This window comes from Desulfosporosinus sp. BICA1-9 (assembly GCF_000802135.1).
On record NZ_JUEE01000144.1, the window covers coordinates 1 to 57,671 of the forward strand.

The window sequence follows — 57,671 nt, forward strand, 5'->3', positions numbered from 1 at the left end:
GGGAGCAGCAAAGGAACCGATACGACCAATCGTATAAGTGAAGCCTACTCCAGTTGAACGAATATGAGTTGGATAAGTTTCTCCATTAACAACGTGCAGGGTTGTTTGCGTGCCGATTATGAAAAATCCGGCCGCGGCCCCAGCAGCCATCAAAACTGGACCACTGGTAGCAAATCCAAACAACACTAGAGAAACTGCGCCTATTAAATAACCTGCAATAAGGGTTCTTTTACGACCAAATATATCTAACAAAGTACCAATAAAAAATGCGCCAACCGAAGCTGCGATAGCTTGAACCATTCCATAGTTATAGCTTTTGACAAGGGAAAAACCACGTTGAACGAGAAGGGTAGGAAGCCAACTGGCCAACCCATAGACAACTATGAGATTGAAAAAGTAAGTTCCAGAGATCAAAATTGTCATTCTTATTAAACCTGGTGTAAAAAGATCTTTGATGGTGCCTGTGTATTTTACTTCAGTAATAGCAAAATGTTCGGGTTTCCAATCAATAGGCTTTTGACCAGTAAGTTTTTCTATTTTGCGTATTTCTTTAATAGCTTCCTCATGACGTCCTTTGCTGGCGAGAAAACGGACTGATTCAGGCATATACTTCATCAGTAATGGGATCATTAGTATAGGAATGGCACCCATCAGAAACACAGGGCGCCAACCAAAAGATGGGATGACCCCGATTGCCGCTAAGGCAGCCAATATCCATCCTGTTGTAAAACCTCCATACATGGCCGTAACTGCTTTGCCGCGGATTCTGGCAGGTGAATATTCTGAAATCATAGTAATACAAATCGGCATGGCACCGCCCATCCCTAGTCCAGCCAAGACTCGTAGAGCAACAAATGCACTATAATTTGGAGCAAAAAAAGCTGATCCACTAAAGATTGTAAAGAAGGCAATTGCAAGCACAAGACCCTTTTTTCGGCCAATTCGATCAGACAAAAAGCCAAAGAAGGCAGTTCCAAACATTAAACCCACGAAGCCCCAAGAGGCTAAGGAGCCTGTCATTACTGGTGTAAGGCCCCATTCCTTTGATGCCAAAGGCATGATATAGGCTACTATCTGAGAATCATACCCGTCAAAAATTAAAACTAAACAGAGTAACACAATTATTAGTGTATGAAAACTGCTATATTTCATATTATCTAACCATTCATAAGCACTACCTTGTGCTTCTTTCATTTGTAAACCTCCCTTTATCTTAACATTTTCTACACCCTTTGCAGGTAATATCAGCAAAATAGTTACATTGATACTGAATGATTAGAGTTGTCTAATTCCCGTAGCTTAAACCGCTGGATTTTTCCTGAAGCGGTTCTGGGTAGTTCGGTAGCAAACTGGATCCAGCGCGGGAATTTATAAGGGGCAATGCTGTTCTTGACAAATTGGGTTAATTCATTTGCTAACTCTGGGCTGGGTTCATAACCCTTATTCAGCACAACAAAGGCCTTGGGCCTAATTAATCCATCTACGTCGCTGCTACCAATGGCAGCTGTTTCCAGTACTGCTGGGTGTACCATTAAAGCATGTTCCACTTCGATGGGGGAAACCCAGATCCCACCGGATTTCAACATGTCATCGTCTCGTCCAACATACCAAAAGAATCCATCTTTGTCTTGATAATATCTGTCCCCAGTATTAACCCACTCCCCCTTGAAGGTCTTTTTGCTCTTTTCATGTTTATTCCAATAATAGGCGGCTGTACAATCCCCTTTGATCATTAGAGTTCCAACTTCACCTTCTGGTACGATCAAGTCATCCTCGTCAACAAGCTTTGCCTCAAAGCCAGGAACAAGCTTACCGGTACTTCCTGCTTTAACTTGACCGGGCATATTGCAGATAAAGATGTGCAGAACCTCCGTCGAACCAATGGCATCTAACAGCTCAACCTTGAATTTTTCCAACCAGCGCTCGAAGATCACCGAGGGTAGGGCTTCTCCAGAAGAAAAGTAATGCTTGATGCTGCTTAAATCATAATTATCTGTATCCTCTTCCAACTGTAGTATGGCAGTATACGAGGTAGGAACCCCAAAGTATAGCGTAGGTTTATACTGGTCTATGATCTGGAGGAGATGAACTGGAGTAGGGCGGTCTGGAGAGAGTATGGCGGAAGCACCTACATAAAAGGGGTAAAACATACTATTACCTAAACCATAGGCGAAGAACAACCTGCCCACGGAGAAGGTTCGGTCATTTTCAGTAATATTAAAAAGATTTTTGGCAAAATGCTCTGCGCAAAAAGCCATATCATGGTGGAGGTGTACTGCGCCTTTGGGGGAACCGGTGGTACCCGAACTGTAGAGCCAAAACGCTGGATCATCTTTGCCGGTGTCGGCAGTTTCTAATTCTGTAGATTTATCGTTAATTAAAGTATTAAAATTGATAAATGGTTCGTTTGGATTGCCTACAACGATGATGTGTTTCAAGTATTTTAATTTAGCTGTTGAAATGTTGCTCAGCAATTCGTCGCTGACCACGATCACTTTAGCCCTGCTGTCATTCAGCAGGTACTCGTAGTCTGCTGGTTTTAGTAGAGTATTGACAGGTATCGGCACTGCCCCAATTTTCATTGCCCCGAAGAAACTGTAAATAAACTCTGGACAATCTAAAAGTAATAACATAACACGGTCTTCCATGTTCACGCCCAAGTCTTTCAAAGCATTACCGATCTGGTTGACCTTTTCAAAAACCTTTCCGTAAGTGATTTGTTGGTCTTGATAATAAAGAGCTACTCTGTCTCCGCGACCTTGGCGCACATGACGGTCAACAAATAAGTTAGCTGCATTAAACTTTGCTGTTTCTTCTGATTTCTTTATTTGCATAGTTGAAAAACATTCCTTTCAAAGTGAAGTGGTTCAGCCAAAGCTGAACATCGATACTCCGATACGATAGTCTTTCCCCCCTTCCCTTTGAAAAAAGGTTCCTTTAGGTTTAACAATCTTAAAAAAGAGAATTTCAAATAACTACAAATTCTTAATGCAATAGTAGGACCATTTATTTCTGAATCTTTAAAATTTTCTATTAATTATCATTATATAAACTTGAACGGTTATATTTAAGTAGTAAACAGAAGATATACTTTTTAAGACAACGATGGGAAAAATAAGATTGGTGCGGTAGAACCTCAAATATGGAGTCCTACCGCACCAATATGGAGTCTTATAACACCGGGTCATGGTCAAACGCACTAGTTTCGTTGCAGAATGCCTTAGGATCTAATTATCTCTTTATCCCGTATTTAGCAACCTTACGTACAATATTTGAGTGATCAAGTCCCAAAACGTCAGCAGCTTTTCTGATGGAAGGGTAACAATCTAAGGCCATACAAATCAGTTCTTTTTCCAATATATCTCTAGCTTCATGAATTGGTATAAGTTCATTTACGGTTATCGGAGAATTAAACTTTGGTTTAAACTTGGTTAATTGATACTGAACCTGTAAGGATTGAATTAATTCTTCATCGGTAACGACCATTAATCTTTCGAGTACATTTTGAAGTTCTCTTACATTGCCAGGCCAATTGTACGATTCCAGAATGGGTATGGCTTTGGGGTCCAGCCGCTTTGATACTTTATATTTTTCGTTGTAAAGTTTAATGAAGTGCATGCCTAGAGGCAAAATATCTTCTTTGCGTTCCCTTAAGGGGGGGATTTCAATAGGTAAAACGTTCAAACGATAAAATAGGTCTTCTCTAAAGGAACCCTCTTTTACTCGTTCCCAAATATTTAGATTGGTAGCAGCAATAATGCGAGCATCAAGTCTAATCGGATTAGTACTCCCTATTCGATAAACTTCCTGTTCCTGAAGAACACGTAACAGTTTTACCTGGAGATTTTTAGGTAGATCTCCTATTTCATCTAGAAGTAGTGTCCCGTGGGTAGCGATTTCAAAAATCCCTGGTTTCCCTTTTGGACTGGCCCCAGTAAAAGCACCAGGTTCATATCCGAATAGCTCGGATTCTAAAAGATTTTCCGGAATAGCTCCACAGTTTATCTGGATTAATCTTCCTGTAGTTGCACGGTTGCTTGTGCTGTGGATCACTCTGGAAAAGACTTCTTTTCCGACACCGGATTCACCGAGAAGCAGAACGGTGACATCCGTCCGGGCCGCTCGCATGGCGAGATTATATAGTTTCAACATACTAGGACTTTGTACAATAATTTTGTCCTTTTCAAGTCGCTCCGGAATCAATTGTGAAAGTTCTGTTTGATAGCGAGTTGCCAACATCTCAGACTCTTTTAATTTTTCCTTCAGGTTTTGGAGTTCGGAAATATCACGGACATTAGTGACTACTCTATGAACCTTACCTTCTATATCGAAAATCGGATTACCAGTAACGAGCACCTCTTTGCCTGTGGTGCTAACTTTCTGGACATTTGTAATAGTTCGTCCTTCTCGTAAAGCCTTGATGGTAATAGATTCATACTCAAAAATGCCTTTAACAAATAAATCATCGATTAGTTTTCCTTCAAAGTTCGTGGCATCTAATCCGGTTAATCGGGCTAAGGCTTGGTTGATTCTGATGCCTACTCCTTCTTGGTTGGTTATCATAACGCCGTCGAAAGAGGATTCGATAATCGCATCCAGTTCGAGGTTAAGTTGCTTTACCGAAGCGAGTTGGGAGGAGATATTCTCTAATTCGGTGATATCTTGAAAAATTGCCACCGCACCACAAATATTGTCATTCAAAATAATGGGGGAGCGGTTGGATATAATAGTGCGACCGTTAACCACTAATTTTTGGCCAAATTCTGTAAGACCCGTCTCAATGATATTGGTAAGTCCACTGACAGGAAAAACTAGTTTCATCGGTTTCCCGATGATATTACTATCCACACTAAGTAAACGGTAGGCTTCCTTGTTCATAAATATGATTTCACCGAGGGCGTTGAGAGCAATGATACCAACAGGTGCGCTTTCCAGAATGGCTTGGTTAAACTCATTTTGAGTCGTCATCTTTTGAGTAAGATTAGTAAATGCTTCCTTAAAAGTGATTAAGCCATCCGAGTTACCCTGAGAATCTTCTCTAGAGAACGCACAATTGCCCTCTGGAAACCCTTCTTTTCCATCTAAACCTCCCTGATAAGGGCCGATTTTTGTTTGCATGGCATCTTTGACTTTACCCTGATTTTTGAGGGGCTCATTGGACCTTGTCCATTTTAGGGCAGTTGCCAGACTCAGAATGCCGAGCAATACCTGGTCTTTTATAACAGGTGCAAAACAGAGTTTATTAGCGATTAAGAGATCGATTATTTCAGAAATGGGCTGGTCTGGGTTAAGTTGAACTGGACAGGGGTTAGATATTTTAAATACGCCCATAAAGCTCTAGCCCTCCTATTCATCAATTATCTGGCGAGGGAAGATTGGTCAATTTCGCTGGTAAATGGATGGTTGGATAACTGAACGAGTTCACTCTCGAATTACTAAAACTTAGCGTGATGTAGCCAGCTTCCAGTGATAATTGGGCACACTTGATGGTCACTCAATACCCATACGACCCTAAAGACCTAACATCTCTTTGAGTATACGGGATTTGGGCCGGCTCACAGGGATTTCGCTACGTTCATGGTCATCGACTACTATAGTGTAAGTTCCATTAAAATAGGGGAAAAGTTCCCTCATGTGCTGTGTGTTTACTAAATAACAACGATGGGAACGAAAAAAAAGGGCGGAGTTTAAACGTTCTTCCAACTCCCGTAAGGTGAAACGGGTTAAGTAAGAGTCCTTTTGGGTTTTAATGAAGACCTTGTCTTTATCGGTATAGATAAAGATAATGTCGTTCTGGTGTAAGAGAATTATTTTGCCTCTTAGTTCAACAGGTACAACTTCCAAAGGTTTAATGGGAGGTGTTATAACATCACTTTTAGCAGGTAGCGGCTTACTCTTCGGTCCAGCTGGTTTGCCTATCATTTGACGCACTTTCATGAGGCTTTCTTCCAGGCGTTTAGGGTGAATAGGTTTAAGAAGATAGTCTAAACCATTTAAAGCAAAGACAAACGCATACTCTTCATGAACTGTGGTGAAGATAATTGTGAGTGAATCCGATTTTTCTCTCAATAGGTGGGCTAGGTCAATCCCGTTTAAGCCAGGCATAAGAATGTCTAAAAAAATTAGGGAATAATCCAGATTATCAATTAACTCTAGGGCTTCTAATGCATTTGAGGCTTCCCCAACAATCTGAACATCCTCAAAAGGCTGGAGTAAATAGCCCAGTTCTTGACGTGCGGAGTCATCGTCATCGACCAATAGGACACGATGTTTCAAGCGGATCCCTCATTTCTTAGCATATCCGAAAAAGAATTTTGGTGGTATAAGCAACAACGACTGCTTTGCAGGTATTCCACTAAGAACTGGAGAAAAAAGTATATACGAAAATCTATAAAATATACTTTTTAAAATATTCTGTTAACAGTTCTTATATGCAAGTATTATACCACATCATTCACTACGACCCTTGAAGATAAATTAGTAAGAAATTAGATAATAAACGCTATATAGCAACAATTTACGCTTTAAAGTTCGAACCCTTGTCCCTGGAGTATTAATCATTGAAAGTAAATACTCTTGGAATTGAGTATTTACCGAGTCATATGTGCATCATTGCGATGCACATATGACTCGGTACAAGCTGTGATTCAAGTGACTTTTTGTACAGAATCGAAAAACCACTGCATAACTGCAGTGGTTTTTCGATTTCTCACTTTCTTAATATATTAAATATTAAGAGAAATCAGTGGATATTAAACCGTTGACAATTAAGTTTCAACAGTTAAGCGGTCAATTTTAGCTGATCAATTTTATAATGGGTGGAACAGTTTGTGTAATGGCATGACATTTGCATAAAGATAATTCAAGTTTACTTATATTTCAAAAGGAGGAAGAAGACACGCACTTTTATAAGCCCGTGAAAGCTACCTACTTATACCTAATACTATTTGTTTGAAGAGGAGGTGTGGAAGAAAAGATATAGTTTTAGTTTTAGTTGATTCTTAATTCGAAGAATGGTTGTTAGAAGTTGAGAAGATAAATATGACCAATATTTAGGAGGGTAATTAATGGACTTAAATAGTTTGAACAGATGGCCCCGTCAATCGGATACCAAAAATCATGATTTATTTGGCAATGAGCACTTTGGCACGGAAGCACCTTGTGTAATTTATGAGAAAAAGCCCATTGTGGACCCCAAAGGAAACATTGTGCCGAGCCTTTATTCAGCATGGGTAACTCTGAACAACCCCTCACAATTTAATTCCTACACCACAGAAATGGTTAAAGGAGTTATTGCCGGAATGCAAAAAGCATCGGCTGATCGCTCCGTTGTCGCTGTTGTCTTTACCGCTGTAGGAGACAAGGCATTTTGTACAGGCGGCAACACTAAGGAATATTCCGAGTATTATAGCATGAATGGTACAGAGTACGGTTCTTATATGGATCTCTTCAACGCGATGGTCGATGGTCTCTTAAATTGCAAAAAGCCAGTTATCTGCAGAGTAAACGGTATGAGGGTTGCTGGCGGACAGGAGATTGGTCTGGCTTGCGACCTCACGATCTCTTCCGATATGGCTATTTTTGGGCAGGCAGGCCCGAAACACGGATCTGCTCCAGTTGGTGGTGCCACTGACTTCCTGCCTGAATTTTTAACCATGGAGCAGGCCATGTGGAACTGCGTTTCCTGTGAAATGTGGAGCGCTTATAAAGTACATCGGATGGGCATGATCAGCAAAGCCATTCCCGTCTTGAAACTCGACGGCAAATTCATTCGCAACCCGCTGATTAAAACCGAAAATTATGTTGAAGACGGAGAGATCGTTTACGGGGACTTTAAAACAGGAGAAGCAGCTGCAGAGGCTAAAAAAATCATCAGTGAAGCCACTACAGACTTTACCCAGTTGGATAAAGAAATTGATAAGATCATCTATGTATTTACCAACTTGTTCCCTAACTGTCTGATGATGTCCATTGATGGTGTTCGCGCTAAGAAGAAATTCTTCTGGGATCAAGCCAAACTACTGAACCGTCACTGGCTGGTCGCCAACATGCAGAGCGAGGCATATATGGGCTTCAACGCTTTCAACAACAAGAAAGCAACCGGTAAAGACACGATTGACTTTATTAAGTATCGTCAGTTGCAGGTGGAATGTAAGCCATATACCACGGAATTCTTTGAAGCAGTTATGGCACCTCTCCTAGAGAAGTAAATCTAGGCTGTGCAACCTATGGCGACCGCTGGGGCCTAAAGGTTTAGCGCTAGCCAAGTTTTCTAAAGGGCCAGAGTTAAGCTGAAACACTTCTTGCTTAACAAGCATGAAGGTTTGTTATGGATTTATGAGCGATTATTTATGGTAAAAACATACCTAGAGGGGTTGAAAAATGAGATACGCAGAGACAGGGTATAATCTAGAAATTGATTTATCCCGAGGAAACATTGAGAGGGTAGAAACTGACCCGAAATTAGCCGAACTTCATCTTGGCGGGCTAGGTACCAACGCTAAGATATTATGGGATAGGGTTCCCCCTGAAGTTGAACCCTTTTCTCCTGAAAATCTCCTGATATTTAGCGCTGGTCTTTTAACCGGGACCCCTGCTCCCGGTGCTAATCGCACCATTGTTTCTACCATTTCTCCACAGACTAATTTAATGGCATTTTCAATGATGGGGGGATTTTTTGCACCAGAATTGAAACATGCCGGTTATGACAAGGTGATCATTCGCGGGCAGTCCCCCGATCTGGTTTATCTGTGGATAAACAATGACAAAGTAGAAATACGTGATGCCAGTCATCTCGCGGGGATGGGCACGAATGAAACTGCAGACCTTATTCGAAAAGAATTGAAGGAACCCAACGCTCAGGTAGCTTCTATCGGCTTAGCCGGTGAAAATAAGGTCTTTTATGCTTCCATCGAGCAGGGCAGGTCCAGTTGCAGCCGCTTAGGAGTTGGCGGCGTTATGGGAAGCAAACGCTTAAAGGCGATAGTCGTCCGTGGTACAAAAGACGTCAATATTGCTAGACCAGCTGAATTTCTGGGGCATTGCAACGATGTTCTAAACTATATTCAAGTCCGAGCGGAAAATCCACTGGGCATGGTACCCCCTATTTTAGCTGGGCTTGGTTCACCGCAGGAAATGAAAATCCATGATGAGAAGTGGCACACCGAGAGTTTCATGTGGGGAAACGCCCGAACACGGAGGAGAGATTTCTGGACTGAAGACATCGAAAAGCAGTGGACAGAGAAACAAGAAAGTGTGCGGGAGCGGTTCTTAAGTTGCTATAACTGTCCGATGTCCTGCGGGGCATCAGTCGCCTACCCAGGAATCCCCAAATACATGATGAAATGTTACTCGAAACTTACCTATACCATGGCATCCATGACAGACCTGGATTTTGGTTTTAGAATCAACTCTAAAGCTCAGGCCTATGGGGTGGACGGATTCACAACCCCGCAAACGATTGCCTTCGCCCTTGAGCTTTATGAAGCTGGCATTTTGACGGATGAGGATATGCCGGGATTCCCGTCCGATAATGAGGAACGATTTTTCTGGTTACTGGAGAGAATTGTTCGGCGCGAAGGGATCGGCGATATTTTAGCCGAAGGGACCTATTGGGCTGCCAAAAAGATTGGTAAAGGCGCAGAAGAATATGCGCATAACAACATTAAGAAACATGAGCAGCTGCCACTCAAGTTAGGAATGTTGAATCCCGTCTATTTCCTTATGTATTCTACTGGGGAGAAGATAAACATTACCCAAATTGAAGGGCAGTTCCCCCAGGCGCCTTTTGATACGAAAGAGCAGAAAGAAGAGTTTATCTCGGATTGGTTCCATGTTCCTGCTGAAAAATTTAAGAAATATTTCCTAGACTGGGAACACCGCGGAGAACACTCCAATCCATATTACCCAACTGTTGAAGCTTCTTGTGAAATCGTTGACTGGATGGAGCAGATGCACTACATTGATGACGCCACCGGGATTTGCGCTGGTTTGTCATCGTTCCCCCTGAAGCCTGCGTATCATCTGCACAATTATGCCAATGTCATTTCAGCAGCGACTGGGTTTGAAATGAATGAAGCAGAGCTAGTACAAGCTGCTAAGAGGAACCGAACTTTAATTAGAGCCTTTAATGTACGAAGAGGCTTAACAAGAGAAGACGAACGTCCCCCAGAGGACCATTGGAAGAAACGTTTTCCTGATCTTGAAGCTACCCTCTTAGATGAATATTACAAATTTAAGGGCTGGAACCTTAAAGGTATTCCAACGAAAGAGTCTTTACATGAATTGTCGATGGATTACGTGAGCGAAGACTTTGAACAAAGAGGTATTATGACAAATGAGTAAAATTAAGAAGAAAGTCAAGGTAATCAAGATCGATGTAGATAAGTGCAATGGTTGTCGGGCCTGTGAGGTGATTTGCTCATCCTTTCACGCTACCCCAAAATATAGCAGCAATAATCCGGCGAGGTCTCGTATTCGAATGATTCGTGATCCTTTAAAAGATATCTATCTCCCTGTTTACGCGGGTGAATATGCTACAGCCGAATGTATGGGCAGAGACAAATATGTGATAGACGGCAAGGAATATAAGGAGTGTGACTTCTGTAGAGCTTCCTGCCCATCCCGAGATATTTTCAAAGAACCCGATTCCGGACTGCCTCTGAAATGCGATATGTGTGAAGATGAAGAAGAGCCCTTGTGTGTTAAGTGGTGCCTGGCTAAAGCCCTAACTTACGAGGAAAGGGAAGAGGAAGCCGAAGAAGACGTCAAGCTGGGTGATATGGAGATAGGCTTGAATGCCTTGGTAGACAAATATGGATTCCAGAAGCTTGCAGATACCATGGCCCGGATGTCACAGAAGGGCTAAAACATTAATTTGAAAGAAGAGGATTAAAAATCGTGGAGATTGTAGCCCCCTTCAAAGAGGCCATCGATGAAATTAAAGAGAGCGGCGCAGAAGCCGTCAAATTCTGCTATCAATGCGGAAAATGCGATACTGTCTGTCCCTGGAATAGGGTAAGAACTTTCAGTATGCGCAAGTTAATCCGAGAGGCAACCTTCGGTTTGACTGAGATAGAAAATGAAGAGATCTGGCGCTGCACAACCTGCGGCAAGTGCCATCAGAGATGCCCCAGAGACGTAAAGCAGATCAATGACATGATCGGCCTGCGTAGGTTCGCTACGGGATATGGTGTTTTTCCTGAGGCTGTCAAGCCTGTCCGCGCTGCAAGCGCAGGCCTTTATTCAGAAGGTAACCCCTTTGGTGAAGCACGATCCAAGAGGGCAGACTGGGCAGAGGGTCTCTCAGTAAAACCATTCACAGAAGGAATGGAAGTCTTATATTTTCCAGGCTGCTACCTTAGCTATGACTCTAGATTAAAGAAAGTAGCTCGAGCCACAGTCAATATCCTTAATAAGGCAGGAGTGGATTTTGGGATACTAGGTACTAAGGAGAATTGCTGTGGAGAAAGCATCCGCAAGACAGGCAATGAGGCAGAATTCAAACGCTTAGCCAGGGAAAACATCAAAACGTTTATCGATAACGGGGTAAAGAGAATCCTTGTTTCTTCCCCCCATTGCTACCACACCTTTAAGAATGAGTATCCTGAATTCAACGTGAAGTTTGAGATTGTTCATATTTCCCAGTATTTATTTGAGCTGATAAATGACGGCAGGCTTCAAATTAATAAGGAGTATGAGAAAAAAGTTACGTATCATGACCCATGTTACCTGGGTCGACATAATGGCATATATGACGAACCGCGTGGAATCTTACAGAAAATACCGGGTTTGGTCCTGAACGAGATGGCTGAGTCGCGGGAAGAAAGTATGTGTTGTGGAATGGGAGGAGGCAGGATTTGGATGGAAACTCAAAAGTCCGACAGATTCGCCAACCTCAGATTAGATCAAGCTGTTGGGGTTGGGGCTGAGGTTCTGGTTACTTCCTGCCCGTATTGCATAACCAATTTCGAGGATAGCAGGTTAGTCATGAGCTATGATGATGTCATTCAGATTAAGGACATTACGGAGATCATCCAGGAGGTTATTTAGAAGAGGAAGAAGACATGCAAGAAGCGATTGGCATCAGGACCTCAGTTCATATGCCTTACGAGACGGAGCGAGGAGGTGTCAGAAAGTGGATTATGATGATGTATTAAAACATCTTTCTCTGTGTGGTCTTGATTGTGAGAGATGCGCCGATTATGAAAACGGGGAAATCAAACAATTAAGTTCAAGGCTTGCTTACCTACTCGGGAATTATAAGCCAGTTGCAAAAATGAAAACAGAAAGAAACCCTATTTTTAAGGGGTACACTCAGTTCGCAGAAATCCTGACCTCTTTTTCCAATGGCTCGTGTAGTGGGTGCAGAGGTGAAAATGTGCAATGTCCGCTAACGACTTGTTCCGCTAAAACCTGCCATAAAGAGAAAAGCGTTGATTATTGTTTTCAATGTAATGAATATCCTTGTGAAAAGCAGTTTACTGGTCGTTTAAGGGAACGCTGGAGATATATAAATGACCGCATGAAGGAAATTGGCGTAGTCGAATATTATTACGATCAAGTTAAGTTACCCAGATATTAATATTATGCACTAACCACCATTAGGCCGGGATTTGTTTTTATCTTTCCTAAACTAAAAGAAGCTATTAAGTCGGCAGCCCGGCCGAACCCGAACAGTACGGGTACATAAAAACTACGGAGGTGATATAAAGTGGAAAATGAACTATTGCTAAAAGAACAGATTCAACTACTTTGTAATAGTGCTGGAGACAAGAATTTTGGAGACGTTATGGTTGTTGGTGGAGGGATCAGCGGTATTCAAGCCTCTCTTGATCTGGCCACTGCCGGTTATAAGGTTTACCTAGTTGACAAAGCGCCGAGTATCGGCGGCCATATGGCCCAACTTGACAAAACCTTTCCAACCAATGACTGCTCAAGTTGAATAATCAACCCCAAACTGGTCGAGGTCGACCGGCAGCCGAATATTGAGGTCCTGACTTATACTGAAGTTGACAATGTAGAAGGGGAAGCTGGTAACTTCAAGGTAACCTTGAAGAAAAGGCCCAAATATGTTGACGAGAGCAAATGCACGGGTTGTACTGTCTGTGTAGAATACTGCCCGGTCAAGTACCCTGATCAATTTAATCAGGAAATATCCGATAATAAAGCCATCCATATTTACTTCACTCAAGCGATACCTCTGTCCACTTATATTGATGATAGCTGCCTTTACCTTAAAGAAAAGAAATGTGGTATTTGCCAATCGGTCTGTAAGACGGGTGCCATAGATTTTAATCAAGTGGCAGAGAAGGTCGAAGTAAATGTAGGGGCGATAGTTCTGTCCCTTGGGTTTGAGCCCTTTGATCCTAAGTTGAGGAATGACTATGGCTACGGAAAGTTTGAGAACGTGGTAACCAGTCTTGATTATGAACGAATATTAAGTCCATCCGGGGCCTACGAAGGGGAGATACTGCGCGCTTCAGACAAAAAGCATCCCCATAAAATTGCCTGGATTCAATGTGTCGGTTCCAGACAGGTTAACCCTGAAGGTGGCAACAGCTATTGTTCTGCAGTATGTTGCTCATATGCCCAAAAACAGGTGATTCTGACCAAAGAGCATGACGCTGAGGCCGAGTGCACCATATTCCATAACGATATTCGTTCCTATAACAAGGATTTAGAGCGCTACTTCCAAAAAACAGAGCAACTCCCCGGGGTTCGATTTATCAGAAGCTACGTATCGATAGGAAAAGAGATCCCGGAAAGCAAGAATGTAACGATCAGATATTCGACTCTCGATGATGGAGTAAAAGAGGAAGAATTCGATCTGGTGGTCTTATCCATCGGCTTGAATCCGCCTACTGGTTATGAGGATCTGGCAGATAAGTTCGGCATCGAGCTCAATTCACACGGCTTTTGCAAAACAATTTCTTCCAATCCTATGGAGGCCAGTAGGCCTGGGATCTTTGTAAGCGGAGCCTTTCAGGGTCCTCTGGATATTCCAGAGTCGGTTTATTCTGCCAGCGGGGCTGGCTCCCAATGTGGTGAACTGCTTGACTTCAGGCGAGGGAAGCTGTCCAGGGAAAGGCAATATCCGCCAGAAAGGGATGTCTCCCAAGAGGAGCCTAAGGTAGGCGTCTTTGTCTGTCATTGTGGGGCAAATATATCTAGGATAGTAAATGTTCCTTCCACGGTCGAATATGCTTTAAGCTTACCCAATGTAGTCTACGCTCAGGAACAGCTATTTTCATGTGCCACTAATTCTGCCAAAGAAATTGCAGACATGGCCAAGGAAAAAGGGCTCAATCGCTTAGTGATCGCTGCCTGCTCTCCCAGGACCCTTGAACCGTTGTTCCGGGACACCCTACGAGAAGCGGGAATTAACCAATACTACTTGGAAATGGCTAATATTAGAGAACATTGCTCTTGGGTCCATGCCAAAGAAAAAGAAGAGGCTACCCAAAAGGCCAAGGATCTAGTCCGGATGTCAGTAGCTCGAGCGTGCTATTTGGAGCCTTTGCAGGAATTTGCTCTGCAGGTTAACAAGACGGCCTTAGTGGTTGGAGGCGGACTGGCCGGGATGACTAGTGCACTGAGTGTGGCCAATCAGGGGCATGAGGTTTACCTGCTGGAGAAGGATAAAGACCTAGGGGGAATCGCACGCAAAATCTATTACACCCTCGAAGGGCTTGATGTTCAAGAGACTTTGCAAGAGGTCATCCGCAAGGTTTATCAGCACCACTTAATCCATGTCTATACTGATGCTACCATCACAGGTACGACGGGTTACGTTGGGAATTTCGTAACCAAGGTGAAACATGAAGGAAGAGTCAGTGAGATAAAACATGGCGCCACCATTCTCGCGACAGGTGCTGAGGTATATCAACCCACGGAATACCTTTATGGCGAAGATGATAGGGTAATGACTAACTTGGAGTTGGAGGAGAAAATCGCCAAAGGAAATGAAGGGCTGCTCAACTCTAAGAGTTTGGTGATGATCCAATGCGTAGGATGTAGAAATGAAGACAGAAACTACTGTAGTCGGATCTGTTGTAGTGAGTCGATCAAGAACGCCCTGAAACTAAAAGAGCTAAACCCTCAGATGGACATCTATATTTTGTTTAGGGATATCAGAACCTATGGCTTAAAAGAGGATTATTACAGGGAAGCGGCAAGTAAGGATGTCAGGTTCATCCGCTATGAGCCGGAGGATGGACCATCGGTGGAACCAGCTGTGGATGAGGATGGACGGAGTGTCTTAAGGGTTAGCGTGACCGATCTTGTTTTAGGTAAGAAACTGGAAATCGATGCTGATGCCCTCGCTTTAGCTGCCGCCGTTATTCCATCAGAGGGAAGTCAGGAAGCAACCCGGTTATTCAAGGTAACAACCAATCTTGATGGTTTCTTTAAAGAAGCCCATGTCAAATTAAGGCCTGTTGAGTTTGCTGTCGATGGGGTTTATCTTTGTGGAATAGCCCACTATCCTAAACTAATATCGGAATCTGTCAGCCAGGCGTATGGAGCTGCCGGGCGAGCCATAACTCTGCTCTCCCATGATACAGTCGTAGCCTCCGGAGCTGTTTGCGAAGTGAAGGAGAGTAGCTGTATTTCGTGTGGAGCATGTATCACCGCATGTACGTATGGTGCACTAGAATTTTATGAGACACCACAAGGCAGAAAGGCTAGGATTAATCCTGTTCTTTGTAAGGGAGATGGTCTCTGTAACACAAAGTGTCCAACAGGAGCAATTCAACTAAAACACTTTACTGATGAAGAGATCATGAGCCAAATTGACACGGCGGTTTAAGACGGGATTACTACTAAGTAAGGCGGTGAGAACGAGTGAGTACAGGACTTAAATTTAAACCAAAAATATTAGGTTTTGTATGCCATTGGTGAGCATACGGGTCTGCGGACCTAGCTGGCGTGTCCAGACTACAATATTCAACTGAAAGCAGGATTATTCGCGTCATGTGTTCCGGTAGAGTCGACCTGTCCTTTGTATTAAGGGCCTTCTCCAATGGAAATGATGGAGTGTTTATTGGTGGTTGCCGTTTTAATGATTGTAATTATAGTACCCATGGTAATTACCATGCCTTAAACATGGTACTTCTGTGTAAGAAAATAATGGAGAACATTGGGCTGAACCCCGAAAGGTTAAGGATGGAAACAATGACTTCCGGGGAAGGAAACCTATTCGCCGAAGTAATGAATGACTTTGGCAAGAAGATGAAAGAGTTAGGGCCTCTAGGCAAGGCCGAAGGAATAGACAAGAAGACCTTAAAGTCCAAACTTGAAGCAGTTACAAACTTAGTCCCTTACATCAAACTGGTGGAAAGGGAGAGAATGCGAATAACGATTCAATCGGAGGAGGTCTATCATAATTTCTTCGCCAGTGACGAGTTCAAAACGTTGTTTGATGAAACAATTGGGGAGAAATTGGCAATCAGCCAAATTATCTCACTCTTGCGGGACGGGCCCCAGACAACCGGAGAGATCTCTAAGGTATTAGACCTGACCCCGTCTGAGGTATCAAGGCACCTTAATAGTTCATCAAGTCAAGGACTAGTCAGGTACGAGGAAAGCCAAAAACGCTTTGCTCTCGCCTAAGGAATAACTGTGTTTCCTGTAGATATAATGCCTGAAAGATTACAATCACTCGAACTTCGAACATCGAACATCGATTTCGGGGAGAGAAGGAGGTCAGGACAGAGAGATTATGGATAATGATGCAATTGATCAGATTTTAGATAAATATCAGGGCCAAGCCGGTTCACTGATTCGAGTCATGATGGAGATTCAGGAAGAGAAACATTGGCTTCCCAGAGAAGTATTAGCGAAGATCAGTGAGAAATTAGGGGTGCCCTTTAGTCGAGTACTGCGCATAGCTACCTATTATAAAACCTTCAGTTTGACTCCCAAAGGACGTCATGAAATTCACGTTTGTACAGGTACCGCCTGTCATATTCGTGGTGCGCAGAGTGTTCTCGACTCGGTGCAAGACCTGACTGGAATTAAACCTGGTGAAACGGATGCGGATCAGAAGTTTAGTTTGGAGACCGTTAACTGCCAAGGCTGTTGCACTTGTGGTCCAATGCTAAAAATTGATGATCAGACTCACAGTAGGATATCGCCTAACGAGATAGCAGAGGCGTTAAAAAAATATGATTGAGGGAAGATTATGACAAGGATAAATTCGGCTGCTGAATTGGAAGAACTCAGGCAGGGCATCTTGTCAAAAAAAGATCCCGATAAGCCTAGTATCGCTATATGTGCGGGACTCAGCTGTCTCGGCCTCGGTAACGGCCTAGTTATTAACGCCTTTAAAGAAGAAATCAGGAAACAATCGTTAGAAGCTAAAGTGGATGTAATAGCCACCGGCTGCCATGGCTTTTGTGAAAAAGGGCCGATTGTTGTTATTTATCCTGAAGAAATCTGCTATTTAGAGGTTAAGCCGCAGGATGTCCCGGAGATAATTTCCCAGACTATTATTGAGAAAAAAGTAATCAACCGCTTGGTTTATACAGACCCCCATACTGGTGAAAAAGTAGCGCAGATGGCTGAAATACCTTTCTATAAAAACCAGATGCGGGTTCTGATGGGTAATAACGCAAAGATTAATCCTAAGAGCATCGATGACTACCTGGCGATTGGCGGCTATTCTGCGTTAGCCAAGGCTCTGCTTGAGATGAGCCCTGTGCAAGTCCTTGAAGAAGTACAGAAAGCCAACTTGCGCGGACGGGGCGGCGGTGGCTTCCCTGCAGGTAGGAAGTGGGAGACTACCCGTAATGCCCCCAACGAAGTGAAGTATGTTATTGTGAACGCTCATGAAGGGGAGCCTGGGGCGTTTATGGATAGAGCTCTCTTTCAGGGAAATCCGCATAGCGTGCTGGAAGGCTTGATCATCGGTGCGTATGCTATAGGTTCACATCAAGGCTTCATTTACACCCGGCATGATACTCCGGAGCTAAGAAAGAATCTAGATATTGCCCTTGCCCAGGCGGAGGAGTACGGCCTGCTGGGTGAAAATATCCTTGGCTCCGGTTTCAACTTTAAGGTTGAGGTGCATTTTGATGTCGGGATCTTCGTATCAGGCGAGTCCAGTGCCTTAATGAGGTCAATAGAAGGAAAAGCACCGGAGCCAAAACCAAAATATATCCGTACTTCGGTAAATGGTATTTGGGATAGGCCGAGTAACCTGAACAATGTGGAAACTTGGGCTAATGTGCCTCAGATCATCGCTAAGGGCTCCGAATGGTATAACAGTATCGGGACAGAGCGGAGCAAGGGGACAAAACTCGTATCCTTATCAGGTCATGTATGTAATTCAGCTGTAGTAGAAGTTCCTTTGGGTACCTCGCTCAGAGAAATTGTCTACGACTTTGGTGGTGGAATTCCAAACGGAAAGAAACTTAAAGCGATTCACTTTGGAGGACCCATGGGAGGGACTATTCCCGAGAGCCTCATCGACAACCCGCTGGATTTTGATGTGCTGTCAAAACTGGGAGCTTCAATGGGGGCAGGGGATATGCTGCTAATGGATGAAGATACCTGTTTAGTTGAGGTCGCTAGGTACTTCATTGATTTCCTCTCTGGGGAATCGTGCGGCAAATGCGTTCCATGTCGTGAAGGCATCAGGCAGATGCTTAATATCCTGACTAATATCACTAAGGGCAAGGGAAGAGAAGGGGATATTGAGCTTTTGGAGGATTTAGCTGAGGTACTCGGCGCAGCGGCCCTTTGCTCGCTGGGCAGGAGCGTTCAAAACCCGATATTGAGCATGTTAAAATACTTTAGAGGTGAATTTGAGGCGAACATCAAGGAGAAGCGGTGCCCGGCACATTCCTGCAAGGAACTGATCGCATTAGAGGGAGCATAGAAAAATGAGTGAAATTATTTTACAGATTGACGGAAAAGAAGTTACGGCAAGTGAAGGCATGACCGTTTTACAGGCTGCACAACAAGCGGGAATATCGATTCCGACACTTTGTCACCATGAGAAATTAGAACCTTATGGGGGTTGCCGCTTTTGCACAGTAGAAGCAGACGTTCGCGGCTGGACAAATTATGTTGCTGCCTGCCTTTACCCTGTGGCCAAAGATTTGGTCGTCAGAACCAGGTCTGAGAAGTTAGCTAGAATTCGCAAAATGATCTTGGAGCTATTGCTGGCTCATGCTCCGGATGCCTTTGATTTGCAGGATTTGGCTATAGAGTATGGAGCAAACAAAGACCGTTTTGAAAAAGATTCCTCATTTTGCATTCATTGTGGTCTATGTGTAAGATACTGTGCCGAGGTCAAAAAGAAGAACGCTATTGCCTTTGTTGACAAAGGCAAAACTCGGGAGATATGCTTCATTCCTGAGATAGCTTCCCAGGAGTGCTGGAACTGCAAAGAATGTTTTCCTCTTTGCCCTACAGAGGCACTCCAAACGGCTTATGTATTAACTAAAGCGCTCGCATTTCCTACACCTTCTTTGGAGCAAACGCGAGTGGGAATATAAGCAACGATTAATACTATGACGATAAAGATGTGAAAAGGAGGGTATCGTATGAGTTATGATTTTATCAAGGTGAATAATGTGGATGGATTGATTTCCATAACCCTAAACAAACCGCCACTTAATGTTTTGACTATTCCTATGATGGAGGAAATCGCCGACGCATTTGTCTGGGCCCAAGGGCAAACCGCTAAACTTATCCTCTTAAATGCAGAAGGGAAGGTCTTTTCAGCCGGTGTAGACGTTGCGGATCACACACCTGATAAGGTGGCAAAAATGATTGAGGTCTTCGACAGCATATTCCATAATATGTATAATAACGATAAACCTATTGTGGCAGCTGTTAATGGTGCGGCTTTGGGTGGAGGATATGAACTGGTGCTTTTCTGTGATATGGTCGTAGCTTCGGAAAAGGCGAAGTTCGGACAACCAGAAATAGCTGTCGGAGTATTTCCACCCATAGCTGCCTACATGCTTCCCAAATTAACCTCTATGCCCCATGCTATGGAATTGCTTTTGGGAGGCGAGGTCTTCGATGCCGCCAAGGCTGATAAGTTGGGGTTGGTGAACGCTGTTCTACCCGTGGATTCCTTTGACGAAGGCGTGAAGCAATTTTTACAGAAGTTTATGACAATGAGCCCATTAGTGCTGGCGTACACCAAAAAGGCCATCAAGGCCGGCCTGAATAAGGGCTTTGTTGAGGGACTAAAGGCTATTGATGATATTTACCTGAATGAATTAATGCCTAGCGCGGATGCCTTAGAAGGGCTAAACGCTTTTATGGAAAAACGCAAACCAGTCTGGCAGGGTAAGTGAAATAATTTAATGGGGGAAAAGAGATGAAACTTGCAGGAAAAGTAGCCTTAGTAACAGGTGCGAAGGATGGCATAGGCAAGGCTGTTGCTTTGGCCTTTGCTAGTGAGGGCGCAGATGTGGCGCTAGTTAGTCGATCAATCACTCGTGACGATGATGTTGTGCGAGAGATTGAAGCGCTTGGACGTAAAACATGCGTAGCTACTGTGGATGTTGCGAAAAAAGAATCAGTGTTCGCAATGGTTCAAAAAGTTAAAGAGGAACTGGGCCAAATTGACATCTTAGTCAATAACGCTGGTTTAAGTAAACCCGCTATGATGCTCAAAATGAGCGAAGAGCAGTGGGATGACGTTATAAATATCCACTTGAAAGGAACGTTCCTTTGCATGCAGGCTGTAGCAGGAGACATGAAAGCCCGTGGTTATGGTCGAATCATCAATGTGACTTCTTCAGCTGGGTTACAAGGCACGATCGGGCAAGTGAATTACGCAGCTGCTAAAGGTGGAATAAATGCTTTGACAAAATCTGCGGCACGGGAATTAGCTAAATACGGAGTTACGGTTAACGCGATTTCTCCGTTTGCTGTCACAAAAATGACGGAAAAAATTTCTACAGATCCAACCTTGAGTGCTAAGTATTTAGATAAAATACCCATGGGCAGATTCGGGCAAACGGAGGAAATGGCGGGTGGTTTTGTCTTTTTGGCATCTCAAGATGCGAGTTATATTACTGGGCAGATTCTCTGTATTGAGGGTGGCATGATCATGCGCTAAGCGACGCGCCTAATCGCTAAGTATTTTATTCCGAAACACGGCCATAAACGATTACAATTCCGCTGAGGATTGGTTTCGCCGAGTCGCCTTCCCAATACGAACACTCGAAGGCGAAGGGGTTGAATCCATCCTACAGTGCTAAAGTATTTTCAGGGTCCAGCGCCTTCAGCGTAAGTCATCCTACGGCGCGAAAGTATCCGTTTGTGGTACTGCGCCTTCGGCGTAAGTCTCCACTGGAGACTTACGTCACTGAAGTCTCGACTTTGTTTGAACGAGTTCACTATATGAATATTAAGTTAATAAAAAGGGGGGGACCAGAATTGCAAGAAGTTGTAATCGTCAGTGCCGTAAGAACGCCACTTGGTAATATCGGAGGAACACTTAAAGACATTACGCCCCAAGAACTTGGTGGTCTTATCGTAAAAGAGGCTGTTGCTCGGGCAGGTGTAAGTCCTGATTTAGTAGAGGGAGCTATCATGGGTTGGTCGCGTCAAACGACTGAAGCCGCAAATATCGCTCGCGTTTGTTCACTTTTGGCGGGAATTACGGAAGATGCCTCTGCCTATACAGTCCATTGTCAATGTGCTGCCAGTTTAAAAGCTATCAGCAATGGAACCCAAGAAATCCAGACCGGAAGATCTGCAGTGATTGTGGCCGGGGGAACCGAAAGTTTGAGTCGGGCACCCTTTTACCTTAAAAATGCGCGCTATGGGTATGGTGCTGGAGATGGGGTATTAGTTGATTCCTTGACAGAAGCAGGCCCAGGTGGGCAACCTTCTTCGATTTATGGCAGTGTTTCGATGGGTGATACTGCTGAAAATGTGGCCGAAAAATATAATGTTTCGCGAGAGGATCAGGATAAGTTCGCTTTCCAGAGTCAGGAAAGATGTCAAAGGTCCTTAGCTTCAGGGGTTTTCAAGGATGAAATTCTACCTATTGAGATCAAGACTCGAAAAGGCACGGTTATTTTTGATACGGATGAAGGGCCAAGAGCTTCGACGCTGGAAAAACTAGCAAGTTTAAAACCAGTGTTTAAGAAAGGCGGATCCGTTACAGCAGGTAATTCTTGTGGCCGTAATGATGCTGCTGCGGCAGTGGTACTGATGTCTGCTGAAAAAGCTAAGGAATTAGGTATCAAGCCTCTGGCTAGAATTGTTACAGATGCAGCAGTTGGAGTACCACCGCAAATCATGGGAATTGGTCCCATACCAGCAGTACGTAAAGCTTTAAAACAAGCTGGGCTTAGTTTAGCCGATATTGACTTAATTGAATTGAATGAAGCTTTTGCTTCACAATCATTGGCAGTTATTCGGGAACTTGGGCTTGACATGGAGAAAACGAATGTCAATGGTGGTGCCATTGGCTTAGGACATCCAATCGGAGCAACCGGAGCTCGTTTAATGACGACTCTTCTTTATGAACTGCGTCGACGTAATGGCCGCTATGGGATGGTTACACTTTGTATCGGTGGTGGGCAAGGTATGGCTACTATTATTGAGGCGCTGTACTAAACGGAGACTGAAGGTAACGAAACGGAGAACAATGGGATGCAGATCTATGAGTACAAGGTACCAATTCCAGGTGTTGGGTTTAAGGCCAACGCTTACCTCATAAAACTCGAAAATAATCAGTCCATCCTAGTAGATACTGGTCCAAATGCCCCTCAAGCGTTGGATATACTCGAAGCTACTCTGAAAAAAGCTGAAGTCAGTTGGGAGGATATTCGACACATTTTGGTAACCCATGGGCACTATGACCATTTTAGCTTTGCAGCGCAAATTGTGGAACGTTCAGGTGCCCAGGTTTGGGTCCATCCCGCTGATAGACATAAATTAACCGGTACTTTAGAGAATCCTTTTTTTGAAGACCCTGAGCCAGCCATTCCCTTTTTGGAAAAACTCGGTGTCCAAAAGAGCCGGATAGCAAGTTTGATAAGTGAAGTAGTAGCCTCAGAGAGAGAGTTTAAGCCCTTATCGGTGTTTTGTATCCGCTCTTTGTCACAGAGTACTGACTTAGAACTTCTTGGTCTGACCATTAAGGTAATTCATACACCTGGGCATACACCCGGTAGTTGTTGTTTTCAGCTTGTAGAAAATGGCGTAGTGTTCACTGGTGATACCTTACTGCAGCAAATTACTCCAAACCCAGTCTTTAATATTTATGGGGAAGATAGAGACTTGAGCTTGGTAAGGTTGCAGGAGTCTATGACAAAGATTGCCCTGCTTGGAGCTTCTAAAGCTTATCCAGGACATGGCAAACCGATCCTATCAGTTGACCAAGCAATTGAGCATCAATTTAACCGTATGGCTAAACGAAGTGAGCAAGTCCTCCGAATTATAGGTGCTCAACGCTTGAGTGCATTTTCTATAGCCAACGAATTATTTCCTAGCGGCGGGCGATATCACACTTGGTTAGCTCTTTCGGAAACACTAGGGCATTTGGGTTGGCTAAGGGTTCAAGAGCGTGTTCGGATTAGGAGTAATGCTGGAATTATTTACTGGGAAGCTCAGTGAGCAACAGGTTTACCTAATGCACTCTAAGCCCAAAGGGTATCGTAGATATCCAATATAAGGAAGAATATTTCCATGAATAATTGGAGGTGTATTTATAATGAAAGCAGCTGTATTTTATGGTCCTAATCAGCCTCTTAAAGTAGAGGAAGTTCCAATGCCAGTCATTGGAACTGGTGAAGTTTTAGTTAAGGTTGCCGCCTGCGGACTATGTCACACAGATATAGGCTATATTGACCATGGTACTCCTACTTTTAAGAAGCCACCCTTGATCTTAGGACATGAGATCTCTGGTACTGTGTTTGAAGTCGCCCCAGATGTTACAACATTCAAAGTCGGGGATCATGTTTTATTGCCAGCGGTTATGGCCTGTGGTGAATGTGGCCCTTGTCGTCAAGGACGTGGCAATACTTGTGAAAAAATGAAGATGTTTGGGAACGATGTAGATGGTGGCTATGCAGAATATGTCAAAGCTCCTGCAAATAATCTCTTTCATTTACCAGATGAAATCCCTTTGATTGAAGCTGCTATTATTGCCGATGCTATTACTACACCTTTCCATGCTGTAAAAAACCGGTCCGGTGTGAAACCTGGTGATACTTTACTTGTCTTTGGTTGTGGAGGGGTTGGCTTAAACCTTGTCCAACTTGCTAATGCTGCGGGTGCCTCTGTCTATGCTGTTGATATTATGCAATTCAAATTGGACAAGGCTAAAGACTTAGGTGCTGTTGGTATCTTTAATCCCAAAGATTATCCCGATGATAAAGCGTTTGTTAAAGCAGTCAAGAAAGCGACGGTTGGCGCTGGAGTAGATATTGCTATGGAATGTATTGGCAATCCGAAAACACTGGAAACTGCTTTTAATCTTGTACGAAACGGCGGGCGCCTAGTCATCGTAGGTTATCCGCCAAGTCCGATGTCACTAAATGCTAGCAAGGTTATGTATCGAGAAATGGAAGTTGTGGGTTCTTTAGGCTGTTCTTTACAAGATTATCCAAAAGCAATCGAGCTGGTTCGTAATGGAAAAATCCAATTAGTACCCATGGTAACTAAACGCTTTACACTTGACCAAATTAATGAGGGCTTAGATTTCTTACGCTCCGGTGAGGGTATCAGATCGGTTGTTTGTCCCTAAACACCACTATTCAGGTCGTCTTGAGACAGTAAGATGGACTGAACCCAGGGATTTCCCATTTAAGCTTACTAGAAATTTATCCAATCGTAAGACTCCCACTTCTTCAAGTGGGAGTGGGTCCTCGTACTCCGCTTCGGTGGGGGTAGAGTCCGACTTCGCCGCTAAGAGTTCCTTTTGGGACGTGCGGCTTCGGCGAAACCCTCCACTGGAGGCTTTCGTCACCGAAGACTCGATGTTCAGCTTTAGCTTGACGAATTCACTACGCCACTCTTTCGAGAATTTATTTTCTAACAAACTCGCGTTTAATAACGCGAGTTTGTAGTGTTTCAGAGATAGCAGTTGAATAACAACTAGTATTTAACTAGGTGGACAAAAGTGCCTTTGATACCAGAAGTTGTGCCGACAAATTCAAAAAAGGCTATAATAAGATGCTAGGAACTATTAACCCCCCCTTGGGGCTCTCACTATCATGAAAACAGTTGCTTTATTAGGGGCGATAAAGGAAGATAGTAGATCAGCAGGAGCAAGAAGGACATAGATCAAGTCGTATCTGACTTTTGATCTCAGGCATCTAAATATAAGGAGGTAAGTTAAGTAAAATGATTACTGTAGGAATTGATAGTGGAAACAGAAGCACAAAAGTAGTGGTACTCAAAGATGGAGAAGTCATTAGCAGATACATGACCTTAACAGGTTTTGAGATCAACGAGGCGGCTACAGAAGCCTTTACTAATGCGTTGGGACAGGCCGGTTTAAAGGCAAAGGATGTAGCAGCACTAGCCTCAACGGGTGTAGGGCGCAGTGAAATTAAATTTGCTCAAGCTTATGTTACAGAGGTAGAAGCTGCCGCTCGAGGAGCCAGATTTGTAGTACCAACCGTCAACACTATTATCGACTTGGGAGCAGAAGAAGGCCGAGCGATTAAGCTTACCCTAGAGGGTAAAATATCCGACTTTGCCACCAATGAAAAATGTGCTGCTGGAGCAGGATCTTTCGTCGAATCCATGGCAAGAGCCTTGCAAACTACCGCAGAGGAAATGGGTCCACTGTCTATGAAACATACCAAAAAAGTCCCGATGAACGCCCAGTGCGTCGTATTCGCCGAATCAGAAGTCGTCTCATTAATCCATCAAAATACCGCAATAGAGGATATTGCCAAAGCTGTGCATGATGGAGTCTCGAACCGAGTTAGCTCAATTGTGCGCCGAGTTGGGATCGTCGACGACGTAGCACTCATCGGCGGCCCAGGTAAAAATATAGGGTTAGTCCAATCCCTAAGTGAAGACTTGGCCAAAGTTATCATCGTTCCGGAATATCCCGAGTTTATCAGTGCCTTAGGAGCAGCACTGTATGCAGTAGAAATAGGGTAAAAGAGAGGAGGTTCAAAGTATGAGTGAGACTGTGAATAATAAAAAAGAGTACTGGAGATGGAAAGAATATAACTGGAAGAACCCAGATATCGATTGGACAGGTAAATTAGTCACAGCAGGTGTAGATGTCGGTTCAACTAGTTCTCAGGCCGTTATTTGTGTTGATGGTGAGTTGTATGCCTATTCAAATATGCGGACCGGATCGGACAGCCTAAGTTCCGCCACGAATGCCATGAACTGGGCAATGGAAGGTACTGGACTAACCTTAGAAGAGGTTAAATTTACCGTAGGAACGGGTTATGGCAGGGTAAACGTACCTTTTGCCGATAAAACTGTTACTGAAATTGCTTGTCATACTAGAGGAGCAAACTTCATGTATGGACCCACTCTACGGACTTTGTTGGATATGGGTGGGCAAGACTGTAAAGCCATCCACTGTGATGAAAAAGGAAAAGTCACCTCCTTCCTAATGAATGATAAATGTGCCGCAGGAACTGGACGTGGAATGGAAGTATTCGCTAACTTATTATCCGTCTCTATCGAGGATGTTGGAGAAATGTCTCTAAATGTTGAAGAAGAACCCATACCGGTATCGAGTACCTGCGTTGTATTTGCTAAGACAGAAGCTACAGGGCTGTTACGGCAAGGATGGTCTAAAGAAAAAGTCCTAGCAGCCTACTGCTTAGCCATGGCCCGTCGGGTAGTCAATTTGTTAGAGCGTAACGGAATGGAAAAAAACTTTGCTATCACCGGTGGAATCGCCAAGAATGCCGGTATAGTTAAACGGCTAGAAAGGCTCCTGGGAGTAGAAGCCCTTAAACCCAAATATGATACCCAAATTGCCGGAGCCTTGGGCGCAGCACTCTTTGCTAAAGCATTGTATGAAAAACAATAATTCTTTTCTATAAAGCAGATCGGTTATGGTGCTGTATTGCTTGTTGAAGATGCAGGAAAACTTTGATCAGATGGAGAATGATGTATTATTATAATGAAAGCGCTAATAGCTTTAGTTGAGGAGGCAAACAATGAAGGTTCCGGAGTCCGAATTACAACAAAGGGTAAATAATTTACAGGAAACGTTGCAAAGGGAAGGGTTCGATGGGGCATTATTAGTACAGAGGGCTGATACTTTGTATTATAGTGGAACAGCTCAAAATATTCATATTTATATTCCCCAGGTTGGGCAACCACTTGTTATGGCCTATCGTGATGTAGCCAGAGCCGAAGAAGAAACGGATTGGAGGGTAATACCACTTTTGGGGCTTTCTAAAATCCCGGGTTATCTTAAAGAGGCCAGTTTACCCTTGCCTAAAGTATTGGGCCTAGAGTTTGATGTCTTACCTGTTAGCCAATATGAACGCTACCGTAAAGCGTTTCAGGAAATCCGTTTTGTTGATGTTTCCCCATTTATTCGTTTACAAAGGGCTACTAAATCTACATGGGAAATAGCCCGTTTAGAAGAAACAGCTCTTGTATATCCACAAGTATTGGCCTATGCTCAAGAAATTTTACGCCCTGGGATAACTGAAGTTGAGTTTGACTCACACCTAGAGCAAAAAGCACGGGCTGCAGGTCATGAAGGATATTCACGGGTGCGCGGCTTTAATTCTGAATTTCACTTTGGTGCGATATTTTCTGGTTCGAGGGCTACGGTTCCAGGATGTTTTGACGGTCCAATCGTTGGCAAGGGAGCATCGATTGCTTTCCCCCAAGGACCTTCTAAGGCTATTATCCAAGAAGGGGAGTCAATTATTCTGGATTTTGTTACAGTAGTCAATGGTTATCAAACAGATCAGACTCGGCTCATGGCTTATGGTAATATGTCTCCGGAACTACTTGCAGCGCATGAAATCATTTTAGAGGTAGAAGAAAGATTGCGTAAAGCTATGATACCAGGAAGGATCGCAGGGGAAATCTATGCTGAAATTATGACTTGGGTCAAAGAAAATACACCGTATGAACAAAACTTTATGGGTTTTGGTCAAGCACGTGTTGCTTTTATCGGGCATGGAATTGGGCTGGAACTCGATGAGTTACCAACAATTAGCCGGGGTGCCAAAGAGGTGTTAGTCTCTGGAATGGTTGTGGCAATCGAGCCTAAGTTCGTTTTCCCAGGTTTAGGGGCAGTAGGAATTGAGGATACTGTTGTCGTTGAGGGAGACGAAGGTGCTCGCTACCTGACCTTGTCGCCAAGGGAACCGATTATTGTACGGTAACTACTTGACCGACAATTTGGTTTTTTTGCCAAAAGTTTGAAAATGTGTATTAACACAAAGCTCATAATCTAATACCATATAGTCAATTGAATAAACATCTGCAAAGACTATGATGGAGAAAAGTAAATTACACGTTAATTTTCAGGGAGGAAGGGTCGCTGACTGAAAGCTCTTCTATAGGTGACAGTAATTGAAGTTCGCTCCGGAGTTGCCATCTGAACGGTTCGCCAAGTAGGATTGGACGGTTCTTCCCCGTTAGGTGAAGGAGGTATCGGAGTTTGTTTCGGCACCTTTGAGAGAGGACTTCTTCGAAGTCAAGTTGGGTGGTAACGCGAGAAATACTTCTCGTCCCTACGGGGTCGAGAAGTTTATTTTTTTACCCTCTTTCATTGTGAACAACAAATTATTCTGTACCTACTGAGTGGACCATTAATTGGTCAAGTTGGGTGGTAACGCGAAAGGCTACGGTTTTCGTCCCAATAGGGTATCGATATATAGTCTTTTTTTGTTGCTATTTTTTAGTATTTGGAGGTGATAGCTACTATTCATATCCTAAGTCATCGGTAGTTTTGAATAATTAGGAGTATATAAGGGGAGGCAAATAATGAGTATTGAGAATTATTTTAATCAATTTGCTGCCGCGGTAGCTTCTCCATATGATGAAGCCCTTAGGCGGAAGGCACGAGGCCAAAAGGTTATTGGCTGGCTGCTGTCTGATGTGCCTGAAGAGTTAATACACGCTGCGGGGGCTTTTCCGGTAGGTATTCTAGGTTCTAACAGTAATATTCGTTTAGCCGATACTCATCTCCAAGTGTGGGCTTGTTCACTTATGCGCAGCTCACTGGAGATGGGTTTGCGTGGGGACCTTGATTTTCTGGACGGTATTCTAATTCCTCATACCTGTGACACAACTAGAATGATGGTGGGTATTTGGCGTAAAACTTGCAAAACTCCCTATATTGAAAACTTCTTAATGCCTAGACAGGTGAACCGTCCCAGCGCCCGAAAATATCTCACTGAAGAATTGGCTCGTTTAAAAACTAATCTTGAACAACAGACCGGAGAAGTTATTACGAATGAAAAAATACAGGCCTCAATTCGAATATTTAACGAGAATCGTAAATTATTACGCCAGATGTTTGAAATCCATACCAGTCATCCGGAACTGATAACTTCACGTAAAGCTTATACCATAATCAAAGCTGCGATGTATATGGATAAGGAGGATCATAGCCAACTTTTGCGTGATCTGATAAAGGATATGGAGCCAAGATTAGCTAAGGCTACAGTTCAGGCTGGTTCCCAAGTTAGACTTGTTATCTCAGGTGGGGTTTGGGAACCACCGGAGATTATGGATTTAATCGAAGAGTCAGGAGGCGTGGTTGTCGGTGATGACTTATTGACTGGGAACCGTTATCTAGGACCGGACGCCGTTGAAGACGGTGATCCTTTAGAAGCGTTAGCGGATCGTCAGCTCAGCAAGATTCCTTTTGGCGGCTATGATAATCCGGAATACGAACGGCGGCGGTTCCTAATCGATTTAGTGCAAAGGTCCAAAGCTCAGGGAATGATCTTTCTCCACCTTAAATTCTGTGAACCGGAGAATTATGATTATAATGATATGCGCGTGGCTCTGGATTTAGCAGGAATTCCAAATATGCGTATTGAGACGGAGTTTACCAATCTTTCCTTAGGTCAGATCAGGACCAGACTGGAAGCTTTTATAGAAATGATCGGGGGGGATTTATTTGAGTGAGCCTTTCAAAACAGCAGGTCTTATGAAAGAATTAATGGCTAAATATTATGCTCGGGGTGAGGAATGCCGCCGAGAGAGTATACCTGTAGTTTGGGTGACAGCAGTTTTCCCAGTCGAAATTGTTTATGCAATGGATCTTTTCCCTTATTATCCAGAGAATTTTGGAGCCTTGGCTGCTGCTCGGAAAGTGGCCGATAAACTCTCCGAGGCAGCGGAAAGCAAGGGTTACTTTCAAGACCTATGCGGCTATGCCAGATGCGGCCTAGGTGATGCTTACACTTCTGAGCATTTGGTAGGACAAATCCTGTCTCCGGATTTGCTTCTGAGCTGTAATACCCAGTGTGGCAGTTTACCCAAGTGGTTTGAAGCAGCCGGCCGTTTTTATAAGGCACCTTATTTTTTGCTGGATTCGCCCCTGATTGAAAACGGAGTATCTGACCATAGTAAAAACTATGTTATTCATCAGCTTCAGGAGATGATTGAATTTCTTGAGGTTAATACAAAGCGTCGTTTTGATTTCGACCGGCTCCAGGAAGTGTTGAAGCTATCCAATGAAGCTTGCCAACTCTGGAATGACTGCTTGGAAATGGCAGCTTTGAAACCCGCCCCGTTCGGTTTTTTTGATGCTTGTTTTCATATGGCTCCGATTGTCACCTGGCGTGGTACTCAAATGGCCGTTGACTATTATCGCCAATTAAAACAGGAGCTAGAGGAACGAGTGGAGAAAAAAATCTATGCGATTCCTAATGAACAGTATAAAATTTACTTTGATCATATTCCAGTCTGGCCACGCTTGCGTTGGTTCTCAGATATGTTTGCTGCCAATAATGCACTGGTGGTTGCATCCCAGTATACCCATTCCTGGGCTATGAAGTTTGACCTCGCTCATCCGCTGCAAACGTTAGCAGAAGTATATTCAGAGTCATTTGTCAACCGAGGTTTTGACTATCGAGTTAAACTAAAATTAGATTTCATAAAACATTACAACTGTGACGGCTTTGTCTTGTTCTCTAATCGTAGTTGTAAGCCCAACTCTTTTGGTCTTTATGACAAAAGAAAACAAATTACTGAACTGACCGGTTTACCTGGTATGGTCTTTGAGGCCGACATGTCGGATACCCGATTTTTGCAAGAGGGACAAGTCCAATCTTTACTTCAAGCATTTTTCGAGCGCCTGGGAAATAAAAAATAGACGGAAGAACGCGCGTGCGTTTTCCGCCAAAACTAAAACTTGTTCGTCATTTATCCACTCGTAAGCCCCCCACTTTCTACAAGCTTTTACAAGCTTTTACAAGCTTCTATAAGTGGGGGTGGGTTCTACGAGTTTACTGTTTTATGGCATTGGTTCTAACATTACTCATAGGTTCAGTTAATAAAGTCACGATAATGAAAATCACAGCACTGGCAGGTAGAGCTACTATCAGTGGATCGATATAACTTAAGGAGCCAGTTCCAGCTAGAGAGACTGTTCCGAAAAGGGCTTTAGTCAAGCCAAAGATTGCCGATTCCTTAGCATTGACAAAGATACACATAAAGAGATAAATAAGGGATCCTGCTATCATACTCCATAGCGCACCGGATCTTGAAGAACGCTGCCACCAAAGTGCTCCTATATACATGGGAAGGAATGCAGCAGCGCAAAGACCGAAGAAGATTGAAGTTCCAATAGCAATAATGCTTCCCGGTAATTGAAAGGACACAAAGACGGTAATCACAAAACCGACAATCAAACCCATCCGGGCTAACCAGATTGTTTTGCCGGAATCGTCTTTACTGGTTTTGCCAAGCAGGTCATAACTGATTGAGGTTGAGATAAAGTGGAACTGGCCGCTCAAGGTCGACATAGCTGCAGCCAGAAGCCCTAGCAAGAAGAAGTAATAAATCCAGGAGGGAAAAGCTTGAGTTAGAAACAAGGGGATGACTTTATCCGTGTTAGGAGGAGCACCTCCGACGGCAGAAGCCATCATAGAAACTTTTTTGGTTGTTTCATAAAAGTAAACATTTGAAAGAGCACCTACTGTAAAGGCGACACCGGTCATGAAAAGAATAAATACCCCACCAAAAGCTAAGGCTCTATTTAATTCTTTGCCAGATTTAACGGTCATATAGCGAACGATGAGTTGAGGTTGAGCTAAAACACCAATTCCAACCCCAAGAACTAAGGTTGATATGACAAACCACCAGTTTTGAGATAGAAACTTAGGCATTGAGGCAAAGCCGACCATGCCCTGTTTAGCTAGCGCCGCAGGGACTAAACTATTCATTGCGTTTAACTTAGCGTGGGCGGCAGAGACTCCACCTAACATCTTATAGGTTAAAATGATTAGCAGGAACATCATAATGAACATCAAAGTGCCCTGGAAGGCATCTGTATAAACAACTCCTCTGAGGCCACCAAAAAAGACATAAGCTAAAACTGCGAGAGAGAGAACCCAGAGTGCGGTAGTATAGTCCATCTTTAAGGTTTGTTCTAAGAATCTTGCACCACCGATCATCACTGCGGCAGCGTAAATGGGTAAGACGATACTCATGAGTGCTGCTGACCAACGGCGAATAAAGATAGATTCATAATGTGATCCTAAGAGGTGAGGAAAAGTAAAGGCTCCGTATTTCTGCCCCAGAGCACGCGTCTTTTTGCCAAAGAAAACAAAGGCAATAAATATTCCTACAAAAATATTGGCGACGGTTAGCCATAACATACTCATTCCAAAAAAACCAGCAGCCCCACCAAATCCTACAATGGCCGAGGTAGAGATAAAGGTTGCCCCATAAGCCATTCCCATGACATAAGGGTGAATATTTCCACCTGCCACCATATAATCCTTCGAAGATTTAGTATGTTTATACCCTAGATAACCTAGGAATGCAACGATCACTACGTAGATAGCCAGAATGGTATAAAAAACGCCCATTGATTAAATCCCCTCCTTCTATACATAGGCTTCTTAATCCTTTTCCCAGTTCATTACTCCATATACTACACAAAGAAGGGCACTGCCGATTGATAAGAGATAAGCAGCTATTACTCCTGGGTCAGTTAACCCTAACATAGATACACCTCCTTTCATGTGGACAATTATCAGAAAATTTAGAATGGTATATTAATTTTATCAAATAATACTGAGTTGTAAAGTCCTGCCAAGTGCTCAGGTAGTCGCTTTAGGGTCCAGAAAACCGTTCACAGTCAAATTACGTCCACTGCCACTTGGGTTAAAACCCATTCAACGGCAGTTTTCCATCGTAAAACCTTTAAAATGAACAGTTGATTTGCTCAAACAATATAATTGCGTGAATATTTGATATATTATGACTAAGATAATTGAGAGGTCACAAAATTTTGGAACCAATTAGTGAACCTAGGTAAGTGATAATGCTAAATAAGGAGGGTCCCTTAATGAGGGTGAGAAGACCTGAACTTGGTGCTAAACAATGTTTAATTTGGGATCGAGAACATGAAACCATGCCGCGATCCAAACTTGAAAAGTTACAACTCGAAAGGCTCAAAAAAACAGTCGAACGATGTTACAGTAGAATTCCATTCTATAAGGAGAAAATGGACGAACTAGGTGTCAAACCCCAAGATATTAAAAGTTTAAAAGACGTAAATAAACTACCCTTTACTACAAAATATGACCTTCGCGACAATTATCCCTTTGAAATGTTTGCAGAACCCATGGACAGAATCGTCCGCATGCATGCTTCGAGCGGCACAACTGGCAAACCGGTTGTCGTTGGTTATACAGCCAAAGACTTAGACACTTGGGCTGAACTAATGGCGCGCGTATATACTTCAGCGGGGGTAACAGATGCTGATATTGTTCACAATAATTATGGCTATGGCCTCTTTACTGGCGGACTAGGTTTTCACTATGGAGCTGAGCGTGTAGGTGCAGCTGTTGTTCCGGTATCTGGTGGACTCAGTAAACGTCAAGTTATGCTCTGGCAAGATCTTGGAGCAACAGTTGTCACTTGTACTCCATCCTATGCCTTAGTACTTGCTGAACAAGCCAAAGAGCTCGGTGTTGATCCTGTTCGGGATCTTAAGCTCAGAGTAGGATTTTTCGGAGCTGAACCTTGGACTATAGAAATGAAACGTAAAATCGAAGAAAAACTCAACTTAGAAGCCTATGACTGTTACGGACTCACTGAAATGATTGGTCCCGGAGTATCATCAGAATGTCCTTATCATAACGGCTTACATATCTGTGAAGACCACTTCTTAGTAGAAACCGTTGATCCTGATACTGGAGAATCTTGCCCACAGGGTAGTCAAGGGGAAATGGTGATTACCTCTCTCACTAAAGAAGGCTTCCCAATCTTGCGCTTTAGAACCAGAGATCGTACCATCATTGATACGGATATCTGTGCCTGCGGACGAACCACAGCTCGCATGAAACGTATCTCCGGACGAACAGACGATATGTTAATTATTAGAGGAGTCAACGTTTTTCCTTCTCAGATCGAGAATGTGATCTTAACCATTAAGGGACTTGAACCCCAATATGTTATTGTTGTGGACCGCGGATCCACCTATATGGATGATCTGGAAGTCCAAGTGGAATGTACAAAAGAATTATTCGCGCAAGGCGCTGAGGCTATGGAAAAGGTGCAAGAAGAGACCGGTTCCGAATTACACCAAATACTAGGCCTCAGTGCCCGTATCAAAGTTGTTGCTCCTAAGACCTTGGAACGTAGTGAAGGTAAAGCTAAACGTGTTATAGATTTTCGAGATCTCGATCACTAAACTGATGTCAAGTAAGTTGGAGCAGATTTTATGCCAAGGCTATCCGGAACTTAAGATTGAGCGTTGAAGGAAGCTCCCAAGCAAAAACGGGATCTTCTGACTTCTATTTTCTAATTGTACTATAGTCGATAATAGTATATAATAAACTTATTATTAAAACGAATATTCGGAAGATTGGAACATAGGGTTAACCGCTCTTACATTTGGAATATTTTTCTATTTCTACATCTAAACTGATGAGTAGAAGGTATATTCTTGAAACCCACAATCTTAATTAAATACAAAGAGGAGGGGATAGATACAGAGAGGAATTCTAAAGGAAGACAAAGCTAATTGAAATGACAAAGGATTAATAATAATAACCCATTAGAAATAATGAATGGATGATGGAGGGGAATCGAATGTATTCAAAAGCGTATATTCCGTATGGTGGTTACTACAGTACACCCTTTGCTCGTTGGCAGGGGAGTCTGCAAAATGAACATGCTGTTGAACTAGCAGGGTCAACAGCCAAAAAATGGCTGGCTACGAAAGAAATTGATCCGAAGATATTTGAGTACCTTGTTTTTGGGAAAACCATTGGACAAATTCATACTTTTTATGATGCCCCTTGGGCGGCCACTCTAATGGGAACACCTGATATTTCTGGCATGCATATTACTCAGGCCTGCTCTACTTCCACGACTGTTCTTAACCAAGCCGCTACAGGTATTGAGACAGGTCTTTACGAAACTTCATTTTGCTTGCTTACAGACCGTTGTTCCAATGGTCCTCTAACAGTCTGGCCTAATCCAAAAGGCCCTGGTGGCGAAATGATTTCGGAAAGCTGGGTTATGGATAATTTTAACGGAGGTCCTTTTAAAGGGGTTGCCATGATTCAGACTGCCGAGAATGTGGTCAAAAAGGCTGGTGGAATTACCAAGGAAGATGTTGATCGAGTTACGGCTAGGCGTTACGAGCAATATCAGGATGCATTGGCTAATGATCGGGCGTTCCAAAAACGTTATATGATTCCAGCGGAATATCAAATAAGTAAAAAGAAAATGGGAATAGTTGAAGCAGATGAAGGTATTACTCCCACAACTCTTGAGAGCTTGACGCCAATGAAACCGGTTATTCCAGGCGGGGTACACTCATTTGGCGCCCAAACCCATCCGGCTGATGGTAATTGTGGACTTATTGTAACCACCAGAGAGAAAGCTCTAAAACTAAGTACCGATAAGAACATCGAAATCCAAATCATGTCCTATGGCTATGCTCGTGCCGAACAGGATCATATGGCGATGGCGGTAGTGCCTGCCTCAAGAATGGCTTTGAAAAATGCTGGTATCGATATCAAGGACATAAAAGCAATCAAATCGCATAATCCATTTACGGCCAATGATTTGTACATGGCTAACGAAATGGGTCTTGATGTTATGACGATGAATAATTACGGCTGTTCACTTGTTTATGGGCATCCCCAGGCACCTACTGCCGGGCGGACAATAATGGAAATGATTGAAGAACTGGTTATTCTAGGCGGTGGCTATGGTCTATTCACAGGATGCGCCGCCGGCGACACTGGTGCAGCCTTAGTTATCAAGGTCTCTTAAGGGGATGTTAAAGATCTCAATAATCTAATTTTTGAGGAGGAATTATTAATGAACATCAAAACAATTGGTGTAGTAGGCGCTGGAACAATGGGTACAGGTATAGCACATTTAGCGGCTATGTCGGGCTATGATGTTATCCTCAGGGACATTGACATGGCTTTTATCGATCGGTCCATAAAAAACATGGATAGGCTTATGTCTCGTTCAGTGGAAAAAGGCAAAATGACGGAAGATGCACGCCAGGCAACCTTGGCTAGAATAAAAGCTACTACAGAGCTCGAAGATCTGGCTTCTGCCGACTTTGTGATTGAGGTTGTTCTTGAAAAAATGGATCTTAAGAGAGAAGTTTTCCAGGCCCTTGATCGGATCTGTCGTCCTGAAGTTATTTTATCAACCAACACTTCTTCGATGTCTATCACGGAAATAGCCGCCACAACAAGCCGTCCGGATAAAGTTTGCGGCATGCACTTTTTCAACCCAGCCCAAATTATGCGGCTCTGTGAAATTATTCGTGGCATTAAGAGTTCTGATGAAACGATTGCTACGGCTACAGAATTAGCAAGGGCCTTTGGCAAAACAACGGTAGAAGTTAAAAAGGATTCGCCGGGATTCATAGTAAACAGGATCATGATTCCGCAGAATGTGGAGGCAGCCCGTCTCTTACAAGAAGGAGTAGCTTCAGTTGAGGATATTGATACAGCGATTAAATTAGGACTTAACTATCCTATGGGTCCTTTTGAATTAATGGATTTTACCGGTGTTGATATCAACCATGCTGTCATGGAATATTTTGCCGATGAGTTTAGGGATAGCCAATATGGCGCACCTCAAATTATCAAGCAAATGGTTCGGGCAGGTAAGCTCGGGAAAAAAAGCGGTGAAGGTTTCTATAAGTATTAATCACAAGTGCCAAGTTTTAGTTCGATAAAGGAACTCTCAGCTGGTTTTCGAACAAAGTCGAGAAGTATCCGGACTTAGCCTTAAAAAGAAGCTTGCCAATAGACAAGCTTCTTGAAGAAAGGGGTATGCCCGTGGCATATGAAGTAATTATTCTCACGAAGGAAGATGGAATAGCGACCATAACCTTAAATAGGCCTCCCATGAATCCCTTGGGTAGCCAAGTGTTTCAGGAGTTGATTCAGGCCATAGACGACATCCAAGCTGATCCTTCTGTCAAAGCGGTTATTATTACTGGTGCCGGAGAAAAAGCTCTGGCAGCGGGTGCAGACATTACAGAAATGGTCAATTTAACTCCTGTGGAAGGTCATACCTTCTGCCAAAATCCCTTTGTTGCCTTAACGAAAATTGAGAGTCTTGGAAAACCAGTTATTGCTGCTATCAACGGTTTATGTCTAGGCGGCGGTACAGAACTAACCCTTGCTTGTGATTTTCGGATTGCTTCAGATACTGCGAAGTTTGGTCAACCCGAGATTAATCTTGGTATCATTCCCGGAGCAGGAGGTACCCAGCGCTTACCTCGCTTGATAGGTACCGCCAAAGCAAAAGAACTGATTTTCCTTGGGGAAATCATAGATGCTAATACTGCTCTAAATATTGGTTTAGTCAATAAGGTTGTTCCCTTGAGTTCTCTTATGGAAGAAGCAGTAAAACTTGCTAAAAAACTTGCTTCAAAGCCTGCGGTTGCTATGAAAATGGCGAAGTCCTCGATTAACATTGGGATGAACCTCGATCTTACTTCAGCCTTAACCTTAGAAATTCAAAATTTCATTTTGACCTTTGCCAGTGATGACCGTAAAGAGGGCATGTCTGCATTTGTAGAAAAACGCAAACCTAATTATACGGATAAATGATTCCAGAGGTCAGTGGTCAGAAGCCAGAGATCAGAGCGAGAGATTTAGGTGGGCAGTTTTACATCAAGCATGAACGTCAAATGTTAAATATCGCACCTTTGAATTCTAACTACGAGTATAGAGTGACAAAGTTCGTGCATCGCGCATCGAAGACGGGGACGTCTCTGTTTTTTGAGATTTCCCGTCTTTTTACTAGGCAGAAAGTATAACTTTCAGTTGTATGCAGTACATTTCGGCGTTTAATGAACACAAGCGAGGTGAAAATCATGAATTTACCTAAAGGGGGAAGTTTTTTACTTAGCCCTACGGATCCTCAAGATATTTTTACCCCTGAAGATTTTACCGAAGAACACAGAATGATAGCCAAAATGGTCAACGACTTTGTCACAGACAGAGTTTTAGCTAGCATGGATGATCTAGAGGCAAAAAAGGAAGGTCTAATTCGTGAACTTTTGGAAGCTGCTGGGGAACTAGGTCTTTTGAGCGCAGATATCCCAGAGGAATATGAAGGTATGGACCTAGACAAAATCAGTTCAACTCTGATTGCTGAAGGATTTGGTCGCTCGGGTTCGTTTGCCATGACCCAAGGTGGCCAAACTGGGATAGGCAGTCTACCGATCGTCTTTTTTGGTAATGCTGAGCAAAAGAAAAAATATTTGCCGGGCCTTGCTAGCGGTGAAAAAATCGGTGCTTATGCATTGACAGAACCAGGAGCTGGCTCAGATGCCTTAGCAGCTAAAACGAAAGCCGTACTCAGTGCTGATGGCCAATTTTATATCTTGAACGGCAGCAAACAGTTTATCACCACTGCTGGAATGGCGGATGTCTTTATTGTCTATGCCAAAATCGACGGAGAAAAATTTACCGCTTTTATCGTTGATGGCAACTCAGACGGGCTGTCTACTGGCGCTGAAGAAAAGAAAATGGGGATCAAAGGCTCCTCTACCCGGGCTGTAGTCTTTGAAGATGTCAAAGTGCCAGTGGGAAACCTCTTGTTCGAAATTGGACGAGGGCATGTCGTGGCCTTTAATGTTTTAAATATGGGTCGTCAAAAGCTGGCGGCAAACTCCGTGGGCCATGCTAAGTTCGCTTTGGAACTGTCAACAACTTATGCTAACGAACGCCAACAGTTTAAAACCCCGATCGCCAACTTCGGACTGATTAAAGAGAAATTAGCCGAAATGGCGATCAGGACTTATGCGATAGAAAGCATGGTTTATCGGACTGGAGGTTTATTGGAAAACATTTTACATAGTATGGACATTTCTGGTGCAGATGGAGGGCAATTAGCTGCCAAAGGGATTGAAGAATATGCCTTAGAATGCTCCATGAACAAAGTGTTTGCCACAGAAGCCTTAGCCTACGTTGTTGATGAAGGCGTGCAAATTCACGGCGGGTATGGCTATATCTCGGAATATCCGATTGAAAGACTGTATAGAGATGCCCGCATTTATCGGATTTTTGAAGGAACGAATGAAATTAATCGTATTTTGATCCCGACGACAATCTTGCGTCGGGTAGCTAAAGGGGATTTAGATCTTAAACAAGCCTTAGAGAAGCTAAAGGAACAACTCAACTCTGGTATAATAACTCGAGAGGGAACAAGAGATCTGGTCCAGGCGGCTAAAGATATCTTTCTTTACATTTTTGGAGCGGGACTCGATAAGTATGGAGATACCCTGCTCAAGCAGCAAGAGATTTTAGGCCGACTGGCTGACTTGGCGATGGGAGCCTTTGCTATGGAAAGTGTTTGGTTAAGAGCACAGAAAGCCCTAGCTAAGCATGGTGAAGCTGGAGTTAAGCTTAAAAACGATCTGACTGATGCTTTCATATATTCTCAAATCGGCAAGTTAGAGCTTATTGCTAAGGAAAGCTTATCCGCTCTAGCAGATGCTGAAACTCTTGAGGCGTTAGTTTTAGACCTTAAGAAATTAGTGGTTTATACTCCGCGGAATGTTATTGCCTTAAGACAAGAGATTGCCGCTGCAGTCATTGCAGAGGGTAAGTATGTTGTCTGATTATGATTAGAGTGAATAAGCAACACCCACTAATCTAAGTGGGTGCCTTGAACGTGGATAAAATTAAGAATTTTGATCAATTAAAAGAGCCTTCAAAGTTGAAGGCTCTTAATTATCGTGGTTCTTAAACTATTTACTATTTTCTTAGATTAAATGTTTAAACATTAGATGATTGGCCAGCTGATAAGTAGTCTCTATTCCCAACTTGTATAAACTGTCCAGCATTTTTGTGTAAATTTGGGCGGTAATAAGGGCATCCCCAAGGGCAGTGTGCCTTCCTATAGGGTCAATATTGTAATATTTAGCTAAAGAATCCAGAGAACGAAGGTTTTCCTCGCTAGGAAAAAGTAATTTTGCCAGTAGAAGAGTGTCGATAGTGGGTGTATTAAGCCTATGACCACAATATCTACGAAGTTTTATATTAATAAAGTTTAAATCAAAAGACGCAGTATGAGCGATTAAGGGGGAAAGCCCTTTGAATTCTAAAAATTTGTCTAATACAGTTAAGACATCTGAGCTATCAGCAACCATTTCATCGGTAATTCCAGTAATCTCTGTAGCAATTGTCGGAATAGAGCGATTGGGGTTAACAAATTCTGAGAAACAAGATTCGGTGATTAGGCCGTTTTCAATGGCTACGGCACCTACGGAGATGATCTCGTCCTTTTTATTATAACAAAAACCGGTTGTTTCGGTATCGAAAACTACGAACCGACTACTATCTAAGCGATATTCCGGCCAAGTTTGGTGTCTTAAGATGGTAACCTTATCATGCAAGCTGTTTAATCCCGGTGAGCTGAGTAGATAGGGGTCCATGGGGCTCTTTTTAACTAGTTTAAGCAAAATTGTAAACAAGATACATTTCCTCCTAAATTAGATACCAGATGCCTGAAAACAGAGACCAGAAGACAGATGCCAGAGATTAGAGGCTAGAGGTCAGAATCCAGTAGTCGGATGTCAGAAGCTAAAAATCAAAATCAGCAATTCGGGCTACTTCAGAAGCTGTAGTTTGAAGCTCGAAGGTGATAAGTGTTTCGTGCATCGTGCTTCGAGCATCGATATTACAGATAGCCTTCCACCCTAAAGCTAGAACCGGTAAATGTCTGCAAGCGGTCTATCGCGATAAGACTCTCGCGTAGTACTGTGCGTTGTCTTTTGCTTAGGTCACTTGGTTTAAGGTAGTTATCTGGAACAAGTCCTTGACTCAACTTCTGCAAGTTTCCCCGGATCCGAAACATCATTAGAGAAAGGTAAGCAGCTTCATAATACTCAGCATCATCGGCAGATATTGCCTCGAGTGAGACGAGTTTATTTAATCTAGCCAGAGTTGAGGTATCAAGAATGCCTTCACGCATTGCAAAAATACGTATGCAGTCAACAATATGAACACAGGCGGAACCCTTGATATCGACCTCATCCTTATGTCCTTGCTTTTTGTCTAAAATAATTTGCTTGAAGAGCCCTAATGGTACTCTGGTTTGAAGATCATCTTTAGCCATATGGTGAAGAATCGAGGGGGCTAAGCGGAAAAGACGATGGGCGAAATCCCGTAATTCTTGGGCCAGTTTTTCCTGTCCATAAACCGCTCGGAAATCCAAGAAAATTGTAAATTTCCGAAAGGAATCCTCCGTAGGTGTGAAAATCCAACTGTCACCAGAAGTTTTCCAAGCCTGTAGAGATTGACACCAATCTGGGTTACTGGCCATGATGTTATGTTGGCACTTGGGAAAGCCAGCTTCTTCAAGTCCATTAACGACAAAATTCGCTAAAGTGAGGAAATACTCTTTGATTGCTTGTTCTTGATCTAGTGGTGGTTCGGCATAGATAAGGGCGTTGTCTTGATCAGAAGAGAGAGTCTGTTCTTTGCGCCCACCGCTTCCCAAGGTTAACCAGCAGTAATCAAGTGGGGGTAAGCCTAAACCGCATTTTTCTAGCGCTTCTTCGGCTAAAACTAAGAGGCGACGGGTAATAAGGTCATTGAGTTCTGAAACAACCTCGCAGATCTCATTAGCAGAAGCCTTATCCGACACCATATTAACAGTAACCTTCTGGATAAGTTTAGCAGCATGACTAAGTTCGGTAGTGGTTTTAGCTGATTCAATTCTGCTGACAATGCTCAGAGTACTGGTTTTTCGCAACCGCGTAAGGTCTCCCATTGTGATAACCCCAAGAGGAAATCCATTTTCGGCTATTAAGATATACTTGTCATGGCGCTTAATCATCGTTAATAACGCCTCATAAAAAAATGCATCGGGTGGTAAGGTGGGGGGAGTCTTATCCATAATGTCTGAGGCAAATACAATGGCAGGATTACAATCTAAAGCTAGGACTTTATTAATTAAATCTCTTTCACTGACTAAGCCCAAAAGTTTCCCGGTTGTCCCTATAATTACGATAGTGCTAATATGTTGCTGCGAAAAAATTCTAGCAACTTGACTGATCGGTGTTGAAGGGGAACAAGTCATAACTGGTGTTGACATAATATCTTTAAGTCGATGTTTAAAGGGTTCAGAGCTATGTCCGTAAGAGTCAAACGGTTGCTCTTGGACCATTTGGTCGTACATATCTCGAAGACGTTGAGTTAAAATATTACTGAAAAAACCAGCAAAGTTGTTCTGGGTTTGAAGTAAATCCTCGAAGATCTCCTTTTTCAATAAATAGCACGTCAATTCTTCTACAGCCTTTACAGATGCAGGGTAAGTTTTACCAGTCAATATAGATTCTCCAAAAAGATCTCCTGCGTAGCGTAAGGATAGCACATTGGAGCTAGGGTTATCACCTTCTGCAATTATTCCTGCGGTACCGGCTATAATAATTAGCAAAAAGCCGATCGATGGTTGGCCTTTAGTAAAGATGAAGGTATCTTTAGCATAGGTTTTGAGAATGAGCTTTGGCATTAAATCCGCTATAACCTCGTCAGATAAAGTATTAAAGGGTGGAAAATCGAGTGATGGATAAATCACTTGCCAGCCTCCCTAATTCAGAATAATCAGTTATTTAATATTATTATTATATACCCTGGCTATTACTAGAACAATACCATATTCCAAGCAAAAGGTCGTCGCGCAAAAGTACGCAACGACCTTATTTAGTATAACTTTAAAATAGTATGTCGGAAATTGAGATGTCAAATAAGTTACGAATTACTTTACTAGGGCAACCCCAGAAGCAAAGGCTCTTTTATTCAATTCCAGCAGCTTGGCTGGGATTTTTTCTACAAGGGCACTTTGCCAGGCATCCTCTGGGAAATCCATATACTGAGAGAGGACACCCATTAACACAACATTTGTGGCTTTGGCATTGCCAGCGTCGGAAGCTAGTTTTAGTCCGTCCAATTCGACAAAACGCTCAACTCGACCTTTGAGATCGACAAGGATAGTCTCTGGATAAGTTGCAGATCCGATGAGTACAGGTAAAGGTACTATCTTTTGAGTGTTAACAATTAAGACCCCATCTTTTTTCAAGTAGTGAGACCAACGATAGGCTTCCAATTGTTCAAAGGCGATCAAAAAGTCGGCTTCTCCTGGTTCAATAACCGGAGAGTAAACGTCTTCCCCCATGCGAACTTGAGTAACTACTGATCCACCTCGTTGGGCCATACCGTGGATCTCAGACATTTTAACCTGGTAACCTTCGGCTAGTGCGACATGGGTTAAAATTTTGGAGGCTAGAATAGTCCCTTGTCCTCCTACTCCGACGAGTAAAACATTAATTATCTTAGACATTAAGCATCACCAGCCTTTCTCAAGGCATCAAATTTACAGACGTTTATACATAGGCCACACCCTGTGCATAGGGCTTGGTCTACTAGGGCTGTCTTGTTTTCTTCGTCAAAGGAGAGCGCTGGGCAACCAAGTTTCAAGCACATTTTGCAGCCTGTGCAGTCTTGGACTTGAAGAGGTTTTTCCGTATTTTTGATAATCAGTGCACAAGGCCGTCTGGCAATAATCACCGAGGGTTCAGGGGCTGCTATTTCGGTCTTGATAACTTCTTTAACGTTTGCTAGGTCAAAGGGATCAACTTCGGTAACCCGTTTTACGCCCAAAGCCTTGCACAAGGCAACAAAGTCGACTTGAGGAGCTGGTTGCCCCATGAGAGTCTTGCCTGTAGACGGGTTTTCTTGGTGGCCTGTCATGGCTGTAATGGAATTATCCAGAATTACGGTGGTCGTGTGTCCCCCATTATAAACCACATCCATCAGACCAGTAACACCTGAATGGAGGAAGGTGGAATCTCCGATGACAGCAACCATCTTTTCCGCCATTTCTGGATGAGCTTTCTCCATTCCTAAAGCTCCAGATATCGAGGCACCCATGCAGATACAAGTATCCATGGCCTCGAGGGGAGCCATGGTTCCCAGGGTATAACAGCCAATATCGCCAGAAACAACAAGTTTGAGTTGCTTAAAGGTGTAGAACATTCCGCGATGTGGGCAGCCTGGGCACATGACCGGGGGTCTAAATGGGGAGTCAAAGGGTTTGGCGAGGGGTATTCCATTTTGGCCCGTAACCTTTTCCGAAATCATTCGAACGGTGAGTTCTCCATAAGGCGGGAAAAGTTCCTTGCCAATGACATCGATGCCTAAAAGACGAATTTCTTTTTCCAGATAGGGCTCTAATTCTTCAATGACATAGAGCTTGTTGACTTTGGCTGCGAATTCTTTAATTAAGCCTGAAGGCAAAGGATTGGTTAGACCTAATTTGAGGATGGAAGCCTGAGGCAGGGCCTCTTTGACATATTGATAGGAGATGCCAGAGGTGATGACACCGACGGTCGGATCCTTCATCTCCATATAGTTGACTGCCACAGTTTCCGAATAGGTGGCTAGTTTCTGCATTCGCTCTTCAACGATTAAGCGGCGAGCCCGCCCGTGTCCAGGTAGCATAACGTACTTGCGCGGGTCCTTCTCATAAGGTTTGACAACTCGTTCCATCGGCTCCTTAAGTTCTACTAAACTTTGGGAATGTGCTATCCGAGTTGTGATTCGTAACATGACTGGGGTATCAAAGGCTTCAGAAATTTCCATAGCCAAGCCAACCATGTCTTTAGCCTCTTGGGAGTTCGAGGGTTCTAACAGAGGTATCTTGGCAAAAGCCGCGTATAGCCTATTGTCCTGTTCATTTTGTGAAGAGTGCATTCCTGGATCATCGGCTGATATTAAGACTAAGCCAGCTCGCGTGCCGGTATAAGCTACAGTGAAAAGTGGATCGGCAGCTACATTGACACCTACCATTTTCATGGTAACAATGGCACGAGCACCTGCAATAGCTGCGCCAATGCCTACTTCCATGGCTACCTTTTCATTAGGCGACCACTGACAATAAACTTCTGGGTATTTAACAATATTTTCGAGGATTTCTGTGCTTGGTGTGCCAGGATAGGCTGCAGCAACGCTGATACCATATTCGTAGACACCCCGAGCAATTGCATCATTACCTGTCATTAATGTTTTCATGCCTTTTCTTGTCCCCCCCTTTTAGTGGAAATGTAGCATAATTTTTCCGAACATTTTAAAAACAAGTTCTTATAGTATTTTAACCCACAAAATAGAAAGCTGTAAAGAGACTAGTAGGTTGATTATTGAAGATACACCACCTTGTATACTGATCACCCTCCAAAACAACCGTTCACGGGTAATTCAGTTTTCGTTAACAGTGGGTTATTAACCGTAGAACCTAAATTAAGTACAGTTCATGGCTCGACTATGTAAAAAGATTGAATATTTTGATATATTAGAATTATCTAAAAGGGATAATTTGGCTAGATTTAAGCCAATGAGGAGGTTAAAGAAAAATGACGCAAGATGCCGGCCAACGGATGCTTATGGCAGGCAACAATGCCATCGCCCGAGGAGCTTATGAGGCAGGAGTCTATTTCGCATCGGGTTATCCTGGTACCCCCAGCACAGAAATACTTGAAGTTATATCCCAATATCCTGAAATCAAAGCTCAGTGGGGAGCGAACGAAAAAGTAGCCTTTGATGAAGCTATGGGAGTGGCCATGTCTGGCAAACGTGCTTTATGCTCGATGAAATACGTCGGACTTAACGTTGCAGCAGATTCTTTCATGGTATTCCCGTTTTCTGGAACAATTGGTGGATTTGTAGTCATCTCAGCCGATGACCCAGGGATGTATTCGTCCCAAAATGAACAAGACAATCGCTATTTTGCTAGATTAGCACAAATACCTATGATCGAACCAAGTGATCCTCAAGAAGCCAAAGATTATCTAAAACTCGCTTACGAACTGAGCGAGAAATTCTCGACCCCCGTGCTTTTCAGGACATCCATGAGGGTTTCACACAGTAAAGGGATGGTAACTCTGGGCGAACGTAGTGAAGTAGGGGAAACTAAAGGCTTTGTTAAAGACGTACCTAACTGGGTAGTGCCCATTTTTGCTAAAGCGCTTAAAGCCAAACTGGATGCTAAATTCGAAGCAATTAGCGCGTTTGTTGAGACTTATTCCTACACTCGTATCGAGGAAGGGAACAGTAAAATAGGGGTTATCACTAGTGGGGCCTCCTACACTTATACTAAAGAACTACTTCCAGAGGCTAGCGTACTTAAACTAGCGATCACCTATCCCTTACCAAAGCAAATGATCCTCAATTTCTGTGCCCAATACGATAAAGTCTACATTATTGAAGAACTGGATTCTTTCATCGAAGACCAAATCCGAGCTTGGGGAGTCACCAATATCAGCGGCAAAGATATCTTCCCCCGCACCGGCGAATTCAGCCCAGACGTTTTAGGTAAATGCTTATTCAACGAACAACCTGTCAAGGACTTTTCCAATGAATTTAACATCATCAGCCGCCCCCCACAACTTTGTGCAGGCTGTCCACATCGAGGAGCCTACCTCGCCCTCAAAAAATCGGGAGCCTTAGTCACCGGAGATATTGGCTGTTACACACTAGGCGCCCTACCACCCTTAGGGGCAATGCATACCTCCTTTGCCATGGGAACCTCAATTGGTAACGCCTTTGGCTTTGAACTTGGAGGAATGAACAAAGTTGCAGCAGTCATTGGAGATGCGACCTTTATTCATGGCGGAATGCCGTCCCTAATTGACGTTGTTTACAACGGCGGCAACACCACCATCGTCATTCTGGATAACAGTACCACTGGTATGACGGGTCACCAAGAACATCCTGCGACAGGACTCACCCTTCAAGGGAAAGCAGTCCCCAAATTAGACTTAGTAAACCTCGTTAAAGCCCTTGGCGTTCAACATGTTCAAGTGGCCGATCCCTTTGATCAAAAAGCAATGAACCAAGCCATTAAAGAGGCTCTCGACCATGAGGGACCCTCTGTTGTCATCACGAACAGACCTTGTATCTTCGCTCGTGGCGAAAAGCAAAGACCCAAAACACCCTATGTCATCGACTTCGATAAATGTAATCAGTGCGGGGCTTGTCAACGTATCGGTTGCCCAGCAGTATTACCTGGAGAACAAGCACTCATTGATGATGTATCCTGCACAGGCTGTTCATTATGTGCCCAAGCCTGTAAATTTGACGCCATTCACTTAAAGGGGGAATAAAAATGTCAAAGGTAACGAACGTACTCCTCTGTGGCGTCGGAGGGCAAGGCGTACTTCTGGCCAGTGAAGTTCTCGCTTTAGTTGCTGCCGAGGAATATGCCCAAGTTAAACAAACAGAAGTACATGGGGTAGCCCAACGAGGAGGGAGCGTGGTCAGTCATCTACGCTTCGGTGACCAAGTTTACTCACCCACCGTCCGCACTGGTACTGGGGATATCTTAGTAGCCTTTGAAAGGCTTGAAGCAGTACGTTACGGACATTATCTCAAACCAGGGGGTCTGATGCTGATCAATGACATTGAAGTCATGCCTGGTCAGATGGGTGAATATCAACCTTATCCCACCGGAATCATGGAATTTGTTCAAAGTAAAGGCTTTCAAATCCAAGAAATTCTGGCTACATCCCAAGCTAAAGCCCTAGGCAATCCTAAAGTCAGCAGTCTAATCATTCTGGGGGCTCTTTCCGCTCACTTGGATCTTTCCCAGCAAGCTTGGGAAAGAGTTATTCGGAAACGTATTCCGCCAAAACTTGTCGATATCAACCTACAGGCCTTTAAAGCAGGCAAAGAAATGGCCCAAGCAAGGGCTCAAGCAGCCATAGCGAAAGACTAGTTTCTCACATCAAGTGAAGACTGAGACACTAAGAGTAGTTAAGGAGGGTTCAGACGGTGGAAAAACCTGCGCCTGACGCTAAACAATGCTTAATCTGGGACCACGAACATGAGACTATGCCGCGCCCGAAACTGGAAGAGTTACAACTGCAAAGACTCCAAGCAACAGTCCAGCGTTGTTACACTAAAGTACCGGCCTATCAAGAGAAAATGGACGCTTTAGGAGTTAAACCCGAAGATATCAAAAGTCTTAAAGATATTACTAAATTACCCTTTACCACCAAAAATGACCTTCGCGATAATTATCCTTTTAAAATGTTCGCCGAACCAATCGCTAAGATCGTTCGCATGCACGCTTCAAGTGGCACCACCGGTAAACCGATCGTGGTGGGCTATACAGCCAACGACATCAATAGTTGGTCTGAATTGATGGCTCGAGTGTACACTTCTGGTGGAGTTACCAATGCCGATATTGTGCACAACTCTTATGGTTATGGACTCTTCACTGGTGGCATGGGAGCTCACTATGGAGCGGAACGTGTTGGAGCAGTAGTCATTCCAGTATCTGGAGGGCTTACTAAACGCCAAGTAATGCTTTGGCAAGATTTTGGGGCAACAGTCCTGATGGCTACCCCATCCTATGCCTTAGTACTGGCTGAACAAGCCAAGGAAATGGGTGTCGATCCACCGCGGGATCTTAAACTTAAAGTAGGCTTTTTTGGGGCTGAACCTTGGACGATGGAAATGAAACGTGAAATCGAAGAAAAACTCAACATTGAGGCCTTCGATATCTACGGGCTTACCGAAATGATGGGCCCAGGAGTATCGTTTGAATGCCCCTATCACGATGGATTGCACATTTCCGAAGATCATTTCATAGTAGAGACCGTCGATCCAGATACAGGAGAGTCTCTACCACTTGGGAGCTTAGGTGAAATGGTCCTGACCTCCCTTACGAAAGAAGCTTTCCCAGTCCTGCGCTATAGAACAAGAGATCGAACCATTATCGATAGGTCAAGCTGTGCCTGCGGGCGCACTACAGCTCGTATGAAGCGTATCACTGGACGTACTGACGATATGTTAATAATTCGAGGCGTCAACGTTTTCCCTTCTCAGATTGAAAGTGTGATTTTAACGATTAAGGGACTGGAACCCCAATATGTCATCGTTGTGGACCGCGGAGCAAGCTATATGGATGACCTGGAAGTCCTCGTGGAATGTACCCATGAATTACATGCCCAAGGGGATGAGGCCATGAAAAAGGTACAAGAACACATAGGTGCTGAATTACAGCAAGTACTAGGCCTCAATGCCCGGATTAAAGTTGTTGCTCCCAAGACTTTGCTGCGTAGTGAAGGTAAAGCTAAGCGAGTAGTGGACCTTCGAGAACACAATAACTAAACCGAATACTTGGTGAAGCAGACCTTTGAAATGAAAACTCACTTATCGAAGTGGAAGTCTTAATGCGGATAAAAGAAATGTGAAATCAAGAGGTGGTGAAGCTCACTATGTCTATGACTATGACAGAAAAAATTCTAGCCGCTCACGCTGGGTTAAGCGAAGTACGTCCCGGTCAGATCATTAACGCTAAAGTGGACTTAGTCTTGGCCAATGAACTATCAGCTATCGTAGCTATCGAAGAGTTTGGCAAAATTAAAGGGGCTAAGAACGTCTTTGATCCTCAAAAACTTGTCATCATCCCGGATCACTTTACCCCCAATAAAGATATTCAATCCGCCAGAGTTGCCAAAAAGGTCCGAGAGTTTGCTCTAGCACATAACACCTTGTACTACGAAGTAGGCCGAATGGGTATTGAACACGTCCTACTTCCAGAACAAGGCTTGGTACGCCCGGGCCAACTGGTCATTGGTGGAGATTCTCATACTTGTACCTATGGAGCGTTAGGTATGGTCGCTACCGGAGTAGGATCAACTGATATCGCTGTGGCGTGGGCCTTAGGAGAAGTTTGGCTAAAGGTTCCACCCACGATCAAGATTGAATTTAAAGGGAAGAAAAGACCTTGGGTTTCTGGTAAAGATATGATTCTCTACATGATTGGACGTTTAGGTGTGGATGGGGCTATCTATAGTGCTTTAGAATTCTGCGGAGAGGCCATAGAGGAACTCAGCGTAGCAGAACGATTGACAATGGCTAATATGGTGATTGAAGCAGGCGCAAAAAATGGTATTTTTGCGGTAGATGCTAAAACTGAGGCCTATGTCAAAGCAGCCACCAATCAACCTTATACGGTTTATACAAGTGATCCAGATGCTAACTTTGCTCAAACCATCGTTTTTGATATGGCCGATATCGAGCCCCAAGTTGCCTTCCCACATTTACCTTCGAACACAAAACCTATCTCTCAAGTGGGTGAAGTATCTATCGATCAAGCGGTGATCGGCTCCTGTACCAACGGACGGATTGAAGACCTGCGTATCGCCGCCGGACTTCTAAAAGGGAAAAAAATCCATCCGCGAGTACGCTGCATCATCATCCCAGGTACCCAAAAAGTCTACCTTGATGCGATGAAGGAAGGACTATTGGAGACCTTTATTCAAGCAGAATGCGTTGTTTCTACCCCAACCTGTGGTCCTTGTGTAGGAGGACATATGGGTATTTTAGCTGATTGGGAGCGTTGTGTATCCACCACCAATCGCAACTTTGTCGGCCGTATGGGTCATGTCACTAGTGAGATATACCTAGCTAGCCCAGCTGTAGCAGCAGCCTCAGCCTTAAGTGGCAGATTAGCAGACCCTGGTCAACTAGAATAATCGCTAAGAACGGAGGGGAAACGACGATGATTGAAGGAGAAGTCTGGAAGTTAGGTCGGGATATTGATACCGATCTGATCATAGCAGGCCGTTATTGTAATATATCTGATCCTGCAGAATTAGCGAAGTATGTGTTAGAGGACTTAGATCCAAACTTTGTCAAAACATTTAGACCCGGAGATGTGATCGTAGCTGACAATAACTTTGGTTGTGGTTCATCTCGAGAAGTGGCGCCTCTGACCTTAAAAGCTGCCGGAGTGGCGGCCGTAGTTGCCCCAACATTTGCTCGGATCTTCTATAGAAATTGTATAAATATTGGACTACCTATTTTTGAAATTTCGGACGTGGCTAAAGACTTTGAAAAAGGTCAGCAAATCAGTATAGACCCGCTGACCGGAAAAGTAACCAATCTCACGACGGGAATAACGTTCCAAGCAGCTCCATTTCCCGCTTTTATGCAGAAGATTATGGATGCCGGTGGGCTTGTGGCCTATGCAGGTGAACGATTGGGGGGAGCTAAAGATGAATAAAGACAATCCACGCAACTTTCGATTTGGAGTTATTGGTGGGGATGGAGTAGGCCCAGAGGTTGTCGCCGAAGGACTTAGGGTTTTGGAAGTTGTAGCTCGACAACAGGGGTTTTCCTATGAATTGACTCATTATCCATATTCGACCAATCACTATCTGAAAACCGGAGAGACCATGCCAGAATCAATATTAGATGAATACAAAACGATGGATGCACTTTACCTTGGAGCCCTAGGTGATCCACGAGTAGAGCCAGGCTTTATCGAGCGCCCCATTATCATGGGAATGCGTTTTGGATTAGATCTCTATATTAATCTGCGCCCGATCAAACTGTACGCAGAGCAATTTTGTCCTCTTAAAGGCAAAAAGCCAGAAGATATTGATATGGTTATTATTCGTGAGAATACAGAAGATGCCTATTCTGGTTTAGGTGGAATCTTTAAGAAGGGCACTCCAGATGAAGTCGCCATAGCCGAAATGGTGTTCACCCGTAAAGGGTGCGAAAGGGCTATTCGTTATGCTTTTGAATTAGCCAGAAAACGCAATAAAAAGAAAAAGGTAACCTTAATCGATAAGGCGAATGCGATACGAGCTATGGATCTTTGGACTAGAACCTTCGAAGAAGTCGGTGCAGAATATCCTGATATTCAAAGGGAACACGCCTATATAGATGCTGCTTGTATGTGGATGGTTAAAAATCCAGAATGGTTTGATGTGGGCGTTACCAGTAATTTATTCGGTGATATTATCACAGATATTGGCGCGATGATCCAAGGTGGACTCGGTATAGCTGCTTCAGGGAATATCCATCCAGGTAAGGTTTCCATGTTTGAACCGATTCATGGTTCTGCTCCAAAATATGCGGGTCTTAATGTCGCTAATCCAATGGCCGCGATTGCTGCTATGGCTATGCTTTTGGACTATATTGGAGAAACAGAAGCCTCTGTCAAAATTGACAAAGCCCTCCAAAATTTGTTGATGTCTGGCAAGGTTCCCTCCTTGGGCGCAGATTCAGGACTTTCTACCAGTCAAATCGGTGATTTTGTCATCGAAATATTAACGAGGGGGTAGGGTTATGTTGCGTGAGCCTATTGAACAACTACTGCATAGTCCGTTGGAGTTTACGAAAGATATTAAATTTCCAGATCCTGGTGAACTTCGTATCTACGACTCCACCCTTCGCGACGGAGAGCAAATGCCTGGTGTGGCCTATACCCCTGAACAAAAGCTTGAGATTACTAAGGCTTTAAGCGATATTGGAGTTCACATTATCGACGTGGGGTTCCCCGGAGTATCAGCTACGGAACAAGAGGCTTTGCGCTTGATTATGGAAGCCAAGCGTCGTGGTGAATTACGCGCCGATCTTGAAATTGTGGTAATGTGTCGTTCGCATAAAGGAGATATTGACGCAACCCTTGAGGTTCTGAACGGGATAAATATCTCCCCAGAAGAAGTAACTTTTTTCATCTTTACGACGGCATCCAATCTACACAATAAATATAAAATTGGTAAAACCCTACTTCATAGGGAGGGTATTTCTGACGCCGAACATGAAGATCGGCCAATCGAATGGTACAAAGAAGCCAACCTGAAGATGATGGAGGAAGCAATCCGTTACGCTCGATCCAAAGGGGTAACTCATATCGAGTTCGGTGGAGAAGATGGTTCGCGAGCGGATGTTGATTATTGTATTGAACTGTTCCGTCGGGGGCTTGCTGCAGGTGGCACGAGACCTTCCTGGCCAGATACAGTAGGGGTTTTGACTCCGGAGGCAACTGCCAAATATACAGAAGAGATAGTCCAGGCAATGCCTGAGGTACCTTTATTGGTACACTTCCACAATGATTTTGGGTTTGGCACAATCAATACTATCACAGCAATTAAGTATGGTGCGAAGGCTTTCTGCACTACGGTAGCAGGCTACGGTGAACGGGCGGGAAACGCACCTCTCCACGAAGTAGTGGTTTCCTTGAAATTGCTCTATGGCATCGAAATTCCTGGTTTCAAATACGAAAAGCTGCAGGAGTTGTACCGCCTGGTTGAAAAATACGCCTGTATGCCAATCCAGGCACATTGCCCAATTATCGGACCCCATGTTTTCACGCACGAAAGCGGTATACACACGGCGGGTGTACTCATTGATCGGCGTATTTATGAGGCTATTCCATCTGAATTAGTAGGACAGAAGACCTCTTTCGTTTACGGTAAACACTCTGGCGGCCAAATTATTGAACATGGTTTACTGGGGATGCAAAAAGAACTTACGGAGTCAGGAGTCGCTATCACAAAGGAACTAATAGAAGAAGTGACTGCTGAAATGAAGCGTTTGCGGGAGGATAAATCAAAAACAGACCTTTTGCAAAAACTCATCCATATTTATCATAAAACCTTAGATTCAATAGGATTAACGGGTATAGATCTGTTCCGCGTTGCTTGTCAAATGAATGAGAAGCTTAAAAAACAAGCATTATCGAAATAAGATACTGTCGGCTACTTATACGCACCTTTCAAGATTTGCTCAAGGAAAGCTTCGTGTTTCGAACTATCATTGAGCAAACGGAAAGGTGTTTTTTTATATGCTTTCAGCTTTGAGATCTAAGCCTGACAGAACAAAGCAAGAATTTTTTCTGAGTACAGGAAATGGCCAAGGTCAGTGCGTAAGATAATCTCTTGATAACCTTCTTGAGATAGTATACAATAAAATAAAACCACCAGCTGTACAAAGCCTGTGGCTTTTATTATATATGTAAGACTTGTTCAGATAAGGTTTTGTACAACGTTTGGGTTTGGATTTCCATGGTTTAATATAAAGACCGAGGCGTAGCCTCGGTTTTTCATAAATACGACTCTAAAGACCTAACATCTCTTTGAGTATTCGGGATTTGGTCCGGCTCATTGGGATTTCGCTACGTTCAAGATCATCGACTACTATGGTGTAAGTTCCATTAAAATATGGAATGAGTTCTCGCATGCGTTGAATGTTCACTAAATAACAACGATGAGAGCGAAAAAAAAGAGTGGAGTTTAAACGTAATTCCAACTCGCGTAAGGTAAAACGGGTCAGGTAAGACTCCTTTAAGCTTTTTATGTAGACCTTATCTTTATCGGTATAGACATAGATTATTTCGTCCTGGTGTAATAGTATAATTTTACCTCTAAGTTCAACTGGTACAACTTCTAAAGGCTTAGGTGGAATAGTTTCACGTTTAATAGGGGGCGGATTACTCTTTGGCCCAGTTAGGTTACCTTTTAATTGGCGCACTTTCAATAGCGCTTCTTCCAGTCGTTTAGGGTGAATAGGTTTAAGTAGATGCTCTAAAGCATTTAAGGCAAACGCGTATTCTTCGTGAGCTGTGTTGTAAGTAGAATCATCTAGATTCAAGATTAACTCTCGGGCTTCTAAGGCATTTGCAGCCTTGCTGACGACTTGAACATTCTCAAAGGGCTGGAGTAGGTTGCGAAGTTCTTGACTGTCGGAGCATTCGTCATCTACCAGTATGGCACGAAGCTTCAAGCTGATCCCTCATTTCTTCCATCCAAAGCCAGCGCTGTCAGAATAACTAATTCGTGCGAAGACAGTGTCTTCAAGATGACTAATACGTGCGAAGTCAGTGTCTTCGTGGGCGCTAGCAAAGTTTTCTTTAGCTTCTCCGAAAAATATATTGGTTGGTGACATCAGCAAAAAAGGTTTGCACAAGATTATATTTCAGACTAGTCTGTCCAATTTGAATATTCAGTTAATTATATATAGAAGTATCATGCCATGTAATGACCCCGTTTGTCAAGATATGATTTTGAAAACTAGTCAACACTTTCCTCATAATAAGGTCTTATTTGCTACTTTTGCGTAAATAAACTCGAATAACCCTTTAAGAAAGAGGTGGAAGACTTGTATCTCCAGCAAAGATTAGAAAAAAATTTGGAGACTAGGGTACAGTTATGATGTGGGTGGAAGAGGTCATGACCCAGATTCCTGTTTGTCTTAGCGAGAACAATTCTTGTTTGGAGGCATTACAAAGGCTTATCGAAGCTAATTCTTCTGGCTGGCCTGTGGTGGGTAAAACCGGTAATTTGATAGGGATAGTTACAATGAAGACCCTTGTCGAGAGAGTAATCGATAATAACAGTTCATCTGCACAACTGAGTTGCCTTGAGGCGGTGGAACGTGATCCAGTGGTTATTAAGCCGTCTCTGCGTCTAGGTGAGGCATGGGCTTACCAATTTAATTTGGCTGTGGTCATTGAAGAGGATGGGCAGATCGTTGGAGTTCTAAGCCGTGCGGACCTGGCGGTTGCTTTATATCAAGAAGCCGAATTCCAGGTGAAAGAACTGGAAGCGGTACTAAGCTCTGCGCATAATGGTATTGTAGTGATCAATAGCGATGGGATGATAAATTCATTTAATAGGGCAGCTGAACGATTTACTAGGGTTTCTCGTGAAAGAGCCATTGGTCGCCATGTCTTAGATGTCTTAGTGCCTCTTGGTCTTATGGAGACGCTAGAAACGGGAAAATCGGAGTATTCCCAAAAGTTTCGAGTGGGTAGGGGGACTTATATCATGAATAGAGATCCAGTAATCCAGGACGGTAGGATTACTGGAGCTGTTGGTGTATTTCAAGATATCTCAGAGATCGAATCGGTATCACAGGAATTGGCCACAGTTAAGGAGCTAAATAGTGAACTCGATTCAATCATTCAGTCCTCCTCAGATGGTTTATTCGTTACCGATTCGACTGGCGTAGTGCTAAGGTATAACCATACCTTTGAAAAATTGAGTCTCGGTAATGCTCAGAATTTGATTGGCAGAGCAATTCAGGAAATTGAAGAGATTACCTATGCTCATTCACTCGTTGACTTAGTTCTGCAACGCAGGAAACCGGTTACAATTATGGAAAATAAGCATAATCATAGTTTGCTTGTCACAGGTAGTCCTGTTTTCGATGAAAAAGGAAAGCTTATGAGGGTTGTAATAAACCTTAGAGATATGACCAGCCTTAATCAACTCCGACAGGAACTAATTGATGCTAAACGTTTAAGTGAACAGTACCACCAGGAGCTATCCGAATTGCGTAATCGTCAGGAGACAGGGGGAATGATAGGCACTGGTCCTGAGATGGAACGCGTATTCGAATTAATTAGGCGAGTAGCTAAGGTCGATTCTACCGTGCTTTTATTCGGAGAATCAGGTGTCGGCAAGGAAGGTATAGGGAAGCTTCTTCATACTCAGAGCAACCGCGCCGATGGTCCTTTTATAAAACTAAATTGCGGGGCAATACCAGAGCATTTGTTAGAATCGGAACTCTTTGGATATGAGTCGGGAGCGTTTACGGGGGCCCGTCGAGAAGGCAAGATCGGCATGTTCGAGCTAGCTCATAATGGGACGATTTTGCTCGACGAAATTGGTGATTTTCCCCTTAATCTTCAGTCTAAACTTTTGAGGGTTCTTCAAGAACGGGAAATTGTTCCCGTTGGAGGGGCAAAACCGCGCCAAGTCAATGTGCGAATCCTAGCTGCTACACACAAGAATCTTGAAGAGATGATCAGGGCGGGGCAATTTAGAGAGGATCTGTACTTTCGATTAAATGTAGTTCCGATTGTGATACCGCCTTTGCGTCAACGGCAAGAGGATATCATTCCTCTAATCTATCATTTCCGAGATAGATTTAGTAAGAAGTACGGTTTTCAACGAGAATTCTCTCCCGAGGTAATTGAGGCTTTTCTGCAGTATGATTGGCCAGGTAATGTTCGAGAGCTAGAAAATATGGTTGAGCGATTAATGGTGGTTTCGGCCGGAGAATTAATTCTAGTATCTCAGTTACCTATTCCTTTTAAACGGAGTGCCAGTGAATTAAGAGGAGTATCAGTGAATTCCTTAATGCCCTTGAAAGAAGCGGTAGATGAAGTTGAACGACAACTTATTGACAGGGCCTTAGAGAAATATGGTAGTACTTATAAGGCTGCCGCCGCCTTGGGCGTAAATC

Annotated in this window: 44 protein-coding genes and 1 other annotated feature (1 of these 45 running past the window's edge); of the genes, 33 read left to right on the forward strand and 11 right to left on the reverse strand. The window is 43.5% G+C overall.

From position 1 onward, the window contains the following. From JL57_RS17420 to JL57_RS17435, 4 genes are all read right to left on the reverse strand, one after another. Window positions 1–1,194, reverse strand: a 1,194-nt coding sequence (locus JL57_RS17420; protein ID WP_034143291.1) for an MFS transporter, incomplete at its 3' end; no start/stop codon positions are given. Between the two features lie 62 nt (window positions 1,195–1,256). Beyond that, window positions 1,257–2,834 (reverse strand): benzoate-CoA ligase family protein, encoded by a 1,578-nt coding sequence (locus tag JL57_RS17425; protein ID WP_034143292.1) that lies wholly within the window; start codon window positions 2,832–2,834, stop codon window positions 1,257–1,259. Window positions 2,835–3,231: 397 nt separating this feature from the next. Beyond that, the gene (locus tag JL57_RS17430; protein WP_034143293.1) at window positions 3,232–5,331 is read right to left on the reverse strand and encodes a sigma 54-interacting transcriptional regulator; all 2,100 of its coding nucleotides are present in this window, start codon (window positions 5,329–5,331) and stop codon (window positions 3,232–3,234) included. Between the two features lie 180 nt (window positions 5,332–5,511). Beyond that, a complete protein-coding gene (locus JL57_RS17435) occupies window positions 5,512–6,276 on the reverse strand; it encodes a LytTR family DNA-binding domain-containing protein (protein ID WP_034143294.1) in 765 nt (254 codons plus the stop codon). Between the two features lie 791 nt (window positions 6,277–7,067). Between JL57_RS17435 and oah the strand changes: the two genes are divergently transcribed. The 20 genes from oah to JL57_RS17540 all read left to right on the forward strand — a co-directional run bounded on the left by oah (window position 7,068) and on the right by JL57_RS17540 (window position 31,264). Next, on the forward strand, window positions 7,068–8,210 hold the full coding sequence (oah, locus tag JL57_RS17440; protein ID WP_034143295.1) for a 6-oxocyclohex-1-ene-1-carbonyl-CoA hydratase: 1,143 nt from the start codon (window positions 7,068–7,070) through the stop codon (window positions 8,208–8,210). Window positions 8,211–8,382: 172 nt separating this feature from the next. Further along, window positions 8,383–10,344: an aldehyde ferredoxin oxidoreductase family protein gene (locus JL57_RS17445; RefSeq protein ID WP_034143296.1), complete on the forward strand. Its 1,962-nt coding sequence runs from the start codon at window positions 8,383–8,385 to the stop codon at window positions 10,342–10,344. Beyond that, entirely contained in the window at window positions 10,337–10,867 is a 531-nt protein-coding gene (locus JL57_RS17450; protein WP_034143297.1) for a (4Fe-4S)-binding protein, read from the forward strand. The genes JL57_RS17445 and JL57_RS17450 overlap by 8 nt, the downstream gene beginning before the upstream one ends. 32 nt (window positions 10,868–10,899) lie before the next feature. Beyond that, entirely contained in the window at window positions 10,900–12,051 is a 1,152-nt protein-coding gene (locus JL57_RS17455) for a (Fe-S)-binding protein (protein WP_034143298.1), read from the forward strand. 85 nt (window positions 12,052–12,136) lie between these two features. Then, complete coding sequence (locus tag JL57_RS17460) at window positions 12,137–12,583, forward strand: DUF3795 domain-containing protein (protein WP_034143299.1); 447 nt, start codon at window positions 12,137–12,139, stop codon at window positions 12,581–12,583. Between the two features lie 207 nt (window positions 12,584–12,790). Further along, window positions 12,791–15,808: an FAD-dependent oxidoreductase gene (locus JL57_RS17470; protein ID WP_291300231.1), complete on the forward strand. Its 3,018-nt coding sequence runs from the start codon at window positions 12,791–12,793 to the stop codon at window positions 15,806–15,808. Between the two features lie 35 nt (window positions 15,809–15,843). Next, complete coding sequence (locus JL57_RS17475; protein WP_291300221.1) at window positions 15,844–16,611, forward strand: hydrogenase iron-sulfur subunit; 768 nt, start codon at window positions 15,844–15,846, stop codon at window positions 16,609–16,611. 109 nt (window positions 16,612–16,720) lie between these two features. Further along, complete coding sequence (locus JL57_RS17480) at window positions 16,721–17,173, forward strand: NAD(P)H-dependent oxidoreductase subunit E (RefSeq protein WP_034143302.1); 453 nt, start codon at window positions 16,721–16,723, stop codon at window positions 17,171–17,173. A gap of 9 nt (window positions 17,174–17,182) precedes the next feature. Beyond that, the gene (locus JL57_RS17485; RefSeq protein ID WP_034143303.1) at window positions 17,183–18,880 is read left to right on the forward strand and encodes an NADH-ubiquinone oxidoreductase-F iron-sulfur binding region domain-containing protein; all 1,698 of its coding nucleotides are present in this window, start codon (window positions 17,183–17,185) and stop codon (window positions 18,878–18,880) included. Window positions 18,881–18,884: 4 nt separating this feature from the next. Beyond that, window positions 18,885–19,502, forward strand: coding sequence for a 2Fe-2S iron-sulfur cluster-binding protein (locus JL57_RS17490; protein ID WP_034143304.1), 618 nt, complete (start codon window positions 18,885–18,887; stop codon window positions 19,500–19,502). 48 nt (window positions 19,503–19,550) lie between these two features. Continuing rightward, a complete protein-coding gene (locus tag JL57_RS17495; RefSeq protein WP_034143305.1) occupies window positions 19,551–20,315 on the forward strand; it encodes an enoyl-CoA hydratase/isomerase family protein in 765 nt (254 codons plus the stop codon). 23 nt (window positions 20,316–20,338) lie between these two features. After that, complete coding sequence (gene fabG / locus JL57_RS17500) at window positions 20,339–21,085, forward strand: SDR family NAD(P)-dependent oxidoreductase (protein ID WP_034143306.1); 747 nt, start codon at window positions 20,339–20,341, stop codon at window positions 21,083–21,085. 320 nt (window positions 21,086–21,405) lie between these two features. Further along, on the forward strand, window positions 21,406–22,596 hold the full coding sequence (locus JL57_RS17505; protein WP_034143307.1) for a thiolase family protein: 1,191 nt from the start codon (window positions 21,406–21,408) through the stop codon (window positions 22,594–22,596). Window positions 22,597–22,632: 36 nt separating this feature from the next. Beyond that, window positions 22,633–23,598 (forward strand): MBL fold metallo-hydrolase, encoded by a 966-nt coding sequence (locus JL57_RS17510; protein WP_034143308.1) that lies wholly within the window; start codon window positions 22,633–22,635, stop codon window positions 23,596–23,598. A 97-nt stretch (window positions 23,599–23,695) separates the two neighbouring features. Beyond that, window positions 23,696–24,730: a zinc-binding dehydrogenase gene (locus JL57_RS17515; RefSeq protein WP_034143309.1), complete on the forward strand. Its 1,035-nt coding sequence runs from the start codon at window positions 23,696–23,698 to the stop codon at window positions 24,728–24,730. A 599-nt stretch (window positions 24,731–25,329) separates the two neighbouring features. Continuing rightward, the gene (locus JL57_RS17520) at window positions 25,330–26,100 is read left to right on the forward strand and encodes an acyl-CoA dehydratase activase (RefSeq protein WP_034143310.1); all 771 of its coding nucleotides are present in this window, start codon (window positions 25,330–25,332) and stop codon (window positions 26,098–26,100) included. 19 nt (window positions 26,101–26,119) lie between these two features. Next, window positions 26,120–26,995 carry a benzoyl-CoA reductase, bzd-type, subunit Q gene (bzdQ, locus tag JL57_RS17525; RefSeq protein ID WP_034143311.1) on the forward strand — a complete coding sequence of 292 codons (876 nt, stop codon included), beginning with the start codon at window positions 26,120–26,122 and terminating at the stop codon, window positions 26,993–26,995. 130 nt (window positions 26,996–27,125) lie between these two features. Beyond that, window positions 27,126–28,316: a Xaa-Pro peptidase family protein gene (locus JL57_RS17530; RefSeq protein ID WP_034143312.1), complete on the forward strand. Its 1,191-nt coding sequence runs from the start codon at window positions 27,126–27,128 to the stop codon at window positions 28,314–28,316. A gap of 100 nt (window positions 28,317–28,416) precedes the next feature. Beyond that, window positions 28,417–28,672: a binding site (T-box leader), on the forward strand. 248 nt (window positions 28,673–28,920) lie between these two features. Beyond that, window positions 28,921–30,072 carry a 2-hydroxyacyl-CoA dehydratase subunit D gene (locus JL57_RS17535; protein ID WP_034143313.1) on the forward strand — a complete coding sequence of 384 codons (1,152 nt, stop codon included), beginning with the start codon at window positions 28,921–28,923 and terminating at the stop codon, window positions 30,070–30,072. Beyond that, on the forward strand, window positions 30,065–31,264 hold the full coding sequence (locus JL57_RS17540) for a 2-hydroxyacyl-CoA dehydratase subunit D (protein ID WP_034143314.1): 1,200 nt from the start codon (window positions 30,065–30,067) through the stop codon (window positions 31,262–31,264). Before JL57_RS17535 ends, JL57_RS17540 begins: the two co-directional genes overlap by 8 nt. A 133-nt stretch (window positions 31,265–31,397) precedes the next feature. On the opposite strand, the gene JL57_RS17545 is transcribed toward JL57_RS17540, so the two are convergent. Continuing rightward, complete coding sequence (locus JL57_RS17545) at window positions 31,398–32,984, reverse strand: sodium:solute symporter (RefSeq protein WP_034143315.1); 1,587 nt, start codon at window positions 32,982–32,984, stop codon at window positions 31,398–31,400. 33 nt (window positions 32,985–33,017) lie between these two features. Beyond that, a complete protein-coding gene (locus JL57_RS36470) occupies window positions 33,018–33,122 on the reverse strand; it encodes a symporter small accessory protein (RefSeq protein WP_366557046.1) in 105 nt (34 codons plus the stop codon). A 344-nt stretch (window positions 33,123–33,466) separates the two neighbouring features. Here JL57_RS36470 and JL57_RS17550 point away from each other — a divergent pair, with 344 nt between their 5' ends. The 5 genes from JL57_RS17550 (at window position 33,467) to JL57_RS17570 (ending at window position 40,240) form a co-directional block, all read left to right on the forward strand. Further along, window positions 33,467–34,816, forward strand: a complete 1,350-nt coding sequence (locus JL57_RS17550) for a phenylacetate--CoA ligase family protein (RefSeq protein WP_045691614.1) — start codon at window positions 33,467–33,469, stop codon at window positions 34,814–34,816. A 401-nt stretch (window positions 34,817–35,217) separates the two neighbouring features. Next, window positions 35,218–36,411 (forward strand): thiolase family protein, encoded by a 1,194-nt coding sequence (locus JL57_RS17555; RefSeq protein ID WP_034143316.1) that lies wholly within the window; start codon window positions 35,218–35,220, stop codon window positions 36,409–36,411. Between the two features lie 48 nt (window positions 36,412–36,459). Next, a complete protein-coding gene (locus JL57_RS17560) occupies window positions 36,460–37,311 on the forward strand; it encodes a 3-hydroxyacyl-CoA dehydrogenase family protein (RefSeq protein WP_034143317.1) in 852 nt (283 codons plus the stop codon). Window positions 37,312–37,442: 131 nt separating this feature from the next. Continuing rightward, on the forward strand, window positions 37,443–38,222 hold the full coding sequence (locus tag JL57_RS17565) for an enoyl-CoA hydratase/isomerase family protein (RefSeq protein ID WP_034143318.1): 780 nt from the start codon (window positions 37,443–37,445) through the stop codon (window positions 38,220–38,222). A gap of 263 nt (window positions 38,223–38,485) precedes the next feature. After that, window positions 38,486–40,240 carry an acyl-CoA dehydrogenase family protein gene (locus JL57_RS17570; RefSeq protein ID WP_034143340.1) on the forward strand — a complete coding sequence of 585 codons (1,755 nt, stop codon included), beginning with the start codon at window positions 38,486–38,488 and terminating at the stop codon, window positions 40,238–40,240. Window positions 40,241–40,384: 144 nt separating this feature from the next. Here the strand turns inward: JL57_RS17570 and JL57_RS17575 are convergent, their stop codons facing one another. The 4 genes from JL57_RS17575 to iorA (JL57_RS17590) all read right to left on the reverse strand — a co-directional run bounded on the left by JL57_RS17575 (window position 40,385) and on the right by iorA (JL57_RS17590) (window position 45,695). After that, complete coding sequence (locus tag JL57_RS17575; RefSeq protein WP_291300222.1) at window positions 40,385–41,095, reverse strand: PolC-type DNA polymerase III; 711 nt, start codon at window positions 41,093–41,095, stop codon at window positions 40,385–40,387. A gap of 206 nt (window positions 41,096–41,301) precedes the next feature. Beyond that, window positions 41,302–43,203 (reverse strand): DUF294 nucleotidyltransferase-like domain-containing protein, encoded by a 1,902-nt coding sequence (locus JL57_RS17580; RefSeq protein WP_034143319.1) that lies wholly within the window; start codon window positions 43,201–43,203, stop codon window positions 41,302–41,304. Between the two features lie 180 nt (window positions 43,204–43,383). Next, window positions 43,384–43,965 carry an indolepyruvate oxidoreductase subunit beta gene (locus JL57_RS17585; protein ID WP_034143320.1) on the reverse strand — a complete coding sequence of 194 codons (582 nt, stop codon included), beginning with the start codon at window positions 43,963–43,965 and terminating at the stop codon, window positions 43,384–43,386. After that, window positions 43,965–45,695 (reverse strand): indolepyruvate ferredoxin oxidoreductase subunit alpha, encoded by a 1,731-nt coding sequence (iorA, locus tag JL57_RS17590; RefSeq protein WP_034143321.1) that lies wholly within the window; start codon window positions 45,693–45,695, stop codon window positions 43,965–43,967. Before iorA (JL57_RS17590) ends, JL57_RS17585 begins: the two co-directional genes overlap by 1 nt. Before the next feature lie 338 nt (window positions 45,696–46,033). On the opposite strand from iorA (JL57_RS17590), the gene iorA (JL57_RS17595) reads away from it, so the two are divergent. The 7 genes from iorA (JL57_RS17595) to JL57_RS17625 all read left to right on the forward strand — a co-directional run bounded on the left by iorA (JL57_RS17595) (window position 46,034) and on the right by JL57_RS17625 (window position 54,170). Beyond that, window positions 46,034–47,782, forward strand: a complete 1,749-nt coding sequence (gene iorA / locus JL57_RS17595) for an indolepyruvate ferredoxin oxidoreductase subunit alpha (RefSeq protein ID WP_034143322.1) — start codon at window positions 46,034–46,036, stop codon at window positions 47,780–47,782. A 2-nt stretch (window positions 47,783–47,784) separates the two neighbouring features. After that, window positions 47,785–48,393 carry an indolepyruvate oxidoreductase subunit beta gene (locus JL57_RS17600; RefSeq protein ID WP_034143323.1) on the forward strand — a complete coding sequence of 203 codons (609 nt, stop codon included), beginning with the start codon at window positions 47,785–47,787 and terminating at the stop codon, window positions 48,391–48,393. A gap of 116 nt (window positions 48,394–48,509) precedes the next feature. Beyond that, window positions 48,510–49,793, forward strand: coding sequence for a phenylacetate--CoA ligase family protein (locus JL57_RS17605; RefSeq protein WP_034143342.1), 1,284 nt, complete (start codon window positions 48,510–48,512; stop codon window positions 49,791–49,793). Window positions 49,794–49,900: 107 nt separating this feature from the next. Beyond that, window positions 49,901–51,163 carry a 3-isopropylmalate dehydratase large subunit gene (gene leuC, locus JL57_RS17610; RefSeq protein WP_034143324.1) on the forward strand — a complete coding sequence of 421 codons (1,263 nt, stop codon included), beginning with the start codon at window positions 49,901–49,903 and terminating at the stop codon, window positions 51,161–51,163. 26 nt (window positions 51,164–51,189) lie between these two features. After that, window positions 51,190–51,693, forward strand: coding sequence for a 3-isopropylmalate dehydratase (gene leuD, locus JL57_RS17615; RefSeq protein WP_034143325.1), 504 nt, complete (start codon window positions 51,190–51,192; stop codon window positions 51,691–51,693). Then, complete coding sequence (locus tag JL57_RS17620; RefSeq protein WP_034143326.1) at window positions 51,686–52,762, forward strand: 3-isopropylmalate dehydrogenase; 1,077 nt, start codon at window positions 51,686–51,688, stop codon at window positions 52,760–52,762. The genes leuD and JL57_RS17620 overlap by 8 nt, the downstream gene beginning before the upstream one ends. Before the next feature lie 4 nt (window positions 52,763–52,766). Further along, window positions 52,767–54,170: a LeuA family protein gene (locus tag JL57_RS17625; RefSeq protein WP_291300223.1), complete on the forward strand. Its 1,404-nt coding sequence runs from the start codon at window positions 52,767–52,769 to the stop codon at window positions 54,168–54,170. Between the two features lie 369 nt (window positions 54,171–54,539). On the opposite strand, the gene JL57_RS17630 is transcribed toward JL57_RS17625, so the two are convergent. After that, the gene (locus JL57_RS17630; RefSeq protein ID WP_034143327.1) at window positions 54,540–55,205 is read right to left on the reverse strand and encodes a LytTR family DNA-binding domain-containing protein; all 666 of its coding nucleotides are present in this window, start codon (window positions 55,203–55,205) and stop codon (window positions 54,540–54,542) included. Window positions 55,206–55,630: 425 nt separating this feature from the next. On the opposite strand from JL57_RS17630, the gene JL57_RS17635 reads away from it, so the two are divergent. After that, window positions 55,631–57,671: the 5' portion of a sigma-54-dependent Fis family transcriptional regulator gene (locus JL57_RS17635; protein WP_291300224.1), read on the forward strand. 68 nt of this gene lie beyond the right edge of the window; 2,041 of the gene's 2,109 nt are visible here — the first part of the coding sequence; its start codon is at window positions 55,631–55,633; the stop codon falls past the right edge of the window.

What these genes read in the sequence shown, in the direction of transcription:
- JL57_RS17425 (WP_034143292.1), bottom strand. Translation starts at nt 2,834, where the DNA reads ATGCAAATAAAGAAATCAGAAGAAACAGCAAAGTTTAATGCAGCTAAC.
- JL57_RS17430 (WP_034143293.1), bottom strand. Translation starts at nt 5,331, where the DNA reads ATGGGCGTATTTAAAATATCTAACCCCTGTCCAGTTCAACTTAACCCA.
- oah (WP_034143295.1), top strand. Translation starts at nt 7,068, where the DNA reads ATGGACTTAAATAGTTTGAACAGATGGCCCCGTCAATCGGATACCAAA.
- JL57_RS17445 (WP_034143296.1), top strand. Translation starts at nt 8,383, where the DNA reads ATGAGATACGCAGAGACAGGGTATAATCTAGAAATTGATTTATCCCGA.
- JL57_RS17450 (WP_034143297.1), top strand. Translation starts at nt 10,337, where the DNA reads ATGAGTAAAATTAAGAAGAAAGTCAAGGTAATCAAGATCGATGTAGAT.
- JL57_RS17480 (WP_034143302.1), top strand. Translation starts at nt 16,721, where the DNA reads ATGGATAATGATGCAATTGATCAGATTTTAGATAAATATCAGGGCCAA.
- JL57_RS17485 (WP_034143303.1), top strand. Translation starts at nt 17,183, where the DNA reads ATGACAAGGATAAATTCGGCTGCTGAATTGGAAGAACTCAGGCAGGGC.
- JL57_RS17490 (WP_034143304.1), top strand. Translation starts at nt 18,885, where the DNA reads ATGAGTGAAATTATTTTACAGATTGACGGAAAAGAAGTTACGGCAAGT.
- JL57_RS17495 (WP_034143305.1), top strand. Translation starts at nt 19,551, where the DNA reads ATGAGTTATGATTTTATCAAGGTGAATAATGTGGATGGATTGATTTCC.
- fabG (WP_034143306.1), top strand. Translation starts at nt 20,339, where the DNA reads ATGAAACTTGCAGGAAAAGTAGCCTTAGTAACAGGTGCGAAGGATGGC.
- JL57_RS17510 (WP_034143308.1), top strand. Translation starts at nt 22,633, where the DNA reads ATGCAGATCTATGAGTACAAGGTACCAATTCCAGGTGTTGGGTTTAAG.
- JL57_RS17515 (WP_034143309.1), top strand. Translation starts at nt 23,696, where the DNA reads ATGAAAGCAGCTGTATTTTATGGTCCTAATCAGCCTCTTAAAGTAGAG.
- JL57_RS17520 (WP_034143310.1), top strand. Translation starts at nt 25,330, where the DNA reads ATGATTACTGTAGGAATTGATAGTGGAAACAGAAGCACAAAAGTAGTG.
- bzdQ (WP_034143311.1), top strand. Translation starts at nt 26,120, where the DNA reads ATGAGTGAGACTGTGAATAATAAAAAAGAGTACTGGAGATGGAAAGAA.
- JL57_RS17530 (WP_034143312.1), top strand. Translation starts at nt 27,126, where the DNA reads ATGAAGGTTCCGGAGTCCGAATTACAACAAAGGGTAAATAATTTACAG.
- JL57_RS17535 (WP_034143313.1), top strand. Translation starts at nt 28,921, where the DNA reads ATGAGTATTGAGAATTATTTTAATCAATTTGCTGCCGCGGTAGCTTCT.
- JL57_RS17545 (WP_034143315.1), bottom strand. Translation starts at nt 32,984, where the DNA reads ATGGGCGTTTTTTATACCATTCTGGCTATCTACGTAGTGATCGTTGCA.
- JL57_RS36470 (WP_366557046.1), bottom strand. Translation starts at nt 33,122, where the DNA reads ATGTTAGGGTTAACTGACCCAGGAGTAATAGCTGCTTATCTCTTATCA.
- JL57_RS17550 (WP_045691614.1), top strand. Translation starts at nt 33,467, where the DNA reads ATGAGGGTGAGAAGACCTGAACTTGGTGCTAAACAATGTTTAATTTGG.
- JL57_RS17555 (WP_034143316.1), top strand. Translation starts at nt 35,218, where the DNA reads ATGTATTCAAAAGCGTATATTCCGTATGGTGGTTACTACAGTACACCC.
- JL57_RS17560 (WP_034143317.1), top strand. Translation starts at nt 36,460, where the DNA reads ATGAACATCAAAACAATTGGTGTAGTAGGCGCTGGAACAATGGGTACA.
- JL57_RS17585 (WP_034143320.1), bottom strand. Translation starts at nt 43,965, where the DNA reads ATGTCTAAGATAATTAATGTTTTACTCGTCGGAGTAGGAGGACAAGGG.
- iorA (WP_034143321.1), bottom strand. Translation starts at nt 45,695, where the DNA reads ATGAAAACATTAATGACAGGTAATGATGCAATTGCTCGGGGTGTCTAC.
- iorA (WP_034143322.1), top strand. Translation starts at nt 46,034, where the DNA reads ATGACGCAAGATGCCGGCCAACGGATGCTTATGGCAGGCAACAATGCC.
- JL57_RS17600 (WP_034143323.1), top strand. Translation starts at nt 47,785, where the DNA reads ATGTCAAAGGTAACGAACGTACTCCTCTGTGGCGTCGGAGGGCAAGGC.
- JL57_RS17605 (WP_034143342.1), top strand. Translation starts at nt 48,510, where the DNA reads ATGCCGCGCCCGAAACTGGAAGAGTTACAACTGCAAAGACTCCAAGCA.
- leuC (WP_034143324.1), top strand. Translation starts at nt 49,901, where the DNA reads ATGTCTATGACTATGACAGAAAAAATTCTAGCCGCTCACGCTGGGTTA.
- leuD (WP_034143325.1), top strand. Translation starts at nt 51,190, where the DNA reads ATGATTGAAGGAGAAGTCTGGAAGTTAGGTCGGGATATTGATACCGAT.
- JL57_RS17620 (WP_034143326.1), top strand. Translation starts at nt 51,686, where the DNA reads ATGAATAAAGACAATCCACGCAACTTTCGATTTGGAGTTATTGGTGGG.
- JL57_RS17625 (WP_291300223.1), top strand. Translation starts at nt 52,767, where the DNA reads ATGTTGCGTGAGCCTATTGAACAACTACTGCATAGTCCGTTGGAGTTT.